We start from the raw sequence: 57,671 nt of genomic DNA, 5'->3' as shown, positions 1-57,671 counted from the left end.
GGCCCGCATACCACGGTCGGAATTCCAGCCTGGTCGAACAAGCCACCTTCGGTGCCGAAGGCCACCGTGCCGAACTCGCTCGAACCACTGAGCAGGGCCACCAGTCGCGCCGCCTCGCTATCGGCCGGCGTGGCCAGCCCCGGGTAGGCGCTCAACGGCTGCAGGCGAATGGCGCTGGCGGCGCTGACGCTCCGCATGCGCGGCAGCAACTCGGTCTCTGCGTAGGCCTGCAAGCGGTCGGCCACCGCCTGGGCCTCGAAGCCCGGCAAGGCGCGCACCTCGAAATCGAACGTGCACGCCTCCGGCACGATGTTCAGCGCCCGCCCTCCCTGAATCACCCCGGTCTGTACCGTGGAGAACGGCGGATCGAAACGTCGATCGTGGTGCTCCGGTCGCGCCAGTTCGTCGCCTAGCTCGCCCAGCTTGCCGATCAGCCGTGCCGCATACTCGATGGCGTTCACCCCATAGGGCGCATACGCCGAATGGCAGGCTGCGCCGTGCACCTGGCAGCGCATCGCCAGTTTGCCCTTGTGGCCCAGCACCGGCTTGAGCTCGGTCGGCTCGCCGATCAGGCACAGTCGCGGCTTGTGCGGTCGCTGGGCCAGCGCTGCAAGCATCGAGCGCACGCCCAGGCAACCGACTTCTTCGTCGTAGGAGAACGCCAGGTGCACCGGCAGGCGCAGCGGCTGGGCAAGAAACACCGGCACCGCCGCCAGCACCGAAGCGATGAAGCCTTTCATGTCGGCGGTGCCCCGGCCATACAAGCGCCCATCACGCTCGCTGAGGCAGAACGGCGCGACCGTCCATGCCTGGCCATCCACCGGCACCACGTCGGTATGCCCGGACAGCACCACACCGCCGCGATCATCCGGGCCGATAGTGGCGAACAGGTTGGCCTTGGTGCCTTCGTCGTTGAGAAACAGTTCGCTCTCGACACCTTGGCCGGCGAGGTAGTCGCGAATGAATGTGATCAGTTCAAGGTTGGAATCCCGGCTGACGGTGGCGAACCCCACCAGCCGCGCCAGCAGCGCACGGCTGGAGCGCTCATTCATCGCCCGGCACCCCATAGCTGGGCGCGGCAGTCGGGTCGAGCGCGCGGGTCACGTAGTCCTGCATCTGCGGCCGATAGGCCTGCCACAACCCGTCGAGCTGGCCGATCGGGTCGTGCTCGGCCCAATCCACCCGCAGGTCCACCAGGGGCCAGGTGAGTTCGCCGGCGATCTTCAACGCCGCCGAGTGCACCGGCCCCGCTTCACCGCCGGCGGCCAGCGCCGCCTGCATGGCCGCCAGCAGGCGGTCGGCGAGATGGCCTGCGCTCTGCTCGAAGGCTGCGACCATGGCGTCGATCACCGCTGGCGCGGTCAACAGGTTGCCTGCCGCCACGCACTGCTCGCCAGCCACGGCGTGGTGCACGCCCAATGCCTGCTTGCCGGTGAAAAACGCCACCTGGCCGTGGCTGTCGATCACCGTGAGCTGGCGGTACTCGCTCCAGCCATTGGCACTGAGGACCCGGTCCAATGCAGCGGCCGGGGGCATCTGGCCCTGCTCGAGGGCATCGAGGACCTGCGGCCCCAGGGCCGGCAAGGTGATGTTCTGGGTGGCCACGGCGCCTACCCCGGCCCGTACCCACGGGCAACGGGCACCGACGGCGATGCTCGATGAACTGATGGCGATGCCCAGCTGGCCGGTTTCCTGGCAGCGGCCGATGATGGAGAAGGTCATGGTGCAGCTCCTGTGTGGGTTTACCGGCATTCTCGGTGTGCCCCAGTAGCGGCGAAACCAACATTTTCCTCGGCACTGGCCAGGAAAAAACTAGGCTCTGTCGTGGCAACGGCGGTGCGCCGCTCCCACAACGCTGGATGACCATGCCTTGCCTACAGAGCCTAAGGCACCAACAGGCTGCCACACTGCCCGCTCCCATCCATCGCACCCCTTCGCCAATTTATCGGCAAGCCCCAGCTAAATACTATTTTCGCGATGTCCGGCCCATCCCTAGTCTGATCCCAGGCAACACCGACCTGAACAAGAACGCCGCTGAAGAAGGGCTGGGACATGACACTGAACAATCTCGAAATCGATACCCTCGTGGTCGGCGCCGGCCAGGCCGGCGTGGCCATGAGCGAACACCTGAGCAAGCTCGGCGTGCCGCACCTGGTACTGGAGCGCAAGCGTATCGCCGAGGCCTGGCGCAGTGGCCGCTGGGACTCGCTGGTGGCCAACGGCCCGGTCTGGCACGACCGCTTCCCGGGGCTGGAATTCGACCTCGACGCCGATGCCTTCGCCGGCAAGGAGCAGGTCGCGGACTACTTCGAACAGTACGTGCGCAAGTACAACCTGCCGGTACGCACCGGTGTCGAGGTCAAGCGCGTGGTGCGCAATGCCGACCGCCCGGGCTTCACCATCGAGACCAACCAGGGCGTGATTCGCGCCAACCGCGTGGTGGCCGCCACCGGCCCGTTCCAGAAGCCGGTCATCCCCGCCATCGCGCCACAGGACGCACGCCTGCAGCAGATTCACTCCGCCGCCTACTTCAACCCGCAGCAACTGCCCGACGGCGCAGTGCTGGTGGTCGGCGCCGGCTCTTCGGGCGTGCAGATCGCCGAGGAACTGATGCGCGCCGGGCGCCAGGTGTACCTGTCGGTCGGCGCCCACGACCGTCCGCCGCGCAGCTACCGCAACCGTGACTTCTGCTGGTGGCTGGGCGTGCTCGGCGAGTGGGACGCCGAGATCGCCAAGCCCGGTCGCGAGCACGTGACCATCGCCGTGTCCGGTGCGCGTGGCGGACACACTGTGGACTTTCGCGCCCTCGCCCACCAGGGCATGACCCTGGTCGGCCTGACCCAGTCGTTCGACAACGGCGTGGCGCGCTTCCAGGACAACCTGGCCGAGAACATCCGCCGTGGCGACGAGAACTACCTGGCCCTGCTCGACGCCGCCGATGCCTATGTCGCGCGCAACGGTCTGGACCTGCCGGAGGAGCCCGAGGCACGCCAGCGCTTGCCCGACCCGGACTGCGTGAGCAACCCGCTGCGCGAGCTCGACCTGGCCAAGGCCGGGGTCACCAGCATCATCTGGGCCACCGGCTATGGCGTGGACTTCAGCTGGCTGCAGGTCGACACCTTCGATGCCAACGGCAAGCCCCTGCACCAGCGAGGCGTGTCCCGGGAGCCTGGGGTCTACTTCCTCGGCCTGCCCTGGCTGTCGCGCCGCGGCTCGTCGTTCATCTGGGGGGTATGGCACGACGCCAAGCACGTCGCCGGCCATATCGCCACCCAGCGTACCTACCTGGCCTACCGCGACCGCGAACAACGCGCGACGGACGAACAGGCCACCTCGATCAGCACCATCAGCACCCTCGGAGCTCACTGATGCCAACCCACACCCGCATCCGCATGTTCAACACCAAGGCCACCTACCCCAACCAGAGCCTGGACAACGACCTGTGCCAGGCCGTCAGAGCCGGTAACACCATCTACGTGCGTGGCCAGGTCGGCACCGATTTCGAAGGGCGCCTGGTAGGTCTGGGCGACCCCCGGGCACAAGCCGAGCAGGCGATGAAGAACGTCAAGCAACTGCTCGAAGAGGCCGGCTCGGACCTGTCGCACATCGTAAAGACCACCACCTACATCACCGACCCGCGCTTTCGCGAACCGGTGTACATGGAGGTCGGCAAGTGGCTGAAGGGGGTGTTTCCGATTTCCACCGGGCTGGTGGTGGCCGGCCTGGCGCAGGCTGAATGGCTGATGGAGATCGATGTGATCGCGGTAGTGCCGGATCAGGCATGAGGCGTTAGAAAAATCGCGGGGCAAGCCCGCTCCCACGCAGCCCGTTGCGGCCACGGTGGGAGCGGGCTTGCCCCGCGATCGTGCTCAGTGCTGGGCGCCGCGCTCGGCTGCGCCCATCTGGCCGAAACGGCCGGCCTGGAAGTCATCGAAGGACTCGGCGATTTCCGCCTGGCTGTTCATCACGAACGGCCCGTAGCCGACGATGGGCTCGTCGATCGGCTCGCCGCTGAGCAGCAGCACGCTGACATCCTCCAGCGCCTCGACCCGCACATCCTCACCCTCGCGTGCCAGCAGCACCAGGCTGGCCGGCCCGGCATCCCGTTCGGCGTTGACCCGCAAGGTACCGCGCAACACCACCAGGGCGGCATTGCGTCCGGCCGCCAACGGCAGTTGCAGGGTCGCGCCGGCCTTCAAGCGCAGGTCCCAGACATCCATCTCGGTGAAGGTCCGCGCAGGTCCCGAGTGCTCCTGGTAGCGCCCCGCGATCACTCGCAGGCTGCCCGCCTCGTCTGCCAGGCTCACCACGGGAATGTCGCTGGCCAGCAGGGTCTGGTAACCGGCGTCGGCACGCTTGTCCTTGGCCGGCAGGTTGACCCACAGCTGGACCATCTCCAGCATGCCGCCGCTGCGGGCGAAGGCCGGGGAATGGAACTCCTCGTGGAGGATGCCGCCTGCCGCAGTCATCCATTGCACATCGCCCGGGCCGATCAGGCCACCAGCCCCGGTGGAGTCGCGGTGTTCCACTTCGCCCTGGTAGACGATGGTCACTGTCTCGAAACCGCGGTGCGGGTGCTGGCCGACACCACGCCGCGTAGTGGTGGGGGTGAAATCGTGAGGGCCGGCGTAATCCAGCAGCAGGAACGGGCTGATCTGCCGGGCCAGGTTGTCATAGGTGAACAGGCTGCGCACCGGGAAGCCGTCGCCCACCCAGTGGGCATGAGGGCTGCGGTAGATACCCTGGATCTTTTTCATGAGAAGCCTCCTCTCGTGGATGGGTATAACCTTACCGGTGAGGCTAATCGTGCACTAGATAGCTGAAATGGCATGGATCGTTCCATCTTTGGAACAACCAAACACACTGCGGGGCAAGCCCGCTCCCACGTCAACCTACCGGCGCGTGGGAGCGGGCCTGCCCCGCGACTGACAGCACTATCGATCAGGCGATGGCCGCGTCCACCAGGACCTGGGCCTCGGCCACCAGGCGCTCGAGGTGCGCCTCGTCGATGAAGCTCTCGGCGTAGATCTTGTAGATGTCCTCGGTGCCCGATGGGCGTGCGGCGAACCAGCCATTGGCGGTCATCACCTTGAGACCGCCGATGGCCTGGTTGTTGCCCGGGGCATGGCTGAGGATCTGCTCGATCGGCTCGCCGGCCAGCTCGGTGGACTTGACCTGCTCCGGCGACAGCTTGCTCAGCAGCGCCTTCTGCCGTGCGTCGGCCTTGGCCTCGACCCGGGTGGCGTACGGCTTGCCCAGTCTGGCGGTGAGCTCGGCGTAGATCTGGCTCGGGTTGCGCCCGGTACGCGCGGTCATCTCGGCTGCCAGCAGCGCCGGGATCAGGCCGTCCTTGTCGGTGGCCCAGACCGTGCCGTCCTTGCGCAGGAACGAGGCGCCGGCGCTCTCTTCGCCGCCAAAGCCCAGCGAGCCGTCGAACAGGCCCTGGGCGAAGAACTTGAAGCCCACCGGCACCTCGTGCAACTCACGCCCCAAGCCCGCGGTGACACGGTCGATCAGGCCGCTGGAGACCACGGTCTTGCCCACCGCCGCATCGGCACGCCATTGCGGGCGATGGCGGTACAGGTAGTCGATGGCCACGGCCAGGTAGTTGTTCGGCTGCAGCAGGCCGTCCGGGGTGACGATGCCATGGCGGTCGTGGTCCGGGTCGCAGGCGAAGGCCACGTCGAAGCGCTCGCGCAGGCCGATCAGGCCCTGCATGGCGTGCGGCGAGGACGGGTCCATGCGGATCTGGCCGTCCCAGTCGACGGTCATGAAGCGGAAGGTCGGGTCGACTTCGGTGTTGACCACTTCCAGGTTCAGCCGGTAGCGCTCGGCGATGGCCGACCAGTAGCGCACCCCGGCGCCGCCCAGCGGATCGACACCCAGGCGCAGGTTGGCGCCGCGGATCACGTCGAAGTCGATGACGTTTTCCAGGTCGGCGACATAGCTGCCAAGGTAGTCATGCCGCTGGGTGGTCGGGGCGTTCAGCGCCTGCTGGTGGTCCATGCGCTTGACGCCGGCCAGGCCAGCCGCCAGCAGCTCGTTGGCCTTGGCTTCGATCCATTTGGTCACGTCGCTGTCGGCCGGACCGCCGTTGGGCGGGTTGTACTTGAAGCCGCCGCTTTGCGGCGGGTTGTGCGACGGCGTGATGACGATGCCGTCGGCCAGGCCCTGCTGGCGGCCACGGTTGTAGCAGAGAATGGCGTGGGACACCGCCGGGGTCGGGGTGTACTCGTCGTCCTGGCTGAGCATCACCTGCACACCGTTGGCGGCCAGCACTTCCAGGGCGCTGGCGGCAGCCGGCGCGGACAGCGCATGGGTGTCGGCGCCGATGAACAACGGGCCATCGATGCCCTTCTCCTGGCGGTACAGGCAAATGGCCTGGGTGATCGCCAGCACGTGGTACTCGTTGAAGCTCAGGTCGAACGAGCTGCCCCGATGGCCCGAGGTGCCGAAGGCCACGCGCTGGGCCGCCACCGCGGCGTCGGGACGGCCGGTGTAGTAGGCGGTCAACAGGCGGGGAATATCGACCAGCACGCTGGCTGGAGCCGGCTTGCCTGCCAAAGGACTGAGCGTCATGCGGAACCTCGAATGCAACGAATGTTGGGGTTGGAACGCGCAGTGTACTGGGAGTTTCAACGCCAGGCGATGGGCGCGTTCAGGGGCAGTGCCACCAACTCGGGAACATCTGCCGCACCCGCGGTTCGGCGAAGCGTTCGTCGATCAGCACCAGCACGCCACGGTCCTGCTCGCCACGGATCACCCGCCCGGCTGCCTGGATCACCTTGCGTACCCCCGGGTATAGGTAGGCATAGTCGAAACCGGCGCCGAACTGCCGCCCCAGATACCGCTTGAACTGCTCGTTGACCGGATTGACCTGGGGCAGCCCGAGGGTGGCGACGAACGCACCGATCAGGCGCGTGCCCGGCAGGTCCACGCCCTCGCCGAAGGCGCCGCCCAGCACGGCGAAGCCGATTCCCTGGCCGTCGGCGACGAAACGGGCGAGAAACGCCTCGCGCCCGGCCTCGTCCATCCCCGGCGCCTGCTGCCAGGCGGGAATCTGCGGGTGCCGCTCGGCCAGCAGCCGGGCCACTTGCTCGAGGTACTCGAAGCTGCTGAAGAAGGCCAGGTAGTTGCCCGGCTGGCCGGCGTACTGCGCGGCGATCAGCTCGACGATCGGCGCCAGCGAGGCCTGGCGCTGCTGGTAGCGGGTCGACACCTCGCTGACGATACGCACCTGCAACTGCTCGGCGCGAAACGGCGCGGCCACCTCCAGCCAGGCGGTGTCCCCAGGCATGCCCAACAGGTCGCGATAGAAGTGCCGCGGGTTGAGCGTCGCGGAGAACAGCGTGACGCTGCGCGCCGCGCTCATCCTCGGGCCCAGCAGCCGCGCGGGTACCACGTTGCGCAGGCACAGGGTGGCCAGGCGCCGCCCGCGCGGGCCGTTGCGCAGGCTGATGTCGAACAGGAAGTGCTCGTCGAACAGCTCGGCGATGCGACTGAACTGCAAGGCCTGGAAGTAGAACTCGAGCACCTTGGGCTCGACCTCGGCCGGCGCCTGGTTCATGCGCTCCTGGATCAGGCCGATGCACTGCAGCAACGCCCGCAGGAACGCTTGCGGCAGTTGCTCGCCGGCCTGGTACGGGGCCAGTTGTGCCTTGTACAGCGCGTTCCATTGCCGGTTCAGGCGATCCAGCGCACTCCCCAACCCGGCCGGCTTGCCTTGGCGCAAGGCCTGCAACTGGCCCTGGTCGAGGCTGGCGCTGTACATCTGCCGGCCACGCTCGACCAGATTGTGCGCCTCGTCCACCAGTACCGCCGTGCGCCACTGGTTGGCTTCGGCCAGACCGTACAACAGGGCGTGGGCATCGAAGTAGTAGTTGTAGTCGGCCACCAGCAGGTCGACCCAGCGCGCCATCTCCTGGCCCAGGTAGTACGGGCACACCTGGTGCGCCAGGGCCACCTCGCGCAGGCTCGCGCGATCGAGCAGCGGCACCTGGGCGGCAGCCTCGCGGGCACCGGGCAGACGGTCGTAGAAACCCATGGCCAGCGGGCAGGACTCGCCATGGCAGGCGCTGCCTGGGTGTTCGCAGGCCTTGTCGCGGGCAATCAGCTCCAGGCCCCGCAGCGCCGGCTGCGGGCTGGCCTGGTTGAGCTGGCGCAGCGCGTCCAGGGCCAGCGCCCGCCCCGGTGTCTTGGCCGTCAGGAAGTAGAGCTTGTCCAGCTGCTGCGGCACCATCGCCTTGAGCAGCGCAAACAGCGTGCCCAGGGTCTTGCCGATACCGGTGCTGGCCTGGGCCATCAGGCAACGCCCGGTACTCACCGCCTTGTACAGGGTCTCGGCCAGCTGGCGCTGGCCCTGGCGAAATTCAGGGTAGGGAAAAACCAGGGCCCGCAAGCCAAGGTCCCGCTCGGCGTGGCGCTGCGCCTGCCCTTGCGCCCAGGCCAGGAAGCGCTGGCACTGCGCCTCGAAGAACACCTGCAGATCGTCCGCCGCGTGGTGTTCGCTGAACAGCGTCTGGCTGTCACTGTCGACGTCCAGGTAGACCAGCGCGACCTCGATCTCCTGCAGTTCCCGGGCCTGGCACATCAGCCAGGCATAGACCTTGGCCTGGGCCCAGTGCAACTGGCGATGATTGTCGGGCTGGCGGGAAAGGTCGCCGCGGTGGGTCTTGATCTCTTCGAGGCGATTGCGCAACGGATCGTAACCATCGGCACGGCCACGCACGCGCAACCCCAGGTACTCGCCCTCCAGCGCCACCTCGGCCTCGTAGCCGGCATCACGCCGGGCCACCACGCGACGGTGACCGGCGATGCCTTCCTGGGCACTGGGCGATGGTGTGAAGCGCAGGTCCAGGTCGCCGACCTTGGCGCTGAACTCGCACAGGGCGCGCACGGCCACGGTGTAACTCATGTCTGTGGCCCCTGCCAGCGCACCTGGCAGACCGCCACCGGCAGGCCATGCGCCTGGCAGAACTCCAGCCAGCGCAGCTGGTTGTCCTGCAACCGGTCGCCCGGCCCCTTGACCTCGATCATGCGATAGCGCCCCTCCTGCGGCCAGAACTGGATCAGGTCGGGCATGCCGGCGCGGTTGTGGCGGATATCCTGCAGCAAGCGCTGGAAGCAGGCTTTCAAGTGTTCCGGCGGCAGACAGGCCAGGGCTTGCTCGAGCAAAGCTTCATCGAGCATTTCCCAGAACACGAAGGGCGATTGCAACCCCTGCTTGGCCACGTAGCAATCTCGCATGGCCTGGCGATAGCTGCCATCGTCGAGACGCCCCAGGCACCGCTCGAACAACTCGCCACGGCGCAACTGGAAATCGGCGTCGTGCAGGTCCTGCGGGCCGGCCTGGAACGGGTGGAAGAATGCCCCTGGCACCGGGGCGAAGATCGCGTCCCAGCACAACAGGCCGAACAGGCTGTTGAACAAGGTGTTCTCCACGTAGCGGGCAATACCGCCGGCCTGCTCCAGATGGCTACGCACCGCCTCCTCCACGCCCAGTTGCGAGTGCTCGGCCGGCAGGGTCAGCTCGATCAGCGTCACCGCACCCTGTCGGCGACGCGGCTGGGGCGGCCCACCGAGCTTGCGCGCCAGGCGGGGCAGCATGCGTTCCAGCGCCTGGCGCTCCAGCGCATTGGCCGGTTCCGCGGCCAGGCTGCTGGCCAGCGCATGGGCCTGGGGCCACTGCTCGCTGCGCTCCAGCACCCGCACCTGGCGGATACGCGCCTCGGGGTGAGCGCAGCCGGCGTACACCTGCAGCGCCAGGTCCCAGTCGCCCAGGCGCTCGCAGTGCTGACCCAGGCTGAACAACAGACGTGCCCGGCGTCGGGCCAGCCACGGATTGTCGCTGTCGAAACCGTGCAGCGCCGCCAGCACCTGCGCCGGCGCCACCCCTTGCTCCAGCCACTCGGCACTCTGGTGCAAGGCCACGGCCAGATCGACATCGCCACGCCGACGCAAGGCCCTGGAATCGTCGCTGAACGCTACCTGCTCATAGCGCAACAGCCCAAGGTCGGCCAGCACGAAGTCCGACCAGTCCTGGTGAAGGTTGCCGAAGAACAACAGGCGCAGTCGATCGCACAACGCTTGCAGTTGCCAGTGCACGATGCGTACGGGAAATCCGGGGTACCAAGCGGCCATCGGCCTGGGCGCCAGTTGCAAGGCCTGCAGCTGAGCCAGCAGATCGGCCTTGCCACTGCGCGGTCGTGCCAAGCGATCGGCGAAAACGCTGGCCAGTTCGTCCTTGCGCAACAACGCCCCCAACTGCTCGAGCGTCAAGCACGGCTCCCCGTCCACCCAGCCCAACGCCAGCAGCGGCGCGAGTGCCGCGTCGATATCGCCGACCTCGGCATAGACCAGCTTGTCACTGCGAAAATGCTCGCCCTTGCGCATGACCATGCGCACCAGCAGTCCCTGGGCGGACACTGGCAAGCCGGTAAAACGAGTGATGAAGGCCCGTTCCTGATCGTCGAGCAGGTCGGCATAGCGCTGCCCGACCCAGCCCAGGACCTCACGGAAGTTATGCAGGTAATAAAAGGGATCGTCGACGGAATGGGCAATCACGGTGTGGGGCCAGGCTCGCTGAACAGGCACTGGTTATACATACAGACCTGATCTTCGAGCAAGCCCCGGGGATCAACGGTCGCCCTAGCCGATATCAGCGGTTTGCCTGCAGCGCCGCATCGGCCGCTACCGGGGTGTCGAGCAAAGGCCGCAACCAGCGGTCACGTTGCGCCAGCAGCAGGAACAGGCGACGAGCCTCGGGTCTGAACCTGCCGGCATAGATCGCCCGCAGTTGCGCCAGCTCCAGACCGCTGATCTCGATCAGCCAGCGCAGCACCGGCTCCGGACAGGGACGCCCTTGCAACGCCCGGTGCAGGTACGGCAGGGCTACCCGCATACCCGGATAGCAGCACGCCACGAAGTGCTCCAGGTTGCGCCCGCTCGCCTCGAAGGGCGAGTACAACAGGCACGTCAGTTGCGCGTCACTCACACCATAGGCATCCAGCAGGCGCGCCTCGGCCTCGCGCCGCAACGCCTGCCCCTGTGGCCAGTCGACCTGGCGTCGGCCCAGGCCCTTGAGAAAACGTTGCGCACCCTGCCGGTATCCACACTGGTCGATGTGCTGTGCCTTCAGCCCGTGCAGATGCGCCAGCGGCAATGGGTCGAACACGCCGGCCGGCCCCTGCGCATGGCACGGCTGCACCCGCTCGCGACCCAGCATCGCCTCCAGGCTCGGGCCATCATCGACATGGGCCAGCAGGTCGTCCACTGCCAATACCCTGAGCGCCAGCGCCCCCTGCCTCTGCGCCTGCGGCCTGGGCTCCGGCAATGGATCGGCGAGCACCGCACTGACCTGGCCCAGGCCTTCGACCAGGCTCCTGGCGCAGTTCACCGGTACGGCCTGCGCGATTTCCAGCGTATGCCGCAGGCAGCGTCGGCCCCAGGCCAGCAGGCGACGGCGCTGGACCAGGGGCGCGACACTGACCAGAGCATCGATGCTGGTGTCCGCCGCCACCGCCAGGCCCAGCCCCGTGGCCAGTTCCAGGTAAGCGCGGGCGCCGATCAGCGCTTCAGGCTCGGCGCCGGCCAGATGCCCGAACAGCAGCCAGGCATTGCGCGCCTCGACCTGCTGCGCCTGGCTGCAGGCCGGACGCGCACCAAATGCTCCAGCCTGACCACAGTCGACACGCAACAGCGTCACTCGCGGATCGGTATGCATGCACAAGGCATCGAAGGCGCGCTGGTGGTTGGCCAGGGTCTCGCCGTCCAGGGTCGGCTGACGCACGACCAGCACGGTCAGGCGAAAGCTCTCGCGGTGACGCCGGGCGATGTTCAACTGCGCCGCTCGCAGGCAAGTCAGCAGGTAGGCGTTACGGCGGTCGGACCCGAGCGGCAGCATCAGGTGCAAGCCGCCGATGTACTCCTGGCCTCCGGCAGCCACCAGCAACCGCTGCATCAGCAATTGCACCGAGGCGCGCTGAGCCTGGGTCATGTGCTCGTGCAAACGCTGCAATACCTGCTGATAGACATGGTGCATGGCTTGGTCGTGGGTCGTACTCATGCGGTCACTCCATCGTCCTGACGGTATCAAGTGGAAGTGACGATTCTGGCAGATGAATACCTGACCCAACTTGAAGGAAACATCCCAAAGCCAAGTAGGAGTTTTAGCTGTCTGCTGGCGTATGCGAGCGAGTTGGCCGTGGCACCCTGGATCCACCAGCAAAAAGCCCGGGACAATGCCCGGGCTCAGTCATGCTCGACAGGACGCCATCAGGCCTGGCTCATGTCCAGGACCACCCGGCCGCCACAAGGACACTCATCCATATAGCGGTGCGCCGCCACGACTTGCGCGAACGGATACACCTTGATGATCTGCGGCGTCAGCAGTTGGTCGGCAGTGAACTGGTTGATATCGCGCAACGCCCGTTGCAGCGCCACCTGGTCCTGGAGAATCCCCAATTCCGGCTTGCCGGTGAAGTTGCCGATGCAGTGCACATGGAACTGGATGTTCTTCTGGAATGCCGCGCAGGCCGGGAACGGTGTCTGGTTGCCGCCCTGCAGGCCATACAGCACCAGGCTGCCACGCGGCGCCAGCACATCGCCGAGCAACGACATCTGCGGACCGCCCATGCCGTCGAGGACCATGTCCACGCCACGACCGTCGGTGTACTTGCCCACCTGCATGACCAGGTCCTGCTCCTCGGTGACGATCACCTTGTCGGCGCCCAGGCCCAGCAGGTAGTCACGCTGCTCCGCTTCCTTGGTGGCGGCGAACACCTTCAGCCCCAAGGCCTTGCCCAGTTGCACGAAAGCCGGGCCCGCGCAGTGGCTGGCATCGGTGATCAGCGCGGTCTGTCCGGCCTTGGCCCGCGCCAGGTCGACGTAGGCGAAGTAGGCGATCAGCAGCGGCGTGTAGTGCACGCTGGCCTCGATGGGGGTCAGCACGTCGGGATAGCGGGTGATGGCGCTGCGCGGCAGGACGATGACGTCACCGTACACAGGATGGTCGTTGGGGCTGGTGGCTGGGAAGCTGGCGACCCGGTCGCCCAGCGCAATGTCGTCCACACCGTCGCCGACCGCCGTGACCACGCCGGCCATCTCATGGCCGATGCCCGCCGGCAGGCGCGCCTGGGACGGAGCCAGGTTCTGCCGCCAGAGCACGTCGTACCAGCTGACGCCGATTGCCTCGACGCGAATCTGCACCTCGCCGGTCGCCGGGGACGGCTCGGCCTGCTCTTCGCAACGGAGCACATCGGCCTGGCCGAACTTGTGGAAACGGATCATGCGGGACATCGCATACCTCGCCTGTGTGAATCTCGTATTACCACGGACTTTATCCGGGCTCTCAGCGCCGGACCATCAGTGGCTATTAATAGTCGACATGCCTGTCATTGATTGGGCCCCCGACAAATCTGTGCATTGGCACCCGGAAATCGGTGCAGGGTAACAGCCTTTGGCCTTAAGATTCACCCCTGCCCCACTTCTGGCGAGCCGCATCGAATGAATCGTAACGACTTGCGTCGTGTAGACCTCAACCTGCTGATCGTGTTCGAGACGCTCATGCACGAGCGCAGCGTGACCCGCGCCGCCGAGAAACTGTTCCTCGGCCAGCCGGCGATCAGCGCCGCATTGTCACGCCTGCGCAACCTGTTCGACGATCCGCTGTTCGTGCGTACCGGCCGCAGCATGGAACCTTCGGCCCGGGCCCAGGAGATCTTCGCCCTGCTCTCGCCGGCGCTGGACTCGATCTCCACCGCCGTCAGCCGCGCCGCCGAGTTCGACCCCGCCACCAGTAATGCGGTGTTTCGCATAGGCCTGTCGGACGACGCCGAGTTCGCCCTGCTGCCGCAGTTGCTCAAGCGCGTGCGTGCCGAAGCCCCGGGCATCGTCCTGGTGGTGCGCCGGGTCAACTACCTGCTGATGCCCACCCTGCTTGCCTCCGGCGAGATCTCGGTCGGCGTGAGCTACACCAGCGAACTGCCGGCCAACGCCAAGCGCAAGGTGCTGCGGCGCAGCAAGCCAAAGCTGCTGCGCGCCGACAGCATGCCCGGCAGCATCGGCCTCGACGACTTCTGCGCCCGGCCCCATGCGCTGGTGTCGTTCGCCGGCGACCTGTCCGGGTTCATCGACGAAGCGCTGGAGGAGATCGGCCGCAAGCGCCATGTAGTGCTGGCGGTGCCGCAGTTCAACGGGCTGGGGAGCCTGCTGGCGGGGACCGATATCGTCGCCACGGTGCCGGACTACACCGCCGACGCCCTGACCGCCGCCGGCGGCTTGCGCGCCGAGGACCTGCCGTTGCAAGTACGCACCTTCGAGTTGCACATGGCCTGGCGCGGAGCGCAGGACAACGACCCGGCGGAACGCTGGTTGCGGTCACGGATACAGATGTTCTTCGGGGACCCTGAGAGTCTTTAGGTTTCGTCGGGCAGGCTGTTTAGCTGATCATTTTTGCCTTTCCACAAACCATGGAGCTCCATTCACTTCCAGCGGATTGCTACATTGGGGGCGCATCTGAGGGCATGCATTGGATGGTTTGAAAAGGATGCCCCCAGCCTGAGGCCAAGCAGGCTATTGATGAGGATGGGCGGACTGAGGGAGATATGAAGCCTCGTCCCTACCCCGTATCAATGGCCGAGCCGTAGTGAGCGCACCACCCACCACGGTGAACAAATGCGTGCAAATGTAAAAAAATATGATGGCATAATGCCTCGGCAACCTGCAAAATCCACACGTTTCCAACGGATTTGAAGGAACGGTTCCGATGACATGGCCAGTCACGCTGAAACTCGACAGCGCAGCCTACCCGCTCAGCGTGGTGCAACGCGCCGCTTATTCCTTGGCCGACACTGTCGCGATTCAGGTCGGTATTGAAATCGATCAGATAAGCCTCACGGCCCACCCCGCTGAAGCAAGGCTAACGCTTTCCCCGGAGCAGGCTCACTCGCTGATCCTCCAGCATCTGAACGACTTCGCCCTACGCGACCATATCAACCGCGAAACAGCAGGGTTGCGCGAAGTCCTGGCCCGAGCCGCGCTCGCTGGATGTGGGGTTTCGCAGTGACACTGATTGCGACAGACGCCAAGCATTACCGCTTGCTGCCTTTTCGATTCATGCGCATAAACACGGGACATGACCGTGACATCTTACTCACCTCCGATACCGGTGAGTACATGCACGTGAACGACGCGCAATTACGAGCCCTCAGTTACTTCGACGTTCAAGCAGGTACGCCTTTTTACAAGGACCTGCTGGCCCGCCACTTCATCTACGAACCAGGCCGCCATGACCCGTTCCCGGAAATGGCCGCCCAGTATCGCAGCCGCAAGGACTTCATCTTCCAGGGTCCTGCACTGCACTTGTTCGTGGTTACATTGCGCTGCAACCACACCTGCCAGTACTGCCAGGTGTCGCGGGCCCCTCTGGGAGGATCCGGCCACGACCTGTCGGAGGCGGATGCTCAGGCGGCGGTCGATCGCCTGTTCGAATCGAACGCTCCCGCCCTGACTGTGGAGTTTCAGGGTGGCGAGCCGCTTCTGGCCTTCGAGCGCGTCCGGCAGATTGTCGAATGGGTCGTTGAACGGAATGTGGTCGAACAACGGGAGATCCAGTTCGTCATCACCACGACGCTGCACCACCTGACGGAGGAAATACTCGACTTCGCTGAACAAAACCGCATCCAGTTTTCGACTTCTCTCGATGGGCCGGAGCCCTTGCACAATGCCAACCGCCCTACCCCGTCACGAGACTCCTACGAACGCACTGTAAAAGGCATCCAGTGGGTCCGTGAGCGCCTTGGCCATGATGCAGTTTCCGCGCTGACCACGCTGACTTCAAGAAGTCTCGAACAACCTGAAGCGATCATCAATGAGTATGTAAGCCAGGGCTTCTCCAGCATCTCACTTCGGCCTCTGAGCCCTTATGGGTTTGCCACCAAGAGTGCCCATCGACTTGATTACCCTATTGAGCGATACCTGGCCTTCTACAAGAAGGCACTGGCCTATTTGCTGCATATCAACCAACAGGGCGTCTACCTCTCAGAGAGTTATGCAAGCTTGTTGCTGAAGAATATCCTGACACCCTTCTCCTCCGGCTATGTAGACCTGCGCTCCCCCGCTGGTGCAGGCACTGCGGCGCTGGTCTACAACTATGACGGTTACGTCTATCCCTCGGACGAAGCCCGAATGTTGCTGGAGATGGGTGAAGACGGCTTGAGACTCGGCACCGTGCAGCAACCCTTGTCTGAACTACTCGCATCGCCCGTTATGAAGGCGTTGCTCACCAGTGGTGTAGCAGAGGCGCTGCCGGGCTGCTCCGATTGCGCACTTGTCCCGTACTGTGGTGCTGACCCCGTCGAACACTATGCCCGCCAAGCTGACCCGATCGGACACCGAGTGTTCAGCAGCTTCTGCAAGAAGAATATGGGGCTGCTGAAGCATCTTTTCGGCCTGCTTTGCGATGGCGACGACAACGTGCAGAGGGTGCTGCTGTCTTGGTTGAACAGGCGCTCTTACAGCGATGTCCGGTTCCCGGGTTACAGAGGCTGATGGCGATGCTGCGCAAAGATACCCACTTCGAAATCCATCACCTGAATGAGCCGAAACTGCTCAAGGTCATCACACTGGATGAGTTCATCGAACAAGGCCTGGCTGTTTGTGCCGGAAGCGCTGAGTTCGGTGACCTGCTGCTTTGGCTGCCAAACGAAGAACGGCTACGGAGCCCGCATCTGCTCTCATTACCAGTGGGTGGATTCCTGATCCCGGAGCCATTGATCGGCGACTTCGACAGCGCGCGGCCATACCTGCACACCCCCAAAGATGCGGATGTCGTGCAGCCTGGCGATGTCATTGCCATCACACCAGGCAACGCGTTGGTGCGAGTGCTCTATCGACGAGGCTCAGACAGCAACCTGCTGTTCATGACCGATCGTTGCAACAGCCTCTGTCTGATGTGCTCGCAGCCGCCCAAAGATATCGATGATCGTTGGCACATCGAGGAGAACCTACGGCTGATCGACCTGATGGACCCGGGCGAGGAAAATCTCGGAATCAGCGGCGGAGAACCAACGCTTTATCGCGACGGCCTGCTCGAAATCCTGGCCAAGTGCAAAGCCGTTTTGCCGCAGAAATCCATTCATGTGCTCAGCAACGGGCGTCTGTTCCAAGACCCGAGCTGGATCGCAGCGCTCTCTGCCATCAGCCATCCTCAGTTGAGCTGGGGCATCCCGCTGTATGCCGACAATGCCGAAGACCATGACCGTGTGGTGCAGGCTCCAGGCGCGTTCAGCGAAACCCTGCAAGGCCTTTACAACCTGGCGCGTGCCAACCAGATCATCGAAATACGCGTGGTGCTCAATCGCCTGACCACGCCACGCTTGCCAGAGCTCGCCCACTATGTGTTCAGGAACCTGCCATTCGTGCGGCATGTTGCGCTGATGGGTATCGAAAGTACCGGCCTGGCCAGGAAGAACTACGAAGAACTGTGGATTGACCCGTTGGACTATCAGGAGTCATTGAGCCAGGCCGTGTATTTTCTGTTCAACCGCGGAGTGCCAGTTTCGATCTACAACTTGCCTCTGTGCCTGATCCCGACCCACCTCTCGCGTTTCGCCCGCCAAAGCATCTCGGACTGGAAGAACCTGTTCATCGATACCTGCCAGCAATGCGCTGCCGTCAAATATTGCTCTGGTTTCTTCAAATCCCACACCGACCGCTGGCAGAGCCGCGGCGTACAACTACTATCGACCGCGGCCTTTAGTGCCTATGCAAGGAGTGCACAGTGAAATTGCTCGACCGCTGGAAAGTCCTGATCAGTGGGATCAGCTTGCTGCCAATGGCAGGTACCACCCTGGCACAGGCGGGCCATCTGTCGCTCGCCGATGCGAACTGGCAACCCAACGACAAGCTACAGCCCCCGGTATTTGCCGATACGCTCAATGCGCCAGACACCGTCAACATCTATGCGGCACATCGCTCGCACAGTTCACACCGGTCCCACAGTTCGCACAGTTCTCACTACAGCGGCTCGGGTGGCTATAGCGCACCTCGCTACTACAGCCCAGCCGCTACCAGTACCCGAAGCTACAGCGCGCCGAGTGCTTCGAGCAGCACCTCAAGCAGCAACAGCCTTTATCAGTCGTCTGGCACTACCAGTGGGACAAGTTCGAGCACTTCAAAGAGCCGCGCGACCAATGAGCAGAAAAGCAACCTGGTCACCCGTGTGCAGACCGCGCTGATGGTGCGCCAGTATTACCAAGGCACCATTGATGGGGTGATGGGCAAGGCGACACGAGGTGCGTTGATGGCCTTTCAGATGGACAGTGGGCTGACCGTGAATGGCCGGATGGATACGCCATCGCTGAATGCGTTGGGTATCAAGATTCCATAAATCGCTTCAGGTTAAAGCTAGCGTCCGTTCAGTAACGAAGGAAATTATCCCATGTAGCACATCATTCAAGTCGACAACACTCTCTGGGCATTGATCAGCCGCCTGCAAGGCAAGGAACTGCAAACACCGTCGCGTAGCGCCCGTTTCCGAATCACGACCGTTGATGCAAATCGCGTTGTGATTGAAACCGGGTCGGAAGACTCGCAGTTGGCGCTGACTCGAGCAGCTTTCCAGCAAACGTTGGACTACCTAGCCGGTAACAATCATTTCGGCCAAGCACAAGCTGTGGAAATCAGCTCTAACCATACCTACGAAAAAGCCGGCCCACTTTGCTAGGCGGCTCGTTACAGAGCAGAAGGCAAGCCGGGGCGTACCAACATCACCTACATTCTGCCGATTCTGGAGCAGTGCCAGGCAGTCGGCATCCGGTCCACCACCCCAAACAGCACTTGGCTGCTGCCCTGAACAGCTCCTGATATCTTTACAAGGACGCCAACATGTACGCCAAAATGGACACCTTTCGCCCCAGCAGTGCCGCGTCGTTTGATCAACCCTGCAAGGTTACGATCGACATCGAGTTTATCACCGTCTCCTATGACGACGCGGGGCAGACCTGGCAATACCGAGGCCAGGCAAAAGGCCTGGGGCATTACGAACTGCAAGCAGAAGGCTTCGACGGCAGAGCAACGCTGCACCGCTTCGAAGGCTCGAATGTGCTGGAAGGCACTTGGGTCGAAGACGGCGTACGCGGGATGTGGCGAATTGTCTGCCAGCCGATTGATTCGTCATTCGTGCCCACATAAATAAGCTGAACTCGTGGGGGTTTGATGGGCCGCCACGAGGTCATCCACCTCAAATGGCAGAACAAGACGTACATCAAGGCGGCCAAGCATTGCTATCCGCATGGATTTAGAAGCACTGAAAAGAAGTTCAAGGATGAAAAATGATAGCTCTGAAAGCAAAACTGCTCGCCAAATTCCAGCAATATTCCGTATCCCAACGGTTCTATCTCGCCTCGGTAGTTACGTACCTCATCACGATTGCAGCTTCCCAATATACGGGCATATCCGCGCTTACCATCGGGACGACGGTCGCGGCTGCATTGATAATCTGCGGATTCATTGCCTGGTGCATCCCTTTCGCCCGCTGGCTCCATACAGCATGGGATAAGCCATTCGCCAAAACGCCCATCATCATTATGCATCTGCTTGCACTGCTGATATCCACAGCATGCGCGCGTTTCGCGGTTGCCGAGACGTTAGGGCTGCCCCCTCAAAGTTTTGATCTGACAGTCGGCTTTCTCGCGTTGCTGTTTTACATTCCATCGTGGCTGCTTGTGGTGGCAATACTCCTTGGTCTGACAGCAATGCTGATCATGGTCATCGCGATGATCAGCCTGCCATTCGAAGCAGCCTGGCAACATATGACCCGCTTGGCCGCGCTCCTCGGCTTTCAGGCTAAGTTCAAGCAATCGCGCAGTATGATCATGTTCCATGGCGCAGGGGCTCTTATCATTAGCGTGCTATTTGCCATGAGCTACGACTACCTTACCGACAACTTCAGCCCGGCCTTCAAGGCCGTGACCAAAGTCATTGCACTACGAAGTGATTTCCACAAGGCCCCAAACTATCCCGACGTGCGGACTGGAGAATATGTGCATCCGTTGGAGAATGGCTTTATTGCTTACGCCCGCGAACAAGAAGACAAAAGTGTCATCATTGGCGTTCGTTTACAGCCTGCTGAGAATTACGATGTCGTGGTGTCGACTATTCCGCCTCTCAAGGTTGCAATGACAACCATGGCAGAACACGTCAAGCAATCCCCTGCGCTGATTTGGCTGCTCAGCAGCGCTGCTTCAGAGACTAAGTCTGACTCGATACTGCGTTAAACCTGGTTGGCGAGCCAGCAGGACAGAAGTTCGAGACATCAGTGGATGAGTCAAGGTCGCACAATCGTCTCTGAAAAAATACGGCATAGCTGTCTGACCCACGACACTGAAACAATCATGGAGGAAACATGCAGATCACATTACGAGGTGAGGACGACCTGGAACAGGCACTTCGCGAGATACATCGACGAGCTTGCACGTATGAGGGACCATTGGTGCACCAGTTCATGGAGCTGGCGAAGCTCAGCGCGCCAGTCGAGCCTGGTGAGCCCCTTGGAGAGGAGCCACAGCGTAATAGGTCAAGCAGCGGCTACGCGGAAGCCGCAGGCGCAGCGAGACCAAAGAGCGATTTGAAGAGGCCCTGTCGTTACTGATGGTGCTGGCTTTTCCGGTGAACAGCGGAACCGAACAGGCAGTTCGCCGCGAACTCAACGAGTTGCTCGCACGCGACCAGCAGGTCGAGTCAATGCATATGCGCGTCGGCAACCGAAAAACCAACCTACGACATAACCTTGGACGGCGCCCGACGAAGCAGCAAATTGCGTTACGGGAAGCGTTGCTCAAATTTCTCCCACGAGAGACCAACGAGGATTTATGAGTACGACTCCATCACCCCTGGCGGCAAGCACCAAGAAAAATAAGAAGAACCAACCGGCAGCACCTGACTTGGTCAAAGCTGTGGGCGCGCTCTTCGATATTGCCGCGAAAGCGCCTCCCCCTCTGCAACTACAAGCGGTGACCCGCGATAAGCTGTACGAAATGCTGGTTCTAGGTTCTGTCTGAAGAAAGGTGTCGTAGACACCGCATGACACAAGCCAGCGAGACCATCGCGCCATAACTTTTTGCGAGCTTGTCGAAACGAGTCACGATTCGGCGGTTCTCTTTCAGCCAACCGAACATACGCTCGATCACATTACGCTGGCGGTACTTGGGACGATCAAACAGTCGGGATAGCCCAGGCTTGGGTTTACGCTTCATCGAACGCAAAGGAATAACCGGTTGCATGCGATACCGGTCACAAAAACGCCGCAGCGCATCAGCGTCGTAGCCCTTGTCGGCCAAAAGCCAGCGGCAGCGCTTGCGAGGTCGCCCACGTTTGCTCGTCGGGATGCAGACATCGTCCAGCAATGGCTGCGCGTAGCTAATATCGCTGGCTTGACCGCCAGAAAGGAGAAAGCGCAGTGGTACGCCGTTGGCGTCGCAGAGCATATGAATCTTGGTGGTGAGGCCACCGCGACTGCGGCCTAGAGCGTGATCGGCGGGTTCATCATGGCCCCTTTTTTACCTGCACCTGCTGAAGCGCGGGTAGCACGAACAGCAGTTGAATCGATCATCCAGGTCTGCAGGTCAATGAGCCCTTGATCATTGAGCTTGAGGTGTAACCGCTTGAGCATCTGATCAAATGTTCCCCGATTTCGCCAAACTCGGAATCGGTGATACACCGTCCGCCAAGGCCCAAAACACTCGGGCATGTCACGCCAGGCAGCGCCTGAGCGCAACAACCACAGCACGCCATCGAGCATCAGGCGATCACTTGCTCGCGGTCTGCCTCTGGTGTGGGTTGGGGTGAAGAGATCCGCAACCACATCCCATGCTTCATCCGAAAGTTCGTAGCGCTTAGCCATCACAGGATTCCTTTCCATAGATGGCTTAAAACCTTACAAAATCTCAGCGTTCGTGGCTCGGGAGTTGGGTTTCTCCGAATTTCAGACAGAACCTAGGGGCTTCGCGCATGCTTGTTAGCTGATCATTTCTGCGTTTCTCTAGCCTCGAATAGCTATTTACTTCCAGCTAATTGCAACATTCGGGGCATATTTGAGGGCATGCTTTTGGCTGGTTTGAAAATGATGCCCCCAACCGAAGATGATCAGCGCTTTCGGTAATGTGACCGCCCCGGGATTTCTGGAGACTCTCCAAGCTCGCATCGACTGCTGGTCGCCATCCCTAGCGCTCAGTTGAGTTTCGTCGCCATTACGCATTTCTACGGACTGGATCGCTTGATTTCCCCAGGCAGCAGGGTTCCATTTTTACCTATCGGACGTCAGTAGGTACGAGCCTGATCATTCCAGAACTTCATCACAGAGTGGGTGAGTAGGAAAGCGAATCTCAACAGACCGTAGTGCGGACACGATCTACCCGGTCAATACCTAGGCGTTTCAACGCTATCACCAGCATTAGTCGGCAAGCCAACAGGAAGGAGTTGCAGATTGGTGCTGGTGCAAAGGCACTTCGAACGGCTGCACGTCCATCGCAGACAAGCCTCGGGGCCCAGTCTTTGGGCATGCAAGGTTGGCGGGCCCCGCAATATGCGGTCATTGCAGGATTGCCTGCTCAGCGACCATGCGCTGATGTTCGCTAAGCCCGCTTGGGCAATGCTCATCTGATGCTGGATCGAAGTCAGAACGGGCGATTCCCGATCGACGATCTAACGCTGCCGCCCTGCCGACGATTCAATTCATATCCGATGGGGCTTATGCGTGTTACCGTCCCTTTCACCCGCTAGCCGGTCATCCTCAACAGGCTGCGACTATTGAATTCGCGTCCCAATGGCCCTGACCTGACCGTAGTATACGTAAAGGCCTCTCAAGCTCGTTGTTTTGCCTTCAAAGATATTTTCGTACTTCAGTTCGATGGCGAGCGTCGCGCTCTGGCTGGACAGCTGATAGTTCGCGCCGACGCCCTTGCGTTCTAAGTAGTCGGCCTCAAGGCTGGGTGGCAGTTCAGGTGATAAACCAACGCCCAAAAAGTCGTACCCCACTGGGACCCGTCTTTTGGTCAATATGATCAGCTCTGACTCAGGGCCTATCGGTATTTCAGTTGAACCTTGCTTCGGGATTCGAAGATTGGCCAGCAGTTTGGCGGGATATGCACGGCTCGGCGAAAAAGTCAGCGCCCTTGACGATTTCTCTTGTGCCTCGAGGGGTGCCAACAGCCTCACCTTGACCCGATCCGCGGGCAGGCTGCTTACATTGGTCAACGAGAGTGTCAGGTAGCGCTCAGAATCGCCCAGCCACGACTTCAGGCCGGCTTGGGAAACCTCCACCTCCGTCGGATTTGCAGCCTCGAAAAAGCGCTCCAGCTTGCGCAGTGACTGAGCCGCACTTTTGGACGACGACCAGTTTGAGCAGACCTGCGGTACCACGACCTCTCCACTTTGCGTGTTATTGATAATGACATTGCAATTACCACCGTTGATAGCTTGGTGGTTCTGCGCAACAGGCGGTTCACTCGCTAAGGCCATCATGGGGCCAAGAGCGACAGCTAACATCAGAAGACAACGGCTCATTTTTGATTCCCCGAGCCGTTGATCAACACGTTATGCGAACCTTGTACCGTCTGGACATTGGTAATGTTTGCTGGTGGTAGCGCAGAAGCCGACACCGGTGGTGCAACCGAAGCCGGCGCTGGCGCCCCAGCCGAAACCACATCAGGCTTCTCGTGACGCTTGTATTCACTGAAGCCAGCCAAAAGCAACGCCGCCGTTACGGCCACGATCAGAATACAGGCGAGCACCTTGAGAAACGTACTACTGGCGGGTACTTTGAGCATGGCTAACAAAATAACCAGCAATACAAAGGCCACCAGAGCGAGTGGATTACTCACATAGGGCGCCCATGCGTTTACATCTATCATGTCCAATAACATCCTCTTTTGAGAAAGAACAGTGTTGCCGATCTCGAGTGACCGGTTTATTAGTAAGCCATGCGAGTCGTTCGAGAATTTGCAGAGAACTCCTTTTCTAGAATTTGGCAGCAAACCTCGAGGTGCCAAGCGCCGAAAAGCGACCACGCTCACACCACAGAATTGACGCCGCGAGTAGGCCAAGCCTACGCACTGATGTCAATACGCCATCCCGGCATGTCGCCGCCGAGGTGGAAAGGCAGACGTAGCCCTTCTTCTCATCAGTGTCAGCATCTCGCTCCTTGGCCAGAAACCAAGATTGACCACGTAAGGATTATTCCTTACCATCCACTCAGCATATCGGGAGAACACTCATGCCTGCCATCCACGAAATCGCCACATTGACCTCGAAGGGACAGGTCACACTGCCTAAATCCGTTCGCCAGCTACTTGGCATTGATACAGGTGGCAAGATTGCATTCGACGTACGCGGGGGTGAAATCGTGGTCAGCCGCGTAGAAACCACCCACGAAGACCCTGCCATCGGGGCGTTCCTGGGTTTGCTGGAGGCTGATATCCGAAGCGGACGCAACCTCACCACCCTGCCGGAAGACTTGGCGCAAACTATGCTCGCCAATGCAAACCACTGCGTAAACCTGGACGAAGATATCGATGGTGAGGTCGCGATCTGATGCTGCGACATGGCTGGACACTGTTGTTCCATGAAGGTGTGACTTTACAGCTACGCAAATTGCAAGAAGCCGCCACCCGGGCCGAGCAGAACGACCCTCAAGGTTTTGAAAGCAACGCCAACGTGAAGCTGTTTCGGGCATTGAGCCATCTGATCATGGAGGCTGTGCCTGCCGACCCGGGCCGTGATGAGTTCCGCCAAGGCAACACGCTGGGTACCGCCTACCGACATTGGCGGCGGGCAAAGATCGGTAGGCGCTTTCGGCTGTTCTTTCGCTACGACTCAAGATCCAAGGTCATCGTCTATGCATGGGTCAACGACGAAAACACCCTCCGGTCTGCAGGCAGCAAATCCGATCCCTACGCCGTATTCGAGAAGATGCTGGGCCGCGGCAACCCGCCTGATGACTGGGATTCGCTGACTGCTGCAACGCGTAGCGACTGGGACCAGCCCAAAGCATAAATTGCGCAAGTGGGTGAGGGACTGCACGTTTCGCACCAGCCCCGCCCCGGTGTGTCCACTGTAATCCACTCGTAGCTGCTGTAAAAATGGGTACATCTGGGGGTACAAAACCACTTCCCCATTCATAACCATCTGATTTATATGAACGGCCAAATGTTCTTCGGCGACCCTGACCACCTCAGGGCCCACTGCGCAGACCTCAGCTGCTCTCACCGTCATCAAACGGCATACTCCAGATCACCAGCTCAAGCGCTGCGGCAATCTGGATGCGGTGGTCGGCAAAGGGCACAGGCAACAAGTCCTGAGCACGCTCCAGCCTGCGCAGCAGGGTATTGCGATGGGTGCCCAGCACCTCGGCGGTCTGGGTAATGTTGCAGCCATTGGCCAGGAAGGCGTGCAACGAATGCTGAAGCACCTTCGACTCCGTGGCCAGACGCCCCAAGGTGCTCGCAACGAATTGCCTCGCCGCACGGGCATCCTGGGTCATCAGCGACACCATCCTGACCTGGTCGATCGTGGCCACGGCAGGCGATCCAGCAAGACGCCCCATGAGCCTTTGGGTAGTCAACGCTTCCAGATGCGCGCGCCGAAAGCCGTTCAGCCCCGCCGCCGCCGAGCCGATTGCCGCGCGAATTCCGGGGTACTGTCCGCCAAGGCGTTGCAACAGGTTCAAGTCAAGCGGCCTTGCCGCGCTACACCAGCCCCACAAGGTTGCGGGGCCTGCGAAAACGACAAGGGGGGCTGACGGGCCGTTGAGCTGGGCCAGGCCGCGTGCCATGCCCTCCAGCAAGCGGATCTCTACGTCTGGGGTTTCGCTCCAGACCACGAAAGCCAGGTGCTTCTGGGCCAGGTTATAGTTCAGCCGCCTGCCGAACTGCTCGCTGTCAACTTCCCTGCCGTCGAGCAGCCGACTGACCAGGCTGCGTTTGTCGATGTGTTCGTCATGCGCGGCCGCCTCCTTTTCCTGCAGGATGATCTGAGTGATCACCCGCATGTTGCTGTCGATGAATTCCGAGATCGAACGTGACGAGACGGCCAGGAACTCCTCGAGCACCACGGGATCCTGGGTCAGACTGAACGCCATCTTCATCCATAGCTCCCAGGCTGTGTTCTGTGTCGACCTGGCGAGATTTACCAGCAGCTCCGACAAGCCTCTGCGGGCAAGTTCCCGAGCCGTGTCCACCATGTCGGCGGACACGTAGGGCTCCACCGGCTCGCCAGGACGCTGCAGGTTCGCATTCGCCCAGTGCAGCAACTCCGCCCGGTTGGCGCGCCGGCACGCCGCCAGAATGACCGGGTCCTCCAGCAGCCGTGCATCTTCCGGGGAAGCAAACAGCGATTGATTCAGCCGCTCGATCCATTCCGCAGGCAGCGCCTGGGCCTGCTCGGCGCCTTTGCGCATGAGCTCGCGAACGGTTTCCGATGGGCGTGGCCAGAGGGGCGTAGGACTGGTCATAAGGCGTGCGAACTACTCAAGAAAAGAAGCGTAAATAGAGCGATTTTTCGCAAAACCAGGCTTCGCTCGGCGACACCTGGCTATCGGGCAAATTGCTTGTGGGGCTTCACAGCCTTTTAGTCCGGGTCCAGCACTACCCCGCGTCGTGAGAACAGCACAGGCGCCCCGTCGGCATCCAGCAGCGCCGCAGTCAGCGACAGCCCATCGGCTGCCTGGCTTTCCTGGAAGCTTTGCCCGCCATCGTTGCTGAGCACCCTCATCCCATCCAACCCGACCACCAGCACCCGCGCGCCCGAGACTGCCACTGAGGTAACGGAACCTTTGCTTTGGGTGGGTACTCGGCGGAAGTCCTTGCCGGCCGCAGAACCGTGCAACAGGGTGCCGCGCTGGCCGCCCACCAGCAGGCTCCCGTCGGCCAAGGCCGCGCCGGACCAGAGCGTGCCTTCGTAGCCGGTATCCAGGTAGCGCCAGCTTTTGCCCTGGTCCTGGGAGCGCAGCACCTGCCCATGCTCGGCCGTGGCGTAGAGCGCGCCCTGCCTATCGGCAAACAGCCCCATCAGGTTGAGGTCGGCCTTCTTGGCGCCTGGCGGTGCCTGCAACGGCTGCTCTGTCCAGGTCTGGCCACCATCTTCGGTGGTCAGCAGCAATGCCCAGAGCCCCACCGCAACGCCCTGCCGGGCATTGAAGAAGTGCACGGCAAACAGCGGCCGGTCCTCTTCGCTGGACAAGCGCTGGACCTGCCACGACTCACCACCATCGGTAGTGGCCAGGATCGCCCCCCAATGGCCGACCGCCCAGCCGTGCCCGGCATCAACAAACGACACCCCCGTCAGCTGTGTGGACAGCGGCACCGAACGCGCCTGGCGAAAGTGCTTGCCTTGATCGTCGGACAACAACACCACGCCGTGGTCGCCGACTGCCACCAGGCGCTCTGCCGCCCATACGGCATCCAGCATGGTGGCTTGCGTGGCATTGCCTGCCAGGGCCGCCGGCACGGCCTGCAAGGGCTCGGCTTGTACGGGCATCAGCGGCAACGCGGCGGCGAACAAGGTCGCCATCAATGAATACTTCAATCCCATGGCTCTCTCCTCAGTGCAGCAACGCGCCGATCAAGCGCACGGGGCGCTTGCGCGGGAACACCCGCTCCAGCCAGACAGCGAAGGCCGGCAGCACGGTCATGGCCATGACCATGTTGACGATGAACATGAAGGCCAGCAGCTTGCCCATGTCGGCCTGGAACTTGAGGTCCGAGAACGCCCAGGTGGCCACGCCCACGGCCAGGGTGATGGCGGTGAAGATCGTCGCAACGCCCACCTCGAGCAATGCGTGCTCGACCGCCTTGGTGATTGGCTGGCCGTGGGCCAGGTGCAATTGCAGGCGGTTGTAGATGTAGAAGGCGTAGTCGACCCCAATGCCCACGGCCAGCACCATCACCGGCAAGGTGGCAATGGTCAGGCCGATCTGCAGCTCCTTCATGAACCAGTAGCCGATGAAGGTGCCGATGGTCAGCGGCAGGCAACACACCAACACCGCCCGCAGGTCGCGGTAGACGGCGAACACCAATAGCGCGATCGCGGCATAGACGTAGAGCAGCATGGGGGTTTCGCTCTTCTCCACTTCCTCGTTGATGGCAGCCAGCACACCGGCGTTGCCCGAAGCGAGGCGGATCGACAGGCCAGGCAGCGGATATTCGCTGCGGAACGCCTTGGCGGCCTCCACCACCCTGTTGATGGTCGTGGCCTTGTGGTCGGCCAGGTACAGGTGCACGGCAGACATACTGCAGTCGGTGCGCACCAGCCCGGGCGTGCGCGCCACCTCGGTGGCCAGCGCGGCGTAGTTCATCGGGTCGATGGGCACCGCGGCCATCTTGGGATTGCCTTCGTTGTACCCCTCGTTGAACTGACGCATGTTGCTGGAGAACGAAGCCACCGACAGCACACCGGGCACGCCCTGCATGGCCCAGACGAAGCGATCCTGGTATTGACCCGCCGCGACATCCTCGCAGGCCACCGTCCCGCCTTCACCAGTGCCCCCCGGGCTGGCTTCGAAAACCACGCTGAGCCAGTCCAGGCCGATGTCATAGTTGCTGGCGATGGAGACGGCATCGCGATTGAAGCGCGAGTCCTCGCGCAACTCCGGGGCCCCCGCCTGCAGCGAGCCGACGACCCGGTCATGGCTTTGCCAGATCGCCACCAGGAACACCACCAAGGCCACGCCAAGCACCCACTGTGCGTTCCGCCACTCGGCGAGCCGGGACAGGCCGCGCAGCCAGCGGGTACGCCGCTGCCGGGAAACTTCCTGGGCCGCCGCATAGCGGTCGTCGACCCGCAGCATGGACGCCAGCAACGGCAGCATCAGCAGGTTGGTGATGATCTTGTACGCCACGCCCAGCGAGGCGGTGATGGCCAGTTCCCGCACCATCGGTATCGGGATCAGCAGCAGCGTCACGAACGACACCAACGCGGTCACCAGTGCCAAGGTCCCCGGGATCAGCAATCCGGTGAAACTCGAACGCGCTGCCGCTTCGGCGCTCTTGCCGAGCGCGATCTCGCGGACGATGAAGTTGATCTGCTGCACACCATGGGACACCCCGATGGCGAACACCAGGAAGGGCACCAGCACCGCCAGCGGATCAAGGCCGTAGCCCAGCAAGCGCAGGCTGCCGAACTGCCAGACCAGTGAGGCCAGCGAACACACCAGTGCCAGCAAGGTGAAACGCAGCGAGTGGCAATACCAATAGACGGCAGCGGCGGTCAGCAACAGTGCCAGCAAGCAGAACTCCAGCACGGCTGAAGCACCATCGGCGATGTCGCCGATCTGCTTGGCGAAACCGATAATCTGGATTTCGAAGTCGCCATCCTCGAACGGCTGACGGATCTCTTGCTCCAGCCGGTGGTTGAACGCCACGTAGTCCAGGTGACTGCCATCGTCCTCGTACTCGTTGAGCTCCGCCGTGATCATCGCGCTGCGCTGGTCACGGGACACCAGCGTGCCGATGAAGCCCCCTTGCGCGGTGGAGCTGGCGATCTTCGCGATGACCTCATCGTTCAAATGCTCGGGAGAAACCGTTCCCGGCACCAGCGGATCGGCGCGAAAACCTTCTTCGGTGATCTCGTTGACGAAGGCATTGGGCGTCCACAATGAACGCACACTGCTGCGGGAAACCCCGGGCAGGAAGCTGACCGCCTGAGTCACGTCATACAGTCGCTTCAGGCCGGGGGCGCTCCAGATATCGCCTGTGCGCGACCTGACCACAATGGTCAGACGGTTGGCGCCCATCAGGTCATTGCGGTACGTCTGGAATGTCTCGATGTATTCATGGCCGACCGGCAGCTGCTTTTCGAAGCCGGCATCCATGCGCAGCTGCACGGCGAACCACGCCATGACCAGCGTGAACACGGCCAGACTCGCCAGCACCAGCCGACGATGCCCGAACAGGGCACGCTCGACGCGCGGCAGCACGCCACGCGCCTGGATTTCAGTGAGTTTCACGGAACCGTTCACGGCAGGCCTCACAAGGTGCGGGAGATCGCGACGCCGACATAATCGCGGTCACGGTACAGCTGGTCGTAAGGCGTATCACCGCCCATGAACTTGGCGTAGTTGAGGGAAATCTGCCAACTGGCCGGGTTGCGCACGAAGTTCAGGTACAGGTTCATGCTGCTAGCATCTTCGGTGAAGGTGGCCGTGAGGTTAGGCGTGCGCCCGCCCAGGGACCGTGCGTAGAAGATGCCCGGGGTGACCTGCCAGCCCGGCAACACCGTGCCGTCGTAGGTCATGCTGAAGTCCAGGTTGATACCCGATGAGGTCTTGTCGCCTCGGGACTTGGGCGCGGTTGCCGGGTCCAACTGCCAGGTATTGAGCCCCGCAGCCAGCGGTTCGCCATTCACTTCGTCATGCAGCCCCGGGTACCTGATGACCACCAGCTCGGTCAGCAAGGTGCCCGAGCTGGCCCCGGTGAAATCGAGCAGCGTCGGCGAGTTGGACGGTGTGAAGCTGTACAGGCCGGTCAGGTGCCACTGGAACTTCTTCTCGTCCTTCCAGCATTTGCCGCCATTGCTCGCACACAGGTCGACGACCGGGTTGAGCATCACCGAATCCTTCGGCCGGTACGAAAGCTCCGTCCCCACCGCCCAGTCGCCGATCGGCATGTTGGCGCTGATGCCGTACATCATCCGGTCTTCCTGGTAGCGCCAGCTCGGTGCTGCGGCGAAGGTGTCCGGGTCAAGAATGTCCACCCGCAGCGACGGCAACTTGTCGTGATAGCGCATCACGTAGAAGCCATAGTTGACGTCGCTGTCCTCCGGTTGCCACCGCAGCGAAAGCCCCCACTGGCCGCTGTCCTTGGCCTTGTTCTCAGAGTACCCGTAGTCTCCCCTGCCCTTACCGAGGCCATTGGTGGTGGACCAGTAGCTACCCACCGGCGGCAGCTCGCTCTTGTTCCAGCGGAACTGGTAGTAGGCCTCGACATTGACGCCAGCGCCCAGGCCCGAGGCAACACTGAGCATCGGTGCCGGCAGCACGGCCTCCTTGAGTTGCACCCCGGGGCGCGCCAGGGCCTGATAGTCGTAGGCGTTGGTGTTGTTGATACCACCTGCCACGAACAGGCTCTCGCCCCAGTTGATCACCTGGTTGCCCAGGCGCGCGCGCACCCGCTGCCCGCCCACATCGAAGCCCTTGCTCACCCACAGGTCCAGCAGCCGCGCCTTGAAAGCGAGGTCGTCACGGGCATCGTCGCTGAGTCCGTTGCTGCCGACACGCTCGGGGGTGTTGAACGACAATGTGCCGGTGGTATCGGTGGCGGCGAAGTCGCGGATCCAGGTGCCACGCGCCATGAAGGTGACGTCCTCGGGCATCTTCAGCAGCAGCTCGTGGGTGCCCTTGAGGTAGTTGGTGAACATATCGCCGCGGTCGTAGTTCAGGTCGCCCTGGTCCGCCACGCCCGAGCTCTGCGCCAGGCAGCCGGAGGGCACATTGTGCCCGGTCGGCCCCTGGTTGATCAGGTTGCAGCCGCGCGACTCGGTACGCAGGCCCATGCCTGCGGTGATGGTGGAGTCGAACGAGCCGTGAAGGGTTTCGGTTTCGAAGGTGAATCCCATTGCCAGGGGAGTCATGCACGCAATAGCAAGGCCTGAAGCTTTTGTGATTGTTGTTTTCATATCGGCGCTCGGAAAGGTGAAGAATCAACGTTCGCTGATGGCTCGCAGGTTGTCGGAGGTGAAGAAGTCGCGTTTCAGGCGTGGGCTGCTACCTTCCTCGGTGAGCCAGCGAATATCGTTCTTGCCCGCGCCGATCGAGGTCATGTCGAACAGGTAACGGCCATCGATCAGGTTGTACTGGACCTGCGCCTGCACATCACAGGCACCGGTCTCATACACCGGGATCGAGAAGCCTTCACGCACCTTCCAGATCTGTCCTTGCTTGTCGTAGTCGACGGCCAGCAGCGGGTTCCAGCTGTCCTCGTCGATGTAGAAAATGCGCTTGGGGGCCTGGTGGCGCATGCCTTGGCGCACGTTTGCCTCGACCACCCAGACGCGGTGCAATTCATAGCGGCGCGACTGCGGCGCGATCGAATCGTTGCCGGCGAACGTCTCTACCTTGGCGGCGGTGTCATAGGCGCCGAAGGCGTTGTACGGCACCAGCAGTTCCTGCTTGCCGACCAGCTTCCAGTCGAAGCGGTCCATGGTGCCGAAGAACACGTTCGCCTCATCGACGGTGTACTGGTTATCCAGCCCGATCTGCGGCGCGTCGTAGGAGTACGACGGCATGCGCCGCACCCGTCGCTGGCCGGGGAAGTAGTAGAAGGTCGTGGCCTGCTCACCGGCCACGGCCGTCTGCACCGCCGACTGGCCAGCCAGCGCGGCGGGCTCCAGGTAATTGAAGAAGGTGGCGTTTTCCAGGCGCCCGACAGACGAGAACAGCGCGCTGCCTTTCTTGCCCCAGGGCGTATAGAAGAAGGTGTCGGTGGATTGGCGCAACCACTCCCCGCCCTTGCGCGGCGAAATGCCCGAGATGGTTTTCGGGATTTCGACGCCGACGCCGCGGTAACGCATCTTCATGTTCCACATCACCTCTGCACCGCTAGTGGGCAGGGGGAACGGGATACCCGGCACATGGGCTTCTTCCAGGGCAACCCCGCTGGCGTCGAGCTTGGCGAAGCCCACGTTCTGCCGGGTGTTCTCAGCCACGAAGTTCGGCGCATCACAGGTGCGGCGGGTCGGGAAGACATCCATGCGATAGCCCGGAATCTTCTTGAACAGCTCAAGCTGGGCGGGCGACAGCTGGCTCGCGTGTTGCGCCACATTGCTCGAGTCGATGCTGTACAGAGGTTTGTCGCCCTTGAACTTCCAATACGCCCCGCGCACCTGGCCGTAGCTCCAGCCCGCCCCCTGCGGCCCTGGCGCAGCCCAGGCCGGGATATCCCCGTTTGAACTGGCGGCGCTCTCGCCCCCCAGCGGCGTCAACTTCACGCCCAGCGCCTCAGCCCCCTGGGGCGCAGCCTGTACCGAACAGATCGCGATCGAGGCCGCAAGGGTAACCAGCATCTGCCTGAAAATGCGGTGGGCGGATACGACACCTTCCGACCGTGCAGTGACTTCTTTCATTGGAGGATCCTCAAACAAAGGGCTTGGACCGGCTGCTCGACCCTTCGGTGGAAAGATCGGCGCCTGCTACATCTTGATCACACGACATGATCAACTGACCATGTCATGCGATCAACACGCAAGCCACATGCCAGAATGCCTGATAAGTGGAATACATTAGATAAATCAGCTGGTTGGGGTTATTTGTCGGTTAATACGCAACTGGCGCCTGCACCTTACTGGGAAGTAAGGAAACATGTGTTACCAAAAGATGCTTGTTAATAGTGCGCCGAGCGAACAACTCGCCACTTATCGCGCCGTACCGCATATACCTTTCGCTTATCCAGCCACATTATCAACGCGAATGATTCGCCCATAAAAAAACCGCCCCGAAGGGCGGTAAAAGTGCAGGCTTTCGCCCGCCATGGAGTAACAATAGATATCAAATAAATCATCCAACCAGAACTTGAACCCTATCCCACAACTTAGCTGGGATTGAGTACGGCATGCGAGGGCACTTTCCGTGAACGCTGAAGTGCTCCATAGGCATAAAACAACTGCACAATCGAATAGGACCAGGTCAGGAAGGCACAGGTCATGAAGATCATCTTCGTGTCATCCCCTGGGATCGGGAAGAAGTCGTACCGCAGCGCGATCGTCAGCCCTGCCGCCCCGCCCAGAAAGGTGGCCAGCGCGTGCAGAGACTCGCCGGCACGTGCCAGCCGCCAGATAAAATAAACCAGGAACAACGTGTAGAACGACCACGTCAATATATAGAAATAGGGCAGCCACTCTTTAAAACCCGCCGACAGGTAGTAAACGGCCGTCGCGGCAAAAGCGGCCAAAAACAATACTACGTCCTTCGCTGGCGAAGGTTTGTAATTATGAGTCACGGCCATCAACCCGAGCGTTGCAATAACCGGCACGCCAACCCCTCGGGAAAACGCATCCAGAAAGATGGCGACATTATAATTGGCTTGCCACCCCGTCGCGATGAACGTCGTAAAGTTTGTTGCGGAAATACCTACAATCAAAAACTCCACGCCCAGCAGATAATTCTTACGCCTGACAAATGCAACGCCATAACCCAAGCCACTCAGCACCAGCAGCACGCATGCGATCAACGCAATTAAATCTATGAGTTCCACGATAACAGCCTCTGTTATAAGGGTCGCGCCGTAGTTCTACAATCACGGGCATAGAACACGCACATCAATTGCAATCAGCCCTTCCTGGCCTTGTCCTTGCGCACTTTTCTATCGGTCCAGTCATCCAGCACCTTGGCCGCCGCAAAGGCAGCGTGAACGGCGCACCATTGCAAGGGTTCAGGCAGCAAGGACGGCGTCTTGTGTTGCAGTGCCGCCAGTAGTTCAGGCGCCTTGCCGCTGATTTGTTCGGCAAACAGCTTGCCGATCAACGACTGGGTGCCCAGCCCGTGGCCCGAGCAGCCGGCGGAGTAGTAAATGTTCTGTTTCGCGCCCATGGCACCGATCACCGGCAGGAAGTCGTAGGCGCCACTGACGTAACCACTCCAGCAATGCTTGACGCCAAGGCCCTGCAATGCCGGATAGCGCTCGCGCAGTACCTGTGCCAATGCCGTGTAGGCGTCATGGTCGGGGATATTGGGCGTCTTCGAACCGTAGGCGTACCCTAGCTTCTTGACGGTCAACACCATCGTGCCGTGCGCCGTCAGGCGGTGGCTCTCCATGGTGTAGTGCGGCGTGATGATCCCTTCCCGCCCTTGCCAGCCGAGGGTTGCCAACTGCTGCGGCGACAGCGGTTGGGTTTCGATTGCCGACACGCGAATGGCCGCGACCTTGTTGCGCAACACCCCCAGCTGCGGGGTATAGGCGTTGGTGGCCAGTACCATCACCGGGGCGCTTGCACTGCCATGCGCGGTCTTGCAGGTAATGACCGGCCCTTCGCTGAAGGACAGCAACGGCGTGCGTTCGTAGAGTTTCACCCCCGCCTCGATGGCCGCGCGCCGCAGGCCGCCGATGTATTTCCCTGGGTTCAGGGTGCCGCCACACTGCTCGGCGGCAAACAGAAAGGCCGAGGGGATACCCCGCTTACGCATCTCGGTACCGTCCACGAAGCGGCTCACCGCTCCCAACTTCTGACCCAGCGCCATGTTTTCCCGCAAGCGCTTCTCCTGGCTGGGATGAACACCGGCCCGAAGCACGCCCGAAGGGTTGTAGTCGCAGTCGATGCCCAAGGTCTTGAATCGGCCTTCCACGTAGGGCACCGCCTCGTCATAGAACCTGACGAATTGCGTGGCCTGCTCCATGCCCACGCGCTTGACGAACATATCGTATTCGATGCCCATGCTGCCCAGCAGGTAGCCGGCATTGCGGCCACTGGCACCGAAGCCGGCGAAATCCTGCTCCAGCAGGATGACATCCGCCCCGAGCGCCCTCAGCTCCAGCGCGCTCGACAGGCCGGCAAAGCCGGCGCCCACAACGATGACATCGGCCTGCACATTTGCTTCGAGCATTGGCTGCAAATCGACCGGCCGCTCCACCCATCCACCCAGGCTACGAAACTTCAGCGGTGCTGCATCACCGCGGACTGCTTTGTTCAGCGCATTCATTTACATGGCTCCTGGAAAATCGACTGTGGCTTGCACCCTGGGCCGCCCCAGGCGGCCCGGGCGCTTCAGAACCCTTTGCCTGGCTCGGCGAAGTCCGCCATGCCCAGCAGCTCTTGGGGGTCGCGCATCTGGCCATCGATTTCTACCCAGCCCAGCAACGTGGAACTGGCACTCCAGCCCAGCAGGCGTTGCATTTCTGCAGGGAGCTGGCGAACGCGTTCAACGGGAATGGACAGGAAGTGGTTCTCTTCAAGCCGCAGGAAGGCCAGGTCATAGGCCATCGTCAAGCCGGTGCGTGGCGCGTCGGACCTGTTGGCACCGCCGCCGTGATACACCGACCCCATCCACAGCAGCGCCGAGCCTGCCTTCATTTGCGCGGCAACAGTCTCCTCCTGGGTCGGCATGCGCTCGTCACCCCATAGATGACTACCGGGGATGACCCGCGTCGCACCGTTCTCATCGGTGAAATCCGAGATGGCCAGCATCATCTGCAGCCGGGCCTCACGCCCGTACTGGGGGTGGCGCCACAGCGACGTGGCATCGTCGCGGTGCAGGGGCTGGAGGCCCTGGCCCGGGCCGATCTGAATGGCCTGGGTGATGCTGAGCTGAATATCGGGCGCGACCTCGATGCGGTCGCTCCCCACCCAGACATGGGTAGGTGTTTGCAGGATCTGCCTGGCCGTATTGATGAACAGCGGGTTCAGCGCCACCTCCACCGCCGTATCGCTGCGCCCGATGATACGGGCGACACGCCGGGTCTGCGTGCCTGCGAAGTAAGGGTCCACACCGCAAGGCGTGGCCTTCAAGTAGGTGTCCAGCTCTTCGGTGAGGGCCTTCAGCGTGGCTGGCGAGACGAAGTCACTAATGATGACCCCACCGTCACGCCGGATGATTTCCACCACTTGCTCGACCGAGGTATCGCTGCCGACCGTCGAGAGTTCTCGTGTATCCATCTGCGTTCTACCTGTCTGGTTTTATCGTTGTTCTGTCCAGTGAACCTCGGCAACCCGCCTCAGCCCACCCGGTGCCAACCACAGTGTTCGCGACCGTCGTCCAGCGATGACACGGTGGAGAACCCATCATCACCAAACATGGTCAACTGATCAAGTCGTTTGATTAAACTAATTTTCGTGCTGTGCTATCCCAGGACATGGGATTGCATCGACTCATGGATCCAGGCATGACCTTGCGATAGCATTCGTCACCGCCGACGCCCGACCAAAGGGCTGGTGGCACTACCGAATAGGGAGAACTCAATGGCTCGGATTGGCGCTGAAGAGCGCAGGCAGGACTTCATCGAGGCCACCGTCAAGGTGATCGCGGAACATGGCGTGGCCAACGCCACCACCCGGCGTATCGCCGCGGCGGCAGACTCGCCCCTGGCGTCGTTGCACTACGTCTTCCACACCAAGGACGAGTTGTTCTATGCGGTCTACGAGTCCTTGATCAACATGCCGCAACAATCGTTGCAACACGTGCCGACAGGCGCCACGGCCGCGGAATCGGTTGGGGAAATGTTGCGCCAGCTGGTCAACTGGTTCACGGCCCACCCGGAAATGGCCACCACTCAGTTCGAACTGTTCTGCTGGAACCTGCGCAACAACCCGCAGATGGCGACCAAGATCTATGCCGTTTCCCTCGAAGCGGCCCAGCAGGCCATCGTGAAGGTCACCGACGGCGCGCTGGACCAGACCGCACTGACCACCATCAGCCGCCTGCTGATCAACCTGTTCGACGGCTTGATGCTCGCCTGGTCCGCCCACGGCGACCGCGCGCGCCTGGAGGCCGAGACCGACACGGCCTGCCAGGCGGTCAAGCTGCTGGTGGCCAGTTACTGAGGCCCCTGCCGATGCGCTGTGCTGCATGGCGCAGCGCATCCGAGCGGCTTGTGACAAGCCACCCGCGAGTGATTCAACGAGGTCGCCGTGGGAGCTGGCTTGCCAACGATAAGGTCAGCACAGGCAACACAAGACAGTTGCTCCCACAGAGGATCGCGGTGCGGATGCTGGCAATGCTCCCTGCCCGACAGCACAGCTGATCTCCTTCAGCAGAGCTGCGCAAGGCATCCCGAAAATCAGCATTCCGCCACCCTTCAAGGTGCAAATCATCCTAAAACGATAACGACCTGGTGCATTTTGCACCTTGTCCCGCACCTTTGGTCGCCCTATTCTGGTCAGGTGATCAAGTCAAAAGATCAGTTTCCATAACACAATAATCAGGAGGCGAGATGTCCTCTCACACTGCTCTTCCAGTTGAGCCGCTCGATATTTTGATCATTGGGGCCGGTGTGTCTGGCATCGGCGCGGCGGCCTACCTGCGACGCAATCAACCGCACAAAACCTTTGCCATTCTCGAGTCCCGCGAGCGCATGGGAGGCACCTGGGACCTGTTCCGTTACCCCGGCATCCGCTCCGACTCGGACCTCTACACCTTCGGTTTCGACTTCAAGCCCTGGACCAAGGCCAAGTCCCTGGCAGACGCCGCGGATATTCTCGAGTACCTGGGCGAAGCCATCGACGAGCACCAGCTGGCCCCCTTCATCCAGTACCAGCAGAAAGTCGTCTCGGCCAACTGGCAAAGCGAAAAGGGCCTGTGGGCGGTGCGCATCGAGGATGGCCAGACGGCACAGGTGCGCACCCTTGAATGCCGCTGGCTGTTCAGCGCAGGTGGCTACTATCGCTATGACCAGGGCTTCACCCCGCGCTTCGAAGGCACCGAGCAGTTCAAGGGCCAGATCATCCATCCGCAGCACTGGCCGGAGAATCTCGACTACAGCGGCAAGCGCGTCGTGGTCATCGGCAGTGGCGCAACCGCGGTCACCCTGATTCCGGCCATGGCCGACAAGGTCGCCAGCATCACCATGCTGCAGCGCACACCCTCCTACATCATCAACCAGCCGGCCAATGATGGGGTGGCAGCGTTCCTGCGCAAGGTCCTGCCCGCGCAAACCGCCTATTCCCTGACGCGCTACAAGAACGCCAAGATCACCCTGGCCTTCTGGGGCTTCTGCCAGCGCTTCCCCAAGCTATCGAAAAAACTGCTGCTGTGGCTGACCCGCAGGGAGCTGCCGAAAGACTACCCGGTCGACGAGCATTTCAACCCGCCCTACAACCCGTGGGACCAGCGCCTGTGCTCGGTGCCCGAAGGCGATCTGTTCAAAGCCATCAGCGCGGGCAAAGCCGACATCGTCACCGATCATATCGAGCGGTTCACCGAGTTCGGTGTATTACTCAAGTCAGGCAAGCTGCTCAAGGCCGACATCATCGTCACCGCCACGGGGCTGAACGTACAGCTGTTCGGTGGCATCGGCCTGTACAAGGACGGCAAGCCGGTGGTGTTGAGCGAGACCCTGGCCTACAAAGGCATGATGCTCTCCGGCGTGCCCAACTTCGCGTTCGCGGTGGGCTACACCAACTCGTCCTGGACCTTGAAAGTCTGCCTGCTGTGCGACCACTTCTGCCGCTTGCTGGGCTTGATGGAACGCAAAGGCTACAACGTCTGCGAGCCCAAGGCGCCGGATGGCATCGAAACCCGCCCCTTGCTCGACTTTGGTGCCGGCTACGTGCAGCGCGCCCTGGACAGCATGCCGCGCCAGGGACCGCGCGAACCCTGGGTGATGTCGATGGATTACTTCCGCGACGTCAAACTGCTGCGCCACGGCAAGGTGGCAGACAAGTGCCTGAAGTTCACCGCAGTGCCCAATGCGCCCTTGCACGCCGATGTTCAGTTGCAGCAGCAAGGCAGCCGCCGATGAGCACCGATCGTTTCTGCGAACTACCGGGCGAGCGCAAGCTCTGCTATCGCAGCCATGGCGACGAAACCGCCCCGGCAGTTCTGCTCATCGTCGGCCTGGGGCTGCAATTGACCTACTGGCCGCAAGCACTTATCGACGGCCTGGTCGAACAAGGCTTGCGGGTCATCACCCTGGACAACCGTGATGCGGGCCGCTCGTTCTTCACGGATGTGGCGCCCCCCACGACCCTGCAGCAGTTCCTGCGCAAGCGCACACCCGGCTATGACCTGGGTGACATGGCCAACGACGTGCTCGGGCTCATGGACAACTTGAAGCTGGCAACGGCTCATGTGGTGGGGATGTCGATGGGCGGCATGATTGCCCAGACCCTCGCCGCGCGTTACCCCGAGCGCGTCAGCACCCTGACCTCGATCTTCTCCACTACAGGTTCGCTGCGCGTCGGCCAACCGGCGCTCAAAGCCCTGTTCCAGCTGCTGCGCCGCCCACCGCGCAACCAGCACGAAAGCGTGCGCGACTACGTGGACATCATGGGGCTGATCGGTTCGACGCTGGAATGGAACGAGCCGGCCTTGCGTGACTACGCCATGCAAGCCTGGCCGCGAGGTGGCGCTGAGGCCAGCAACCTCGGCACCGCCAGGCAGATCGGCGCGATCATCAACTCCGGTGACCGTACCCAGGAGTTGCAGCGGATTCGCTGCCCCACGCTGGTCATTCATGGCGACAAAGACCTCATGGTCGCCACCAACGGCGGATTCGCCACGGCGTCAGCGATTCGCGGCGCCAACTTGGTACTGCTGCCCGGGATGGGGCATGACTTGCCGACGTGCCTATTGGGCACGCTGCTGTCCCTGCTGACGGGGCACATGCGTTAGCACAGATTTTCTTCTAGGGGCCCGTCGCTTGGTCGCCCCTCTTTTTATTCCGCTGGAGCCATTTCGTAACAGATTCACGCAAGACCCAAAACAACAACATTCCGGCCCGAGTGTAACCGCCAGGCCCATATTACACGCCCGAGCCGTTAAACACGGCCAGGCGCGGATGCTCCTCCACTGCCCTTTCGACAATGACAATAATTGAGCAAGAGGTACGTATGGAATTCCAGTTTTTACTCCCCAGCAAAATCGTGATGGAACCCGGTCTGCGCGAGCGCACCGGTGAACACCTGCGGCAACTCGGCCTGGCCCGCGTGTTGATCGTGACCGATGCCGGGGTCAAGGCAGCAGGCCTGCTGGACAGCGTCTACGCCAGCCTCGACAGGGCCGGCATCGCCTACGAGGAAGTAGCGGACATCAAGGCCAACCCGCGCAGCGAAGACATCAACCACACCGCCCAGCGCTATCGGGGCACGGGTATCGACGGCCTGCTGGCCGTGGGTGGCGGCAGCGCGATGGATGCGGCCAAGGCCATCAGCCTGCTGCTCACCCACGACGGCCGTATCGAGGACTACGAAGGGTCGTTCACCCTCACCCAGGCCATCCCGCCTATCGTCGCCATCCCGACCACGGCAGGCACCGGCAGCGAAGTGACCTGCTTCGCGGTGATCACCGACACCGCCCGCCACGTCAAGATGAATGTGCTGGACTACCGCATCGGCCCGGTACTGGCGCTGCTCGACTCCCACATCACCGACACGCTGCCATCGTCGATTGCCGCCGCCACCGGCATGGATGCCCTGACCCATGCCATCGAAGCCTATACCTGCCGTGTGGCGAACCCGATCAGCGACGGCCTGGCGCTGCATGCCATCCGCCTGATCAGCCAGCACCTCAAGGCGGCCGCGCAGGAGCCCGACAACCAGGCGGCCCGGGAGCAGATGCTGGTGGCCAGCCTGATCGCCGGCATGGCCTTCGGCAACGCCGACGTGGGCAGTGTGCACTGCATTTCCGAAGCCATCGGCGGCATGTACGACACGCCCCACGGCGTGGGCAACGCGATCTTCCTGCCCTTCGTGTTCGGCCACAACCGTGATGCCGATATCGTCCGCCATGCCCAGGTCGCCTACGCGCTGGGGATCGCCCCCTCGCTGTCGACGGTCGACGCCGCCGAGGCCGCCGTCGGCCATCTGTTCCAGATGAGCAAGGACCTGGGCATCCCCCGCTTCGCCGAGATCAAGGGCGTGCGCGAGGACGATTTCCTGGCCATCGCCGAAAAGTCCAAGCAGAACTTCTCGGATGCCAGCAATGCCAAGGCGATGTCCGTAGAGGCCTACCACGACATCATCACCACCGCTTACCACTTCGTCGCGTAAGAGGGCTCCGTCATGAGTCAGTCAACCTCTGGCGCCTCGTTGAGGCGCACCCTGGGCCCGTTTTCCGTGCTGTTGTTCGGCCTGGCATTCCTGGCCCCGCTGATTGTCTTCGGCACCTATGGCGTGATCACCCAGGCCAGCGGCAACACCACGGCAATGGCCTACCTGATCGCAGCCACCGGTGTGGTGTTCACGGCATTGAGCTATGGCCGACTGGTCAGGGTGTTCCCGGTGGCAGGTTCGGCCTACACCTACACCCGCAAGATGCTCAACGCCAACCTCGGCTTCATGGTGGGCTGGGCCGCCCTGCTGGACTATTTCTTCATCCCGATGCTGATCTGGCTGCTCGGCGCCAGCTACCTCAACATGGCGTTCCCCGAGGTGCCCCAGTGGGTGTGGATCACCGGCTTCATCGTCTGCACCTCGCTGCTCAATGTGCTCGGCATCCAGGTGGCCAACCGTTTCAACGTGCTGTTGATGGTGGTGCAACTGGTCATCATCGTGGTGTTCATCGGCCTGTGCGTGCACTACATCGTGGCGGCCAACGGCCCGGGCGGGCTGCTGTCGGCCAAGCCGTTCTTCAAGCAGGACGTGCCCTTCGCCACCAGCATGGCCGGCGCCGCCATTGCCGCGTACTCGTTCCTGGGCTTTGACGCGCTGTCCACGCTGAGCGAGGAAACCCGCGACCCTGGCAGCACGCTGCCGCGCGCCATCCTGCTGGTCGCCTTGATTGGCGGCTCGGTCTACGTCGGCTCTTCGTACTTCATGTACCTGGCGCACCCCTCCCCCACGTTCGAGCTGGTGGACGGGGCCGCCTTCGAGATTGCCCGGATGATCGGCGGTGACCTGTTCTTCGCCGTGGTCCTGGCCGGAATCATCGTCGCCCACTTCGCGGCGGGGATGTCGTTCCAGGCCAGCGTGGGCCGGCTGCTCTACGCCCTGGGCCGGGACAACCAACTGCCCCGCCGGCTGTTCGGCGCGCTGCACCTTCGCTACAAGACCCCGGCCTTCAACATCCTGCTATGCGGTGTGTTCGGCACCGCCGGGTTTGGCCTGACCATCGCCACCGCGACCTCCCTGGTCAACTTCGGCGCCTTCCTCGCCTTCACCGCCGTCAACCTGTGCGCCTTACGGCTCACCTTCGATGCGCGGGTCAAGGATGGCGCCGGATTGCTGCGCGGGGTGCTCTGCCCGCTCATCGGCCTGGTCACGGCCGGGTGGATGCTGGCCAGCCTGGACAAAGACGCCCTGATCATGGGCAGTTGCTGGCTCGGCCTTGGGCTGATCTACCTCGCCTGCCGGACCAGCCTGTTCCGTAACCCAGTCCCCGACGCCCTGGCGTAGCACCCCTCCCTCCCCTCGAACGCTCTGACGACAATCCCTAGGCAGGCCACAGGCCTTGCCGTTCAAAGACGAGAATCGACATGCAAACAAAGCTTCTGATCAATGGCGCCCTGGTGGCTGGCGAAGGCGACGATCTGGCCGTGTACAACCCTTCCCTGGGCAGCGTCCTGGTGCACACCAACGAGGCCAGCCGCGCCCAGGTGCATGCCGCAGTGCAAAGCGCGGACGCGGCCTTCGAAGCCTGGTCGCAAACACCGCCCAAGGACCGTGCGGCACTGCTACTCACCCTCGCCGACCGCATCGACGCCCAGGCCGCGGTGTTCGCACGCCTGGAGGCGGACAACTGTGGCAAGCCGTTCACGGCCGTGCTGCAGGACGAACTGCCCGCCGTGTCGGACGTGTTCCGCTTCTTTGCTGGCGCCGTTCGCTGCCTGCAAGGCTCGGCGGCGGGCGAGTACATCCCGGGGCACACCTCGATGATCCGCCGCGACGCGGTCGGTGTCGTCGCCTCCATCGCACCGTGGAACTACCCCTTGCTGATGGCGGCGTGGAAGCTCGGCCCAGCCTTGGCCGGGGGCAACACCGTGGTGCTGAAGCCCTCCGAGCACACCCCGATGAGTACCTTGAAACTGGGTGAGCTACTCGCCGAGATCTTCCCCGCCGGCGTGGTCAACATCGTCCATGGGCGCGGCACCACGGTGGGTGAACCGCTGACCAGCCACGCCCAGGTGCGCATGGTGTCGCTGACCGGCTCCGTGCGTACCGGCAGCCGGATCATCGAAGGCACTGCCGACAGCGTGAAGCGCATGCACATGGAGCTGGGTGGCAAGGCCCCCGTGCTGATCTTCGACGATGCCGACATCGACGCCGTCGTCGAGGGCATCCGCGCCTTCGGCTTCTACAACGCCGGCCAGGACTGTACCGCCGCGTGCCGCCTGTATGTGCAGAAAGCGGTCTACCCGGAATTCGTTCGCAAGCTCGGCGAAGCCGCGTCCAGCATCCAATGCGGGCTGCAGGACGACCCGGCAACCGAAATGGGCCCGCTGATCACCCAGGAGCACCTGGAGCGTGTCGAGGGCTTCGTCAATCGTGCCCGGGAGCAGCCCCATATCGAGGTCGTCACGGGCGGCAAGCGCGTTGCAGGTGCCGGGTTCTTCTTCGAGCCCACGGTCCTGGCCGGTACCCGCCAGGACGATGAAGTGGTGTGCCGGGAAATCTTCGGCCCGGTGGTCACCGTCTCGCCCTTCGAGGACGAGGCCCAGGTACTGGCATGGGCCAACGAGTCGGACTACGGCCTGGCCTCTTCGGTGTGGACCGCCGACGTGGGGCGCGCCCATCGCCTGGCCGCCCGCCTGCAGTACGGCTGCACCTGGGTCAACACCCACTTCATGCTGGTGAGCGAGATGCCCCATGGCGGCGTGAAGCTGTCGGGGTACGGCAAGGACCTGTCCATGTACGGCCTGGAAGACTACACCGTGGTCCGCCACGTGATGTTCAAGCACTGACCGCCCCACCACACCCCATCATTGCAAGAGGTTATGCATGAACAACATCGAGACGTTCGAAAGGCTCGAGTCCAACGTGCGGATGTACTGCCGCGACCTGCCGCTGGTGTTCGATACCGCCCAGGGCAGCAAGATCCGCGGTGAGGATGGCCGAGAGTACCTGGACTTCTTCGCCGGCGCCGGCGCCCTGAACTATGGCCACAACGACCCGCGCATGCGCGATGCCTTGATCGCCTACCTGTCGGCCAACGGCGTGACCCACGCCCTCGACCTGCACACCACCACCAAGCGCCAGTTCCTGGAGTCGATCGAGCGTGATCTGTTCAAGCCACGCGGCTGGGACTACAAGGTGCAGTTCACCGGCCCGACCGGTGCCGACGCCGTCGAGGCGGCCTTGAAGCTGGCGCGCAAGGCCACGGGGCGCACCAAGGTCGTCTCCTTCTACGGGGCTTACCACGGCATGACGGCGGGCGCGCTGGCCATCACCGGCAACCGCACCCGCCGAGGCCCCGGGCTGTCCAACGACGTGGTGTTCGTGCCGTACGAAGACAGCCCTTACGGTGAGTTCGACAGCATTGGTTTCCTCGAGCGCCTGGCCAACGACCAGGGCAGCGGATCGGAACTGCCGGCCGCCGTGATCGTCGAGTCGGTGCAGATCCAGGCCGGTGTCTACCCGGCCTCCAACCTGTGGTTGCAGCGCTTGCGTCAATGGACCCGCGAGCACGGCGTGGTGCTGATCTGCGACGAGATCCAGGCCGGCTGTGGCCGCACGGGCGACTTCTTCGGTTTCGAGCGCTCCGGGATCGTGCCGGACCTGATCACCTGCGCGAAATCCATCGGCGGCTTCGGCCTGCCGATGGCGATCGTGTTGATCGGTGCAGGGCTGGATGTGTGGCAGCCGGGCGATCACATCGGCACGTTCCGCGGTAACCAGCTGGCGTTCCTGACCGCGCAGATCGCCCTTGGCTATTGGCGCGACGCGCAGTTTTTGAAGCTGCTGGCCGACAACAGCGCGGCCATGACCCGCGCGGTTGCCGGTTTCGCCGAGATCCCGGGCGTCGCTTGCGCCCGCTCGCGCGGCATGATCGCCGGCATCGATTTCGGCCGCGGCAACGTGGCCTTGGCCAAGGATGCCCAGCAGCGCGTGCTGCAAGCGGGCGTGCTGGTCGACCGCTGCGGCCCGAACGGCGAAATCATCAAGCTGATGCCACCGGTGAACACCCCGACCGACCAGCTCGAACAGGGCCTGAACGCCTTCGGCGAGGCGGTCGCGGCAGCGCTTCGCCAGTAACTGCAGGGTCCTGGCGTGCGCCAGCGGTACATCGGGCGCACGCCACCTGCTCACCTGCGGGCAACCCTCGCCTGCAACAGGAACATGAGCCAATGAGCCCCCACGCTTCAACCGTTCAGAACGACCTGGCTTCACTCATTCACCCCAACACCAACCTGGCCCAGCACCGGGAAGTCGGGCCACTGGTGATCACCCGAGGCGACGGCATACGGGTCTTCGATGAGCAGGGCAATGCCTACATCGAAGCCATGTCGGGCCTGTGGAGCGTTGCGTTGGGCTTCAGCGAACAGCGTCTGGTAGACGTTGCCGTGGAGCAGTTCACCGCTGATCACGACAGAAGACGAAGTGGATGCCATTTTCAGCGCCTTCGCCAAGACGTTGGACGACGCGACCGGCTGGGCCCGGTCGCAGAACCTTCTGTGAATAGAACAAGAAACCAGGAGTGATGAATCATGCAAAACCCAGTTGATGCCTGTTCAGGCTTTGACGTATCCGTCGTGGGGCTTGGGGCCATGGGCACAATCATGGCGCAAGCATTGCTCAAGCAAGGCAAGCGGGTAGCGGTCTGGAATCGTTCACCCGACAAGGCACAGGCGCTCGTGGCTGCCGGCGCCCACCTCTGCGACAGTGCGCACGCCGCGCTCGCGGCGAGCCCGGTCACCATCCTGGTGCTGCTGGACAATGCTGCTGTGCTTGAGGTTCTGGAATCTGCCGAAGTGTCCCTTGCACTGGCCAACCGCACGATCGTCAATTACACCACCGAATCCCAGGAACAGAGCATGGCGCTCCAGGCGCTCGTCAACCGTGCGGGCGGTCAATACGTCAAGGGCATGATCGTGGCCTACCCGCGCAATATCGGCCACCCCGAAAGCTACTGCATCCATACCGGCGAACGGGAAGCCTTCGAGCAGCATCGCGCAGTGCTGCAAGTGCTGGCCGGCCATACCCTGTTCCTGCCCTGGGAAGAAACCTACGCGTTCGCCGCCCTGCTGCATGCCCATGCGTTTGCCGCGATGGTGGCGTTCTACGAAGCCGTGGGCGCCAGCCAGGCATTTGGCATGCCCGTTGCCAAGATGGCCCGGCTGATACTCGACACTTCGCGGTTTTTCGTCGCCGATGCACTTGAAGACGCCGTACGGCGCTTGGAACAGCAGGACTTCACGGGTGACCAGGCAAGGCTCGACGTGCACGCTGGGGCCTTCGCAGAGATTGGCCAAGCCATGCAGGCAGGCGGTGCCTGGACGCCGGTGTTCGACGCCGTGTGCCAGGTGGCTCAACGTGCAACGGCGCGGGGTTACGGTGATCAGGACATCGTGGCCGCCACCCGGGTGTTCGCGGTGTGACGTCCATGCACCTGTCATGGGATCGCATGAGGGCCACCAGGTGCATGCCGGCAGGTTTGCAGCGCCCATGAGATCGAGCGCCGCCCGCGCGGCGCATCGCAGGCTTCGCCAGCTCCCACATCTGTTTCGGGCCAGTTATGCCTGGAGGGTACCGCCGCCCGTCTTGGTGCATGTCTCAAGTCAGGCGAGGCGCCAGTGGTGCCCACCTCAATACCGCGTCGTACTAACAAGGCAGACAGTGATGAAACCACAGGAGTGACTGGCCCGAAACAAATGTGGGAGCTGGCGAAGCCTGCGATGCGCCGCGCGGGCGGCGCTCGATCTTGAGAGCGCTGCAAGACTCCCGCCGAACACTTGGCGGCCCTCACGCGAACACCTTGAAAGGGATGGCCTTGAAAGGCCGCACGAAAGGGTTGTTTTGTGGCGCACTTTATCAAGCTTTTGCAGGCGCCACGGACCAGACTCGACAGCAACAACTACTACAAAAACGCTGGAGGTTCCCATGCGCCGCTTTGGTTTTATCCTGGCTACCCTGACGCTGGCCATGTTCCTGACTGCCGTCTATGCCCCCAAACCCACAGTCGCCAACCGAGCAGCGGCAGCGCAAATGGGGCATCCGATCGCAAGCATTGGCGAGATCTTCAGAGGCTATTAGGCCGCGAGCGCTACAGTCGCTTGCGCCCTCTTCCCAGCAGGCGTGGCTGACGCTGTATGCCCTGGGCCTTCTGCCAGTTCAGCGGGCTCATGTTGTGCCAGCGATGAAAGGCCCGGCAAAAGCCACTGGTGTCGGAATAGCCGAGCAGCCTGGCCAGCTCGGCGATATCAACCGAAGGCCTGGCCAGATACGCGAGGGCCATGCGCTGGCGGACGTCCTCCAGCAATTGTTGGAACGACAAGCCTTCACGCGCCATGGCCTGGCGCAATTGCTCCGGGGTCAAGGCCATGATGCTGGCCACCTTTTGCGCCGTGGCCCGGCCGCTGGGCAGCAAGTGCTGCAGCAACTGCTTGATCTGGCTGGCCAGCTCATCGCTGCACAACGGCTCCAGGCGCTGCATGTTCCTGACGACCAGTTGCTGCAACGTGTCATCGCAGGTGGCGCACGGCCGCGCCAGCACCGACGCCTCGAACACCAGGGCCAGGCCAGGTGCCTCGAAAGTCACCGGCATGCCCAGGGCCTGCGCATAAAGCGCGGGATCGGCACAGACCGAATGGCGTAGCCAAATGGCAGTGGGCTGCCAGTGGGGGCCCAGCAGTGCACGCATCAACTGAACACCGGCCGCACAGGCCAGCTCTTCTGCCTGGCGCACGCCAGGCACATCGGCCTGATGCACGTGGTAGCTGAGGATCACCTGTCCGTTTTCATTGCTCAGCCCCACCTCGGCGGCGGCATTGTACAGGGCGTAATGGCTGCGCAACTGCAGCAGCGCGTCGCCGACCGTACGGGCATTGCGCAGCACGTGAAGCAGGTCGCCGAACACGCTCGAGGCCTGGAACAAGCCATAGTGCAAACCGAACAACGGGTTCCCCGACCGTTGGCTGCAGGCCTGCAGCAAGGCGCAATATTGCTGGTAGGGGAACAGGTTGTCCTCGTCTTGCAGGCTTTGCTGCGGCAAACCGATCTGCTTGAGCATCCGCGCCGGATCGAGCCCTTGCCGGGCGGCGAACGCGTGGAACCCGACGAGGCTGAGCGCGCGAACGAAAGGCACCGTGGTCATGTCGGCCGCACCCTCGCCGGTGGCGGCGTGGCATCCTGGGCCTGCTGCTCGTCCAGCCCACGCTGCAGCTGGCGCCTGCATTGTTGTGCACTGATGCCATGCCAGCGGCTGAACGCCCGGGAAAACGCGCTCAACTGGGTGTAGCCCAGCAGTTCTGCCACCTGCGTCAGGCTGATCGAGGCATCCCGCAGTAAGCACATGGCCATTGCCTGGCGCGTCTTGTCCAGCAGCACCTGAAAACTCGTGTCCGCCATCAGCAGGTAGCGCTGCAGGCTGCGTGGGCTCACATTCAGGTCCAGGGCGACCTGCTCGATCGTGACCCGCCCGTGGGGCATCCGGCCGCGAATCAGCTTCTGAACGTGCCACGGCAGGTGCTGCAGGGTGATATCCGCTAGTTCCTCCTGCATCTGGCGCATCAGTTGCAAGAGCCGCTCATCTTTTTCGCCAAGCCCCACGTCCAGCAGCGACATGTCGAACACCCAGGCGTTTTCCCGGTTGGCGAAACGCGGCGTGATACCCAGCAGGCCACGGTAGGCACTGGGCGCTACATCAGCGGACATGTGGCGCAACAGCAGGCCACGAGGGTGCCATTGGCCTTTGAGCAGGCTCTGCATCAGTTGTGCCGTCATCCCCATCGCCAACTCCACGGTCTGCCGTATGCATGGCAGATCCGCATCGGTGACCTGATACAACAACCGTGCATGGCCGGCCTGGCGTTCGAGGCGAAACTCCGCTGCGCTGCTGTGCATGTGGGAATAGCGGCTCAATGCGCTCAGCACCTCGCCCACGCTGCCCTCGTTCTGAATCACATGCAGCAGGCTGCCGATACCGCGCATACCGTGCTGCAGGCCGAACTGGAGCCCGAACAACGGGTTGCTGGAACGTTGAGCACACACCTCCAGCAGGGCGCTGAATTGCCGAGCAGCGAGGGTTGCATCAGGATCGACAGGGCCAAGCGAGCACTCTGCCAGCAGGGCATGGGCATCCAGCCCTTGCGCCGTGGCGAACTCGTCAAAACCCAGTAATGCGGTACCACGAATGTAGGACGTCATCGCAGAAGCCCGGGGATGAGTGGCAGTGGTGCGTATGAACGCGCGACTTGCCTGTATTTTGGCGGATAGTGTGAAGCTTTTGTACGCCCGGATAGCACAGACTTCAGCGGGCCAGCGGCTGGCCGCGAGGGTGACCACGCATCCCCCGGCGGTCGGCCGCTGCGTCGTTCATGGCCTAGGCAGCACCCTCAGCCCGTGCTGTCGGCCGCCGCCTCTTGTTGCCGTGCCCATTCGCGCAGGACGAATTTCTGGATCTTGCCCGTGGCGGTCTTGGGCAGCTCCACCAGCGAAACGTGGCGCGGCGCCTTGAAGTGCGCCAGGTGCGCACGGCACCAGCGGATCAGGTCGTCACCGGTGATACCAGCCTGGGCATCACCACGCAGGGTGACGAAGGCATGGGGCGTTTCACCCCACCGCGAATCCGGGCGCGCCACCACGGCGGCCTCGACCACCTCGGGGTGCTGGTAGAGCACTTCCTCGATTTCCAGCGAACTGATGTTCTCGCCACCGGAAATGATGATGTCCTTGGCCCGGTCCTTGATTTCCACGTAGCCGTCCGGGTGCAGCACGGCCAGGTCGCCGGTGTGCAGCCAGCCACCGGCCAGTGCGCTGCGGGTGGCCTCGGGGTTGTCCAGGTAGCCTTTCATCACCGTGTTGCCGCGCACCACCAGTTCCCCCAGGGTGAGGCCGTCGGCCGGCACCGGCCGACCGCTGTCGATATCCAGCACCGTGGCCTCTTCGAGCATCGGGTGGGCGACGCCCTGGCGGCTCATGAACCGGGCGCGGGCCTCCAGGGGCAGTTCGTCGACGCCCGGCTGCCACAGGCACAGGGTGCTGGGGCCGTAGCTCTCGGTCATGCCGTAGGCGTGGGTGATGCTGAAGCCGCGGGCCTCCATGGCGGCGATCACCGCGCTGGGTGGCGCAGCGCCGCCGGTGATCACCGCTACCGGCCCGCTCGGCGCGCCGGCGTGCTCGGCATGGATCAGCATCGACATCACCACCGGCGCGGCGCTCAAGTGGGTCACGCCATGCACGGCAATCGCCGCATGGATCGCTTCGGGCTGAACCTTGCGCAGGCACACATGGGTGCCACCGGACAGGGTCACCGCCCAGGTGTGGCTCCAGCCGTTGCAGTGGAACATCGGCAAGGTCCACAGGTAGACGCTGCGTGGCCCCAGCTGGAAGATCAGCGCCCCGGCGCAGGCATTGAGGTAAGCACCACGGTGATGCAGCACCACCCCCTTGGGGTCACCGGTGGTGCCGGAGGTGTAGTTGATGGCAATCGACTGCCATTCATTTTGTGGCGCACTCAGCGGCCTGGCCGGGTCGCCCTGGGCCAGGAGCGCTTCATAGTCCAGGTCATCGCCCAGCTCGCCCTGCTCGGCTGCGTCATCGTCGATGCCCACCAGCAATGGCCGTGTGTCGAGCATGGCCAGTGCCTGCTGCACCAGCGCGCCGAACTCACGGTCGCAGATCAGCACCTTGGCCGCGCAATGGCGCAGGATGAAGGCGATGCTGCGCGCCTCCAGGCGAATATTGATGCACACCAGCACGGCCCCTGCGCCCGGCACGCCATAGTGCGCCTCGAGCATCTCGGGGATGTTCGGCGCCAGGATCGCCACCCGTTCGCCCGGCCGCACGCCGACCCGCTCCAGCGCACTGGCCAGGGCCCGGCTGCGCTGGTGCAACTGCTGGTAGCTGCAGCGCCGCTCGCCATAGACCACGGCATCGCGCTGCGGGTACACCTGGGCGGCGCGCTTGAGGAACGACAAGGGTGAAAGGGGCACATGGTTGGCTTCGTTGGGGGCAAGCTCATGCTCGAAGGTTGGGTGAATCATCACTGCCACCCCATCGACAGGTTATCCAGGCATTGAAGGTACATACACATCTCCTGCTTATTGTTGTAGTCGCCTCAGGCTTGGGTCCGGATCAGCTCACAGGCTGCTGCACAGATGCCCGCCATCGACCACGATCTCGGTGCCGCTCATGGCCCGCCCGGCATCGCTGGCCAGCAACAGCAAGGCGCCGTCCAGGTCCTGTGGCTGGCTGAAACGCCGGCTGGGGATACGCGCGCGCAGCTTCTCCCCGGCCTCGCCGGCCAGGAACGCATCGTTGAGCTCGGTCATCACGTAACCCGGCGCCAGGGCGTTCACCCGGATGCCATGGCGCGCCAGCTCCAGGGCCATGGCACGGGTCAGGTGGGCAAGCCCGGCCTTGGCCGCGAGATAAGGGCCGACGGCGCCGGCCACGCGGCTGGCGAGGATCGAGGTGACGTTGATCAGGCTGCCACCCTGCCCCGCGGCGACCATCCGCCGGGCGCACTCCTGGGCCACGGTCCAGGCGCCCTTGAGGTTGGTGTCGAGCACCCGGTCCCAGCTCTGGTCGTCGCAGGCCAGCAGCGGCTGGCTGTCGCTCACCCCGGCGTTGTTGACCAGCACATCCAGCGGGCCGGCGGCGTCGAGCACCCGGCACACATCGTCGCGGCAGGTCACATCCAGGGCCAGGGCCCGGGCGCGGCCACCGGCCAGCTCGATGGATTCGACCAGGCTCTGCAGCGGCGCCAGGCGCCTGGCCGTCACCACCACCTCGGCGCCGGCAGCCGCCAGGGTGCTGGCGAAATGTCGGCCAAGGCCGCTGGAGGCGCCGGTCACCAGGGCGCGGCGCCCATCGAGGGCGAACAATCGGGCAAGGGTCGGCTGCATCAGTGGGCTCCCGGGCGCTGGTCGAGGAGTTTCTTCGCCAGGCTCATGCGGTGTACTTCGCTCGGACCGTCGTAGATGCGGAACGGGCGAATGTCGCGGAATATCCGCTCCACCACGGTATCCCCGGTGACCCCGCGCCCGCCCAGCACCTGCACGCAGCGATCCACCACCCGCCACAGCGCCTCGGCGCTGATCACCTTGGCCATGCTCGAATCGACATTGGCGCGCTGGCCTTGGTCGAGGACCCAGGCGCAGTGCCACACCGCCAGGCGTACCACATGCAGGTCCATCATGTTGTCGGCCAGCATGAAGCCCACGCCCTGGTGCTCGCCCAGCGGCTTGCCGAACGCGTCGCGGGTGCGTGCGTAGTCACAGGCGATGTCATGGGCCCGTCGCGCGGCGCCGAGCCAGCGCATGCAGTGGGTCAAGCGCGCTGGGGCCAGGCGCACCTGGGCATAGCGGAAGCCCTTGCCGATCTCGCCCAGCACATCGCTGGCCGGCACCCGCAGGTTGTCGAAACGCAATTGCCCGTGGCCCCCGGTGAAGCAACTGTCCAGGGTATCCAGCTGGCGCTCGAGGATGATCCCTTCGCGCTGCATGTCGGACAGGAACATGGTCGCCGAGCCATCCTCCATGCGCGCCATGATGATCGCGAACCCGGCGCCGTCGGCCCCGGTGATCAACCATTTGCGGCCGTTGATCAGGTAGTCGTCGCCATCGCGGGTGGCGGTGGTGCGCAGCATCGACGGATCGGACCCCGAGCCCGGCGCCGGCTCGGTCATGGCGAAGCACGAACGCACGTGCCCTTGCACCAAAGGCCACAGCCAGCGGTCCTTCTGCGCTTCGGTGGCCACCACGTCCATCAGGTGGATGTTGCCTTCGTCCGGGGCATGGATGTTCAGCGCCACCGGGCCCAGGGGCGAGTAACCGGCCTCTTCGAAGACGATGGCCTTGGCCGCATGGCTCAGGCCCAGCCCACCCATTTCACGGCTGGCATGGGGCGTCAGCAGGCCTGCGGCCTGGGCGCGGGCTTGCAGGTCCCGACGCAGGGCGTCGCTGGGACCGTGGCCATCCTGGCGTGGGTCGTTTTCGAACGGGATGACCTGTTCGGCAATGAAGGTGCGGGTTCTGGCCTGCAGTTCGAGCAGTTCGTCTGGGAGGGTGAAGTTCATGAGGGTCCTTGTTCGTGCTTGTCGGTCTTGAAGCAGAGGCTTGCCGTGCTCAGCGCACGGCCTTGGGGTTACTGATCGCCAGCCGGTCGAGCGTCACCTGGCGCAGCGTCTCGACCAGGGTGCGAGCGCTGTGCTGGGCGTCATGGCGACCTTGGCGAATCGCCCGCGCCAGCTGGCTGCGGGCTTGCTGCAACGACGGGGCGGGCACATCGATCAGCGCGGCCAGGCGCGTCTGCTCCTGAAGGCTGACGACGGCGTCCAGGCGGTTTTCCCGGGCGGCGATGGCCATGGCGTTGGCGATCATCAACGTGGGGTAGCGCAGCTCGCCGGGCAGCGCCGGCAATACCTGCTCGAGCAAGGTCTGGCGGGCGATTTCGAGTAGTTCATGGGCGTGCGGCTGGGTCATGGCGCATCGGCTCCGGTCATGTTCAGGATGTCGAGTTCAAGCTCCGGCAGCAGGCGCGCGGTCAGTGCCAGCTCCAGGGAAGGCTCTTCGCCGGACAGGTGGCGCTGCCCCTGCTGCAACGCGATCACCGCCCAGCGCAAAGTCGCCATCACCTGCCAGTAACGCAGTTGGTGAGGCTCGATCCACAGTGGCGATGTCTGCTGGTAGCCACGCAGGAAGTCCGCCAGTTGGCCGATGCCGCCGGCTTCCAAGTCAGGGCGGTTGAAACGCCAGCAGGGGGCGGTGAACCAGCCCAGGTCCTCGCAAGGGTCGCCCCAGCCGGCGAACTCCCAGTCCAGCACCGCCTCCAGCCCCTGCTCGCTGGCCAGGTAGTTGCCCGTGCGGTAGTCGCGGTGCAGCAGGCACAGACGGCTGTCGCGCGGGGCATGCAGCTCGCACCAACGCAGGCCCCACTCCAGTGCCGGATAGGCATCGTCGAGCGTGTCGAGGTAACGACGGTAGGCATCGACCGTGGCCAACGCCGGCGAGCGCTCCGGCACGGGCAAAAAGGCCAGTGCCGCACTCGGCGGACGGATCTGATGCAGCTGCGCCAGGTTGGCGCCGAGCTGCTCCGCCAGCCGGGCCTGGCCCTGGGAGCCCGCCCCAGCGCTGAGCAACCGCCCGGCAGCGACACCCGGCACGTATTCCATCAGGAAGAACACCCGCCCGAGGACCTGGGTGTCTCGACACAGCCAGAGCGGCCGTGGCACTTTCACCCCGGCCTGGTGGGCCACCTGCAACACGGCGAACTCCTGGGCGCGGTCGAGGCTGGCCGGTAATGCGGACAGCGCGTCGCTGCGCAACACCCAGCGCCGGGCACCGGCCCAGGGGCCGCCCTCGATCAGCAGTTCAAGCAGCCAGTTTTCCTGGATGGCACCGCCGCTCAGGCGCTTGCGGGTTTGAATCACAACGCGTGATGCCGTTGCCTGCTCGCGGATGAAGTCGACAAGGCGCTGCTCATCGGTCGCGACCGCGAGCGTCTCGCCAGCCGGACAAGTCGTAGAGGAACTGCTCATGAATCAATGGTCCTGCCTTCGGTTTCAGATGGGCAGGTCAGCTAGGGCAACACCTGGGCCAACTTTGCCAGGCTCATCTGCAGGCCCTGTCACACCTGGCCTGCAGCGGGTCACCGGAAAAGCTGGCGAAGCGCTTCATTGCATACATGAAACAAATTAGTTCAGGATGGAAACACTTCATTTCTGAACAGGCGCCGCAATGCACCCCCCCACCTCCCAGCTCGTCGTGCTGATCAGCCACCTGCAGCGCCCCCGGCAACGCAGCCGTCTCGCGCAAATGGTGGCCGCGCTCGCCGCGGACTACCCCGACACCCACATCGAAGTGCTCGACACCTCGGTGACCGAGGCGCTGCAAGCCGCCCGCGAACTGGAGTTGCGCGGCGAAGCCGACGTGTTCATCTGCGCCGGGGCCACTGCCGCCTACCTGCGCAAACACCTGGCGCGCCCGGTACTGACCATGCGTGTGGGCGGCGATGACCTGCTGCGGGCACTGGGGCAGGCGCGCGAGCATGCCTCGCAAGTGGCCTTGCTCAGCTACAACCGCATCGACCAGGGCCTTAAGGCCATGGCGGCGCTGTTCACGGTGCAGGTTCACCAGGCCGCCTACACCTCCCTGGAGGAAGCGCGCCAAGCGGTCGAACAAGCCGCCCAGCTGGGGTGCCGCAGCATCATCGGTTCCTCGACGGTGGTGGAACTGGCGGAACAGGCAGGCCTGCACGGCGTGCTGTCACTGAGCGAGGACACTGTACGCAAGGCGCTCGAAGAGGCCCTGGGCATTCTCGACAGTCAACGTATCGAGATCGCCAAGCGCCGACACTTGAACGCCGTGCTGCAACACATCCCCACCGGCGTGGCAGCGGTCGACAACCAGGGCGTGGTGCAGTCGCTCAATCCGGCCCTGGCTCACCTGCTGGACTTGCCGCTCAGCGCGGCGCTGGGCCGTCCGCTGCAGCAGCTGTGCCCGGAACTGGACCTGCAGCAAGCGTTCGTAGAGGGCGGCGAAGAAAACCGGGTGATCCGGCTCGGCTCACATGCCGTGGTCAGCAACCTGCTGCCGATCCTCGAGAACGGCCAGCGCACCGGCCTGGTCCTGACCTGCCAGGACACCACCGCCGTGCAACGGGCGGACCAACGCATCCGCTCCACCCGCCGACCCGGCGCCTTCACCGCCCGCTACCGGCTCGAACAGCTCGACGGCAACAGCCGGGCCCATCGCGACATGCTGCAGTTGGCCAGGCGTTTCGCCGTCAGCCACTCAACCATCCTGATAACCGGTGAAAGCGGCACCGGCAAAGAGTTGCTGGCCCAGGGCATCCATAACGAGAGCCCGCGCCGGCAAGGCCCTTTCGTCGCCATCAACTGTGCGGCGTTCCCCGAGTCGCTGCTGGAAAGCGAACTGTTCGGCTATGAAGAAGGTGCCTTCAGCGGCTCGCGCAAGGGTGGCAAGCCTGGCCTGTTCGAAGTGGCGCACCGCGGCACACTGTTTCTCGACGAGATCGGCGACATGCCCGTGTCACTGCAGACGCGCCTGCTGCGTGTGCTGCAAGAGCGCGAAGTACTGCGCCTGGGCGGCACCGAGCCGATCGCGATCGATGTGCGCATCATCGCCGCCACCCACCAGGACCTGCGCACCGCAATAGAGGATGGCGACTTCCGTACCGACTTGTATTACCGGCTCAACATCCTGCGCCTGCAGACCACCCCCTTGCGCGAGCGCCCCGAGGATATTGCCCTGATCTGCCGGGGTATCAGCCAGCGCCTGCTGGTCCAGGGCCAGCCGCCAGGTGCGGCGGACGTGCCTGGCGCCCTGCTGCCCTACCTGACGCGCCATGGCTGGCCAGGCAATGTGCGTGAGCTGGAGAACGTGATCGAGCGCGCGATGCTCTCGGCCCGCGAGCTGCTGGGGGAGCATGGCGTGGACGAACAGTACCTGGCGCGGGTGTTGCCCGAACTGTGCGAAGGCGGTGCGCCAATCAGCCGTGCCAGGCCCTCTCGGGAGTCGGACCTGCACAGCATCGGCAAGGCCGCCCAGCTGCGCCATGTACAGGAAACCCTGGACAACTGCCAGGGCAATCTCGACGAAGCGGCGCGGCAGTTGGGAATCAGTCGGACCACATTATGGCGAAGGCTCAGGTCAGTGCGGTGAGTCAGGTGCTTAGGGTCTGTACGAAAAGTCTTGAGACGCAGGTCAGGCTGTTTTCAACGCAGCATGAACAAGTATCAAGGCTTTTCGTACAGACCCTAGTGACTGACCAGAGGATCATGAGTACTGAATCACCCCTGGTTCCGTAGACACCTCCAAGCCTCATAATGAGGCCCAAATAGGAGGTGCCATGAGTCGTCAGCGTTACCCTGAAGAATTCAAGATCGAAGCGGTCAAGCAAGTGACCGAGAAAGGCAAGCC

Annotated in this window: 51 protein-coding genes (1 of these 51 running past the window's edge); 24 read left to right on the top strand and 27 right to left on the bottom strand. The window is 63.0% G+C overall.

Going from position 1 to position 57,671, the window contains the following annotated elements; genetic code table 11:
* Positions 1-1,052: the 5' portion of an acetylornithine deacetylase gene (gene argE, locus F3J43_RS11980; protein ID WP_166886099.1), read on the bottom strand. Its footprint begins 109 nt before the window's first position; the window shows 1,052 of its 1,161 coding nt (coding positions 1-1,052); it begins with the start codon at positions 1,050-1,052; its stop codon lies off the left edge, out of view.
* On the bottom strand, positions 1,045-1,722 hold the full coding sequence (locus F3J43_RS11975) for a DUF1028 domain-containing protein (RefSeq protein ID WP_166886097.1): 678 nt from the start codon (positions 1,720-1,722) through the stop codon (positions 1,045-1,047). Before F3J43_RS11975 ends, argE begins: the two co-directional genes overlap by 8 nt.
* 330 nt (positions 1,723-2,052) lie before the next feature.
* Between F3J43_RS11975 and F3J43_RS11970 the strand changes: the two genes are divergently transcribed.
* A complete protein-coding gene (locus F3J43_RS11970; RefSeq protein ID WP_166886095.1) occupies positions 2,053-3,369 on the top strand; it encodes a flavin-containing monooxygenase in 1,317 nt (438 codons plus the stop codon).
* Complete coding sequence (locus F3J43_RS11965; protein ID WP_166886093.1) at positions 3,369-3,785, top strand: RidA family protein; 417 nt, start codon at positions 3,369-3,371, stop codon at positions 3,783-3,785. The genes F3J43_RS11970 and F3J43_RS11965 overlap by 1 nt, the downstream gene beginning before the upstream one ends.
* An 84-nt stretch (positions 3,786-3,869) precedes the next feature.
* On the opposite strand, the gene F3J43_RS11960 is transcribed toward F3J43_RS11965, so the two are convergent.
* The 6 genes from F3J43_RS11960 to F3J43_RS11935 form a co-directional block, all read right to left on the bottom strand.
* The gene (locus tag F3J43_RS11960; RefSeq protein WP_166886091.1) at positions 3,870-4,757 is read right to left on the bottom strand and encodes a pirin family protein; all 888 of its coding nucleotides are present in this window, start codon (positions 4,755-4,757) and stop codon (positions 3,870-3,872) included.
* Between the two features lie 184 nt (positions 4,758-4,941).
* Positions 4,942-6,579 (bottom strand): phosphoglucomutase (alpha-D-glucose-1,6-bisphosphate-dependent), encoded by a 1,638-nt coding sequence (gene pgm / locus F3J43_RS11955; protein WP_166886089.1) that lies wholly within the window; start codon positions 6,577-6,579, stop codon positions 4,942-4,944.
* A gap of 79 nt (positions 6,580-6,658) precedes the next feature.
* Positions 6,659-8,914, bottom strand: coding sequence for an ATP-dependent DNA helicase (locus F3J43_RS11950; RefSeq protein WP_166886087.1), 2,256 nt, complete (start codon positions 8,912-8,914; stop codon positions 6,659-6,661).
* Complete coding sequence (locus F3J43_RS11945) at positions 8,911-10,563, bottom strand: VRR-NUC domain-containing protein (protein ID WP_166886084.1); 1,653 nt, start codon at positions 10,561-10,563, stop codon at positions 8,911-8,913. Before F3J43_RS11945 ends, F3J43_RS11950 begins: the two co-directional genes overlap by 4 nt.
* Positions 10,564-10,657: 94 nt before the next feature.
* Positions 10,658-12,064, bottom strand: coding sequence for a hypothetical protein (locus F3J43_RS11940; protein ID WP_166886082.1), 1,407 nt, complete (start codon positions 12,062-12,064; stop codon positions 10,658-10,660).
* Positions 12,065-12,273: 209 nt separating this feature from the next.
* Positions 12,274-13,296, bottom strand: coding sequence for a zinc-dependent alcohol dehydrogenase family protein (locus F3J43_RS11935; RefSeq protein WP_166886080.1), 1,023 nt, complete (start codon positions 13,294-13,296; stop codon positions 12,274-12,276).
* Positions 13,297-13,503: 207 nt separating this feature from the next.
* On the opposite strand from F3J43_RS11935, the gene F3J43_RS11930 reads away from it, so the two are divergent.
* The 8 genes from F3J43_RS11930 (at position 13,504) to F3J43_RS11890 (ending at position 21,059) form a co-directional block, all read left to right on the top strand.
* Positions 13,504-14,418 (top strand): LysR family transcriptional regulator, encoded by a 915-nt coding sequence (locus F3J43_RS11930; RefSeq protein WP_166886078.1) that lies wholly within the window; start codon positions 13,504-13,506, stop codon positions 14,416-14,418.
* A gap of 346 nt (positions 14,419-14,764) precedes the next feature.
* A complete protein-coding gene (gene hxsD / locus F3J43_RS11925) occupies positions 14,765-15,064 on the top strand; it encodes a His-Xaa-Ser system protein HxsD (RefSeq protein WP_166886076.1) in 300 nt (99 codons plus the stop codon).
* The gene (gene hxsB / locus F3J43_RS11920; RefSeq protein ID WP_286184514.1) at positions 15,046-16,548 is read left to right on the top strand and encodes a His-Xaa-Ser system radical SAM maturase HxsB; all 1,503 of its coding nucleotides are present in this window, start codon (positions 15,046-15,048) and stop codon (positions 16,546-16,548) included. The genes hxsD and hxsB overlap by 19 nt, the downstream gene beginning before the upstream one ends.
* Positions 16,548-17,783 carry a His-Xaa-Ser system radical SAM maturase HxsC gene (gene hxsC, locus F3J43_RS11915; RefSeq protein ID WP_166886071.1) on the top strand — a complete coding sequence of 412 codons (1,236 nt, stop codon included), beginning with the start codon at positions 16,548-16,550 and terminating at the stop codon, positions 17,781-17,783. Before hxsB ends, hxsC begins: the two co-directional genes overlap by 1 nt.
* Complete coding sequence (hxsA, locus tag F3J43_RS11910) at positions 17,780-18,388, top strand: His-Xaa-Ser repeat protein HxsA (RefSeq protein ID WP_166886069.1); 609 nt, start codon at positions 17,780-17,782, stop codon at positions 18,386-18,388. Before hxsC ends, hxsA begins: the two co-directional genes overlap by 4 nt.
* 497 nt (positions 18,389-18,885) lie before the next feature.
* A complete protein-coding gene (locus F3J43_RS11900; protein ID WP_003256906.1) occupies positions 18,886-19,191 on the top strand; it encodes a hypothetical protein in 306 nt (101 codons plus the stop codon).
* Positions 19,192-19,331: 140 nt separating this feature from the next.
* The gene (locus tag F3J43_RS11895; protein ID WP_003256905.1) at positions 19,332-20,276 is read left to right on the top strand and encodes a hypothetical protein; all 945 of its coding nucleotides are present in this window, start codon (positions 19,332-19,334) and stop codon (positions 20,274-20,276) included.
* 594 nt (positions 20,277-20,870) lie between these two features.
* On the top strand, positions 20,871-21,059 hold the full coding sequence (locus tag F3J43_RS11890) for a hypothetical protein (protein ID WP_166886067.1): 189 nt from the start codon (positions 20,871-20,873) through the stop codon (positions 21,057-21,059).
* On the opposite strand, the gene F3J43_RS11885 is transcribed toward F3J43_RS11890, so the two are convergent.
* Positions 21,045-21,901, bottom strand: a protein-coding gene (locus F3J43_RS11885; protein WP_166886065.1) for an IS5 family transposase whose coding sequence is annotated in 2 segments (ribosomal slippage) — positions 21,045-21,547 and positions 21,547-21,901 — 858 coding nt in all. Because the reading frame shifts where the segments join, the coding sequence is not laid out codon by codon here. The genes F3J43_RS11890 and F3J43_RS11885 overlap by 15 nt on opposite strands.
* A gap of 585 nt (positions 21,902-22,486) precedes the next feature.
* Between F3J43_RS11885 and F3J43_RS24295 the strand changes: the two genes are divergently transcribed.
* Positions 22,487-22,660 (top strand): conjugal transfer nickase/helicase domain-containing protein, encoded by a 174-nt coding sequence (locus F3J43_RS24295; RefSeq protein ID WP_353618226.1) that lies wholly within the window; start codon positions 22,487-22,489, stop codon positions 22,658-22,660.
* Between the two features lie 143 nt (positions 22,661-22,803).
* On the opposite strand, the gene F3J43_RS11875 is transcribed toward F3J43_RS24295, so the two are convergent.
* Positions 22,804-23,562 (bottom strand): hypothetical protein, encoded by a 759-nt coding sequence (locus tag F3J43_RS11875; RefSeq protein ID WP_166886061.1) that lies wholly within the window; start codon positions 23,560-23,562, stop codon positions 22,804-22,806.
* Positions 23,559-23,909 (bottom strand): hypothetical protein, encoded by a 351-nt coding sequence (locus F3J43_RS11870; protein ID WP_166886059.1) that lies wholly within the window; start codon positions 23,907-23,909, stop codon positions 23,559-23,561. Before F3J43_RS11870 ends, F3J43_RS11875 begins: the two co-directional genes overlap by 4 nt.
* A gap of 362 nt (positions 23,910-24,271) precedes the next feature.
* Here F3J43_RS11870 and F3J43_RS11865 point away from each other — a divergent pair, with 362 nt between their 5' ends.
* Together F3J43_RS11865 and F3J43_RS11860 are read left to right on the top strand one after the other, a co-directional pair.
* On the top strand, positions 24,272-24,589 hold the full coding sequence (locus F3J43_RS11865; protein WP_166886057.1) for a type II toxin-antitoxin system PrlF family antitoxin: 318 nt from the start codon (positions 24,272-24,274) through the stop codon (positions 24,587-24,589).
* Complete coding sequence (locus F3J43_RS11860; protein ID WP_166886055.1) at positions 24,589-25,050, top strand: type II toxin-antitoxin system YhaV family toxin; 462 nt, start codon at positions 24,589-24,591, stop codon at positions 25,048-25,050. Before F3J43_RS11865 ends, F3J43_RS11860 begins: the two co-directional genes overlap by 1 nt.
* Positions 25,051-25,249: 199 nt before the next feature.
* Here the strand turns inward: F3J43_RS11860 and F3J43_RS11855 are convergent, their stop codons facing one another.
* From F3J43_RS11855 to F3J43_RS11820, 8 genes are all read right to left on the bottom strand, one after another.
* Complete coding sequence (locus F3J43_RS11855; RefSeq protein WP_166886053.1) at positions 25,250-26,452, bottom strand: PucR family transcriptional regulator; 1,203 nt, start codon at positions 26,450-26,452, stop codon at positions 25,250-25,252.
* A 170-nt stretch (positions 26,453-26,622) separates the two neighbouring features.
* Positions 26,623-27,585 (bottom strand): WD40/YVTN/BNR-like repeat-containing protein, encoded by a 963-nt coding sequence (locus F3J43_RS11850; RefSeq protein ID WP_166886051.1) that lies wholly within the window; start codon positions 27,583-27,585, stop codon positions 26,623-26,625.
* A 10-nt stretch (positions 27,586-27,595) separates the two neighbouring features.
* Entirely contained in the window at positions 27,596-29,998 is a 2,403-nt protein-coding gene (locus F3J43_RS11845; protein ID WP_205297809.1) for an efflux RND transporter permease subunit, read from the bottom strand.
* 20 nt (positions 29,999-30,018) lie between these two features.
* Positions 30,019-31,665, bottom strand: a complete 1,647-nt coding sequence (locus F3J43_RS11840) for a DUF1302 domain-containing protein (RefSeq protein WP_353618222.1) — start codon at positions 31,663-31,665, stop codon at positions 30,019-30,021.
* A 24-nt stretch (positions 31,666-31,689) separates the two neighbouring features.
* Positions 31,690-33,111, bottom strand: a complete 1,422-nt coding sequence (locus F3J43_RS11835) for a DUF1329 domain-containing protein (protein ID WP_166886045.1) — start codon at positions 33,109-33,111, stop codon at positions 31,690-31,692.
* Between the two features lie 464 nt (positions 33,112-33,575).
* Entirely contained in the window at positions 33,576-34,238 is a 663-nt protein-coding gene (locus tag F3J43_RS11830; RefSeq protein ID WP_166886043.1) for a hypothetical protein, read from the bottom strand.
* Positions 34,239-34,312: 74 nt separating this feature from the next.
* Positions 34,313-35,680 (bottom strand): NAD(P)/FAD-dependent oxidoreductase, encoded by a 1,368-nt coding sequence (locus tag F3J43_RS11825; protein ID WP_166886040.1) that lies wholly within the window; start codon positions 35,678-35,680, stop codon positions 34,313-34,315.
* Between the two features lie 65 nt (positions 35,681-35,745).
* Entirely contained in the window at positions 35,746-36,633 is an 888-nt protein-coding gene (locus tag F3J43_RS11820; protein WP_166886038.1) for a phytanoyl-CoA dioxygenase family protein, read from the bottom strand.
* A gap of 303 nt (positions 36,634-36,936) precedes the next feature.
* Between F3J43_RS11820 and F3J43_RS11815 the strand changes: the two genes are divergently transcribed.
* From F3J43_RS11815 to F3J43_RS11785, 7 genes are all read left to right on the top strand, one after another.
* Positions 36,937-37,518: a TetR/AcrR family transcriptional regulator gene (locus tag F3J43_RS11815; protein WP_166886036.1), complete on the top strand. Its 582-nt coding sequence runs from the start codon at positions 36,937-36,939 to the stop codon at positions 37,516-37,518.
* 389 nt (positions 37,519-37,907) lie between these two features.
* On the top strand, positions 37,908-39,434 hold the full coding sequence (locus F3J43_RS11810) for a flavin-containing monooxygenase (RefSeq protein WP_166886034.1): 1,527 nt from the start codon (positions 37,908-37,910) through the stop codon (positions 39,432-39,434).
* Positions 39,431-40,306: an alpha/beta fold hydrolase gene (locus F3J43_RS11805; RefSeq protein WP_166886032.1), complete on the top strand. Its 876-nt coding sequence runs from the start codon at positions 39,431-39,433 to the stop codon at positions 40,304-40,306. The genes F3J43_RS11810 and F3J43_RS11805 overlap by 4 nt, the downstream gene beginning before the upstream one ends.
* Before the next feature lie 191 nt (positions 40,307-40,497).
* On the top strand, positions 40,498-41,682 hold the full coding sequence (locus tag F3J43_RS11800; protein WP_353618221.1) for an iron-containing alcohol dehydrogenase: 1,185 nt from the start codon (positions 40,498-40,500) through the stop codon (positions 41,680-41,682).
* Between the two features lie 12 nt (positions 41,683-41,694).
* The gene (locus tag F3J43_RS11795) at positions 41,695-43,026 is read left to right on the top strand and encodes an APC family permease (protein WP_166886028.1); all 1,332 of its coding nucleotides are present in this window, start codon (positions 41,695-41,697) and stop codon (positions 43,024-43,026) included.
* A gap of 80 nt (positions 43,027-43,106) precedes the next feature.
* Positions 43,107-44,531 (top strand): gamma-aminobutyraldehyde dehydrogenase, encoded by a 1,425-nt coding sequence (locus F3J43_RS11790; protein ID WP_166886026.1) that lies wholly within the window; start codon positions 43,107-43,109, stop codon positions 44,529-44,531.
* Positions 44,532-44,568: 37 nt separating this feature from the next.
* A complete protein-coding gene (locus F3J43_RS11785; protein ID WP_166886024.1) occupies positions 44,569-45,822 on the top strand; it encodes a diaminobutyrate--2-oxoglutarate transaminase in 1,254 nt (417 codons plus the stop codon).
* 131 nt (positions 45,823-45,953) lie between these two features.
* Here F3J43_RS11785 and F3J43_RS24065 read toward each other — a convergent pair whose 3' ends face one another.
* Complete coding sequence (locus tag F3J43_RS24065; RefSeq protein ID WP_286184510.1) at positions 45,954-46,178, bottom strand: hypothetical protein; 225 nt, start codon at positions 46,176-46,178, stop codon at positions 45,954-45,956.
* 96 nt (positions 46,179-46,274) lie between these two features.
* Between F3J43_RS24065 and F3J43_RS11775 the strand changes: the two genes are divergently transcribed.
* Both F3J43_RS11775 and F3J43_RS11770 read left to right on the top strand, forming a co-directional pair.
* Entirely contained in the window at positions 46,275-47,165 is an 891-nt protein-coding gene (locus F3J43_RS11775) for an NAD(P)-dependent oxidoreductase (protein WP_166886022.1), read from the top strand.
* Positions 47,166-47,667: 502 nt separating this feature from the next.
* Positions 47,668-47,820, top strand: coding sequence for an amino acid permease (locus tag F3J43_RS11770; protein ID WP_166886020.1), 153 nt, complete (start codon positions 47,668-47,670; stop codon positions 47,818-47,820).
* 10 nt (positions 47,821-47,830) lie between these two features.
* Here the strand turns inward: F3J43_RS11770 and F3J43_RS11765 are convergent, their stop codons facing one another.
* The 7 genes from F3J43_RS11765 to F3J43_RS11735 all read right to left on the bottom strand — a co-directional run bounded on the left by F3J43_RS11765 (position 47,831) and on the right by F3J43_RS11735 (position 55,267).
* Positions 47,831-48,880 carry an AraC family transcriptional regulator gene (locus tag F3J43_RS11765; RefSeq protein ID WP_166886019.1) on the bottom strand — a complete coding sequence of 350 codons (1,050 nt, stop codon included), beginning with the start codon at positions 48,878-48,880 and terminating at the stop codon, positions 47,831-47,833.
* Positions 48,877-50,070: an AraC family transcriptional regulator gene (locus F3J43_RS11760; RefSeq protein ID WP_205297806.1), complete on the bottom strand. Its 1,194-nt coding sequence runs from the start codon at positions 50,068-50,070 to the stop codon at positions 48,877-48,879. The genes F3J43_RS11765 and F3J43_RS11760 overlap by 4 nt, the downstream gene beginning before the upstream one ends.
* A 50-nt stretch (positions 50,071-50,120) precedes the next feature.
* Positions 50,121-51,770 (bottom strand): acyl-CoA synthetase, encoded by a 1,650-nt coding sequence (locus tag F3J43_RS11755; RefSeq protein ID WP_166886016.1) that lies wholly within the window; start codon positions 51,768-51,770, stop codon positions 50,121-50,123.
* Positions 51,771-51,866: 96 nt separating this feature from the next.
* Positions 51,867-52,634, bottom strand: coding sequence for an SDR family NAD(P)-dependent oxidoreductase (locus tag F3J43_RS11750; protein WP_166886014.1), 768 nt, complete (start codon positions 52,632-52,634; stop codon positions 51,867-51,869).
* A complete protein-coding gene (locus F3J43_RS11745; protein WP_166886012.1) occupies positions 52,634-53,806 on the bottom strand; it encodes an acyl-CoA dehydrogenase family protein in 1,173 nt (390 codons plus the stop codon). Before F3J43_RS11745 ends, F3J43_RS11750 begins: the two co-directional genes overlap by 1 nt.
* Positions 53,807-53,855: 49 nt before the next feature.
* On the bottom strand, positions 53,856-54,212 hold the full coding sequence (locus F3J43_RS11740; RefSeq protein WP_166886008.1) for a DUF6285 domain-containing protein: 357 nt from the start codon (positions 54,210-54,212) through the stop codon (positions 53,856-53,858).
* On the bottom strand, positions 54,209-55,267 hold the full coding sequence (locus tag F3J43_RS11735; protein WP_166886006.1) for a phosphotransferase family protein: 1,059 nt from the start codon (positions 55,265-55,267) through the stop codon (positions 54,209-54,211). Before F3J43_RS11735 ends, F3J43_RS11740 begins: the two co-directional genes overlap by 4 nt.
* Positions 55,268-55,466: 199 nt before the next feature.
* Here F3J43_RS11735 and prpR point away from each other — a divergent pair, with 199 nt between their 5' ends.
* Together prpR and F3J43_RS11725 are read left to right on the top strand one after the other, a co-directional pair.
* On the top strand, positions 55,467-57,413 hold the full coding sequence (prpR, locus tag F3J43_RS11730) for a propionate catabolism operon regulatory protein PrpR (RefSeq protein WP_166886004.1): 1,947 nt from the start codon (positions 55,467-55,469) through the stop codon (positions 57,411-57,413).
* A 187-nt stretch (positions 57,414-57,600) separates the two neighbouring features.
* On the top strand, positions 57,601-57,671 hold a 71-nt coding region (locus F3J43_RS11725), incomplete at its 3' end, for a transposase (protein ID WP_166886457.1).

The organism is Pantoea sp. Cy-639 (assembly GCF_011752525.1).
GTDB lineage: Bacteria > Pseudomonadota > Gammaproteobacteria > Pseudomonadales > Pseudomonadaceae > Aquipseudomonas.
The sequence above is the reverse complement of the archived record's forward strand: the minus strand, read 5'-3'. Positions and strand labels throughout refer to the sequence as shown.

Excerpts from the sequence above, each read along its gene's own strand:
- F3J43_RS11975 (WP_166886097.1), bottom strand. The coding sequence starts at position 1,722 with ATGACCTTCTCCATCATCGGCCGCTGCCAGGAAACCGGCCAGCTGGGC.
- F3J43_RS11970 (WP_166886095.1), top strand. The coding sequence starts at position 2,053 with ATGACACTGAACAATCTCGAAATCGATACCCTCGTGGTCGGCGCCGGC.
- F3J43_RS11965 (WP_166886093.1), top strand. The coding sequence starts at position 3,369 with ATGCCAACCCACACCCGCATCCGCATGTTCAACACCAAGGCCACCTAC.
- F3J43_RS11960 (WP_166886091.1), bottom strand. The coding sequence starts at position 4,757 with ATGAAAAAGATCCAGGGTATCTACCGCAGCCCTCATGCCCACTGGGTG.
- pgm (WP_166886089.1), bottom strand. The coding sequence starts at position 6,579 with ATGACGCTCAGTCCTTTGGCAGGCAAGCCGGCTCCAGCCAGCGTGCTG.
- F3J43_RS11950 (WP_166886087.1), bottom strand. The coding sequence starts at position 8,914 with ATGAGTTACACCGTGGCCGTGCGCGCCCTGTGCGAGTTCAGCGCCAAG.
- F3J43_RS11940 (WP_166886082.1), bottom strand. The coding sequence starts at position 12,064 with ATGAGTACGACCCACGACCAAGCCATGCACCATGTCTATCAGCAGGTA.
- F3J43_RS11935 (WP_166886080.1), bottom strand. The coding sequence starts at position 13,296 with ATGTCCCGCATGATCCGTTTCCACAAGTTCGGCCAGGCCGATGTGCTC.
- F3J43_RS11930 (WP_166886078.1), top strand. The coding sequence starts at position 13,504 with ATGAATCGTAACGACTTGCGTCGTGTAGACCTCAACCTGCTGATCGTG.
- hxsD (WP_166886076.1), top strand. The coding sequence starts at position 14,765 with ATGACATGGCCAGTCACGCTGAAACTCGACAGCGCAGCCTACCCGCTC.
- hxsB (WP_286184514.1), top strand. The coding sequence starts at position 15,046 with ATGTGGGGTTTCGCAGTGACACTGATTGCGACAGACGCCAAGCATTAC.
- hxsC (WP_166886071.1), top strand. The coding sequence starts at position 16,548 with ATGGCGATGCTGCGCAAAGATACCCACTTCGAAATCCATCACCTGAAT.
- F3J43_RS11900 (WP_003256906.1), top strand. The coding sequence starts at position 18,886 with ATGTACGCCAAAATGGACACCTTTCGCCCCAGCAGTGCCGCGTCGTTT.
- F3J43_RS11895 (WP_003256905.1), top strand. The coding sequence starts at position 19,332 with ATGATAGCTCTGAAAGCAAAACTGCTCGCCAAATTCCAGCAATATTCC.
- F3J43_RS11890 (WP_166886067.1), top strand. The coding sequence starts at position 20,871 with ATGAGTACGACTCCATCACCCCTGGCGGCAAGCACCAAGAAAAATAAG.
- F3J43_RS11875 (WP_166886061.1), bottom strand. The coding sequence starts at position 23,562 with ATGAGCCGTTGTCTTCTGATGTTAGCTGTCGCTCTTGGCCCCATGATG.
- F3J43_RS11870 (WP_166886059.1), bottom strand. The coding sequence starts at position 23,909 with ATGATAGATGTAAACGCATGGGCGCCCTATGTGAGTAATCCACTCGCT.
- F3J43_RS11865 (WP_166886057.1), top strand. The coding sequence starts at position 24,272 with ATGCCTGCCATCCACGAAATCGCCACATTGACCTCGAAGGGACAGGTC.
- F3J43_RS11860 (WP_166886055.1), top strand. The coding sequence starts at position 24,589 with ATGCTGCGACATGGCTGGACACTGTTGTTCCATGAAGGTGTGACTTTA.
- F3J43_RS11855 (WP_166886053.1), bottom strand. The coding sequence starts at position 26,452 with ATGCGCAAAGGCGCCGAGCAGGCCCAGGCGCTGCCTGCGGAATGGATC.
- F3J43_RS11850 (WP_166886051.1), bottom strand. The coding sequence starts at position 27,585 with ATGGGATTGAAGTATTCATTGATGGCGACCTTGTTCGCCGCCGCGTTG.
- F3J43_RS11840 (WP_353618222.1), bottom strand. The coding sequence starts at position 31,665 with ATGAAAACAACAATCACAAAAGCTTCAGGCCTTGCTATTGCGTGCATG.
- F3J43_RS11835 (WP_166886045.1), bottom strand. The coding sequence starts at position 33,111 with ATGAAAGAAGTCACTGCACGGTCGGAAGGTGTCGTATCCGCCCACCGC.
- F3J43_RS11825 (WP_166886040.1), bottom strand. The coding sequence starts at position 35,680 with ATGAATGCGCTGAACAAAGCAGTCCGCGGTGATGCAGCACCGCTGAAG.
- F3J43_RS11820 (WP_166886038.1), bottom strand. The coding sequence starts at position 36,633 with ATGGATACACGAGAACTCTCGACGGTCGGCAGCGATACCTCGGTCGAG.
- F3J43_RS11815 (WP_166886036.1), top strand. The coding sequence starts at position 36,937 with ATGGCTCGGATTGGCGCTGAAGAGCGCAGGCAGGACTTCATCGAGGCC.
- F3J43_RS11810 (WP_166886034.1), top strand. The coding sequence starts at position 37,908 with ATGTCCTCTCACACTGCTCTTCCAGTTGAGCCGCTCGATATTTTGATC.
- F3J43_RS11805 (WP_166886032.1), top strand. The coding sequence starts at position 39,431 with ATGAGCACCGATCGTTTCTGCGAACTACCGGGCGAGCGCAAGCTCTGC.
- F3J43_RS11800 (WP_353618221.1), top strand. The coding sequence starts at position 40,498 with ATGACAATAATTGAGCAAGAGGTACGTATGGAATTCCAGTTTTTACTC.
- F3J43_RS11795 (WP_166886028.1), top strand. The coding sequence starts at position 41,695 with ATGAGTCAGTCAACCTCTGGCGCCTCGTTGAGGCGCACCCTGGGCCCG.
- F3J43_RS11790 (WP_166886026.1), top strand. The coding sequence starts at position 43,107 with ATGCAAACAAAGCTTCTGATCAATGGCGCCCTGGTGGCTGGCGAAGGC.
- F3J43_RS11785 (WP_166886024.1), top strand. The coding sequence starts at position 44,569 with ATGAACAACATCGAGACGTTCGAAAGGCTCGAGTCCAACGTGCGGATG.
- F3J43_RS24065 (WP_286184510.1), bottom strand. The coding sequence starts at position 46,178 with ATGGCATCCACTTCGTCTTCTGTCGTGATCAGCGGTGAACTGCTCCAC.
- F3J43_RS11775 (WP_166886022.1), top strand. The coding sequence starts at position 46,275 with ATGCAAAACCCAGTTGATGCCTGTTCAGGCTTTGACGTATCCGTCGTG.
- F3J43_RS11770 (WP_166886020.1), top strand. The coding sequence starts at position 47,668 with ATGCGCCGCTTTGGTTTTATCCTGGCTACCCTGACGCTGGCCATGTTC.
- F3J43_RS11765 (WP_166886019.1), bottom strand. The coding sequence starts at position 48,880 with ATGACCACGGTGCCTTTCGTTCGCGCGCTCAGCCTCGTCGGGTTCCAC.
- F3J43_RS11755 (WP_166886016.1), bottom strand. The coding sequence starts at position 51,770 with ATGATTCACCCAACCTTCGAGCATGAGCTTGCCCCCAACGAAGCCAAC.
- F3J43_RS11750 (WP_166886014.1), bottom strand. The coding sequence starts at position 52,634 with ATGCAGCCGACCCTTGCCCGATTGTTCGCCCTCGATGGGCGCCGCGCC.
- F3J43_RS11745 (WP_166886012.1), bottom strand. The coding sequence starts at position 53,806 with ATGAACTTCACCCTCCCAGACGAACTGCTCGAACTGCAGGCCAGAACC.
- F3J43_RS11740 (WP_166886008.1), bottom strand. The coding sequence starts at position 54,212 with ATGACCCAGCCGCACGCCCATGAACTACTCGAAATCGCCCGCCAGACC.
- F3J43_RS11735 (WP_166886006.1), bottom strand. The coding sequence starts at position 55,267 with ATGAGCAGTTCCTCTACGACTTGTCCGGCTGGCGAGACGCTCGCGGTC.
- prpR (WP_166886004.1), top strand. The coding sequence starts at position 55,467 with ATGCACCCCCCCACCTCCCAGCTCGTCGTGCTGATCAGCCACCTGCAG.